The 57671-nt window shown below is 63.9% G+C and carries 39 protein-coding genes and 1 other RNA gene (1 of these 40 running past the window's edge); 19 read left to right on the top strand and 21 right to left on the bottom strand.

Annotated features, from left to right (window positions below):
* Both VC212_RS15465 and VC212_RS15460 read left to right on the top strand, forming a co-directional pair.
* Positions 1 to 252, top strand: the final stretch of a protein-coding gene (locus VC212_RS15465; protein ID WP_323526280.1) for an FAD-binding oxidoreductase. It extends 1065 nt beyond the left edge of the window; only the last 252 of its 1317 coding nucleotides appear in the window; its start codon lies off the left edge, out of view; it ends in the stop codon at positions 250 to 252.
* 100 nt (positions 253 to 352) lie between these two features.
* A complete protein-coding gene (locus VC212_RS15460; RefSeq protein ID WP_311238642.1) occupies positions 353 to 1651 on the top strand; it encodes a diguanylate cyclase in 1299 nt (432 codons plus the stop codon).
* Positions 1652 to 1812: 161 nt separating this feature from the next.
* Here the strand turns inward: VC212_RS15460 and VC212_RS15455 are convergent, their stop codons facing one another.
* On the bottom strand, positions 1813 to 3093 hold the full coding sequence (locus VC212_RS15455) for an MFS transporter (RefSeq protein WP_323526279.1): 1281 nt from the start codon (positions 3091 to 3093) through the stop codon (positions 1813 to 1815).
* Positions 3094 to 3402: 309 nt separating this feature from the next.
* On the opposite strand from VC212_RS15455, the gene VC212_RS15450 reads away from it, so the two are divergent.
* Complete coding sequence (locus VC212_RS15450) at positions 3403 to 3783, top strand: hypothetical protein (RefSeq protein WP_153066045.1); 381 nt, start codon at positions 3403 to 3405, stop codon at positions 3781 to 3783.
* 190 nt (positions 3784 to 3973) lie between these two features.
* Here the strand turns inward: VC212_RS15450 and VC212_RS15445 are convergent, their stop codons facing one another.
* From VC212_RS15445 to VC212_RS15430, 4 genes are read right to left on the bottom strand one after another with little or no spacing between them, the layout of a single operon-like run.
* Positions 3974 to 4246, bottom strand: coding sequence for a hypothetical protein (locus VC212_RS15445; protein WP_323526278.1), 273 nt, complete (start codon positions 4244 to 4246; stop codon positions 3974 to 3976).
* A complete protein-coding gene (locus tag VC212_RS15440) occupies positions 4236 to 6584 on the bottom strand; it encodes an FdhF/YdeP family oxidoreductase (protein WP_323526277.1) in 2349 nt (782 codons plus the stop codon). Before VC212_RS15440 ends, VC212_RS15445 begins: the two co-directional genes overlap by 11 nt.
* Entirely contained in the window at positions 6581 to 7426 is an 846-nt protein-coding gene (gene fdhD / locus VC212_RS15435; RefSeq protein WP_055851798.1) for a formate dehydrogenase accessory sulfurtransferase FdhD, read from the bottom strand. Before fdhD ends, VC212_RS15440 begins: the two co-directional genes overlap by 4 nt.
* A gap of 6 nt (positions 7427 to 7432) precedes the next feature.
* Entirely contained in the window at positions 7433 to 9112 is a 1680-nt protein-coding gene (locus tag VC212_RS15430; protein ID WP_055851795.1) for an OFA family MFS transporter, read from the bottom strand.
* 377 nt (positions 9113 to 9489) lie between these two features.
* On the opposite strand from VC212_RS15430, the gene VC212_RS15425 reads away from it, so the two are divergent.
* The 6 genes from VC212_RS15425 (at position 9490) to VC212_RS15400 (ending at position 21042) form a co-directional block, all read left to right on the top strand.
* Positions 9490 to 10842 (top strand): aspartate aminotransferase family protein, encoded by a 1353-nt coding sequence (locus VC212_RS15425; RefSeq protein ID WP_323526276.1) that lies wholly within the window; start codon positions 9490 to 9492, stop codon positions 10840 to 10842.
* Between the two features lie 241 nt (positions 10843 to 11083).
* Positions 11084 to 11938, top strand: a complete 855-nt coding sequence (locus VC212_RS15420; RefSeq protein ID WP_323526275.1) for a plasmid replication/partition related protein — start codon at positions 11084 to 11086, stop codon at positions 11936 to 11938.
* Between the two features lie 395 nt (positions 11939 to 12333).
* Positions 12334 to 13638, top strand: a complete 1305-nt coding sequence (locus VC212_RS15415) for a DUF445 family protein (protein ID WP_323526274.1) — start codon at positions 12334 to 12336, stop codon at positions 13636 to 13638.
* Positions 13639 to 13789: 151 nt separating this feature from the next.
* Positions 13790 to 17884: a CHASE domain-containing protein gene (locus VC212_RS15410; RefSeq protein WP_323526273.1), complete on the top strand. Its 4095-nt coding sequence runs from the start codon at positions 13790 to 13792 to the stop codon at positions 17882 to 17884.
* A gap of 35 nt (positions 17885 to 17919) precedes the next feature.
* Positions 17920 to 18912 (top strand): HD domain-containing phosphohydrolase, encoded by a 993-nt coding sequence (locus VC212_RS15405; protein ID WP_055851781.1) that lies wholly within the window; start codon positions 17920 to 17922, stop codon positions 18910 to 18912.
* 693 nt (positions 18913 to 19605) lie between these two features.
* A complete protein-coding gene (locus tag VC212_RS15400) occupies positions 19606 to 21042 on the top strand; it encodes a DHA2 family efflux MFS transporter permease subunit (RefSeq protein WP_323520048.1) in 1437 nt (478 codons plus the stop codon).
* 50 nt (positions 21043 to 21092) lie between these two features.
* Here the strand turns inward: VC212_RS15400 and VC212_RS15395 are convergent, their stop codons facing one another.
* Positions 21093 to 21515, bottom strand: coding sequence for a hypothetical protein (locus VC212_RS15395; RefSeq protein ID WP_323526272.1), 423 nt, complete (start codon positions 21513 to 21515; stop codon positions 21093 to 21095).
* Positions 21512 to 22498 carry an MDR family oxidoreductase gene (locus tag VC212_RS15390; protein WP_323526271.1) on the bottom strand — a complete coding sequence of 329 codons (987 nt, stop codon included), beginning with the start codon at positions 22496 to 22498 and terminating at the stop codon, positions 21512 to 21514. Before VC212_RS15390 ends, VC212_RS15395 begins: the two co-directional genes overlap by 4 nt.
* A 446-nt stretch (positions 22499 to 22944) precedes the next feature.
* Between VC212_RS15390 and VC212_RS15385 the strand changes: the two genes are divergently transcribed.
* Positions 22945 to 23021, top strand: a non-coding RNA gene (locus VC212_RS15385) — sX9 sRNA.
* Positions 23022 to 23086: 65 nt separating this feature from the next.
* Here the strand turns inward: VC212_RS15385 and VC212_RS15380 are convergent.
* Entirely contained in the window at positions 23087 to 23662 is a 576-nt protein-coding gene (locus tag VC212_RS15380) for a TetR family transcriptional regulator (protein WP_115513226.1), read from the bottom strand.
* A gap of 293 nt (positions 23663 to 23955) precedes the next feature.
* Between VC212_RS15380 and VC212_RS15375 the strand changes: the two genes are divergently transcribed.
* Entirely contained in the window at positions 23956 to 24744 is a 789-nt protein-coding gene (locus VC212_RS15375) for an SDR family oxidoreductase (protein ID WP_323526270.1), read from the top strand.
* Positions 24745 to 24983: 239 nt separating this feature from the next.
* Here VC212_RS15375 and VC212_RS15370 read toward each other — a convergent pair whose 3' ends face one another.
* Entirely contained in the window at positions 24984 to 29993 is a 5010-nt protein-coding gene (locus VC212_RS15370) for an NAD-glutamate dehydrogenase domain-containing protein (RefSeq protein WP_055851756.1), read from the bottom strand.
* Positions 29994 to 30270: 277 nt separating this feature from the next.
* On the opposite strand from VC212_RS15370, the gene VC212_RS15365 reads away from it, so the two are divergent.
* From VC212_RS15365 to VC212_RS15355, 3 genes are read left to right on the top strand one after another with little or no spacing between them, the layout of a single operon-like run.
* Positions 30271 to 30930 (top strand): TetR/AcrR family transcriptional regulator, encoded by a 660-nt coding sequence (locus VC212_RS15365; RefSeq protein ID WP_323526269.1) that lies wholly within the window; start codon positions 30271 to 30273, stop codon positions 30928 to 30930.
* A 14-nt stretch (positions 30931 to 30944) separates the two neighbouring features.
* Entirely contained in the window at positions 30945 to 32261 is a 1317-nt protein-coding gene (locus tag VC212_RS15360; protein ID WP_055851751.1) for an efflux RND transporter periplasmic adaptor subunit, read from the top strand.
* A 12-nt stretch (positions 32262 to 32273) separates the two neighbouring features.
* Positions 32274 to 35444, top strand: coding sequence for a multidrug efflux RND transporter permease subunit (locus tag VC212_RS15355; RefSeq protein WP_055851747.1), 3171 nt, complete (start codon positions 32274 to 32276; stop codon positions 35442 to 35444).
* A gap of 642 nt (positions 35445 to 36086) precedes the next feature.
* On the opposite strand, the gene VC212_RS15350 is transcribed toward VC212_RS15355, so the two are convergent.
* Entirely contained in the window at positions 36087 to 37085 is a 999-nt protein-coding gene (locus VC212_RS15350) for a LacI family DNA-binding transcriptional regulator (RefSeq protein WP_115553990.1), read from the bottom strand.
* A gap of 161 nt (positions 37086 to 37246) precedes the next feature.
* Here VC212_RS15350 and ptsP point away from each other — a divergent pair, with 161 nt between their 5' ends.
* From ptsP to VC212_RS15330, 4 genes are all read left to right on the top strand, one after another.
* A complete protein-coding gene (gene ptsP / locus VC212_RS15345; RefSeq protein ID WP_323526268.1) occupies positions 37247 to 39763 on the top strand; it encodes a phosphoenolpyruvate--protein phosphotransferase in 2517 nt (838 codons plus the stop codon).
* Positions 39760 to 40716: a 1-phosphofructokinase gene (pfkB, locus tag VC212_RS15340; protein ID WP_323526267.1), complete on the top strand. Its 957-nt coding sequence runs from the start codon at positions 39760 to 39762 to the stop codon at positions 40714 to 40716. The genes ptsP and pfkB overlap by 4 nt, the downstream gene beginning before the upstream one ends.
* A gap of 150 nt (positions 40717 to 40866) precedes the next feature.
* Complete coding sequence (locus tag VC212_RS15335; RefSeq protein WP_323526266.1) at positions 40867 to 42606, top strand: fructose-specific PTS transporter subunit EIIC; 1740 nt, start codon at positions 40867 to 40869, stop codon at positions 42604 to 42606.
* Between the two features lie 169 nt (positions 42607 to 42775).
* The gene (locus tag VC212_RS15330; protein ID WP_323520080.1) at positions 42776 to 44053 is read left to right on the top strand and encodes a carbohydrate porin; all 1278 of its coding nucleotides are present in this window, start codon (positions 42776 to 42778) and stop codon (positions 44051 to 44053) included.
* Between the two features lie 341 nt (positions 44054 to 44394).
* Here VC212_RS15330 and VC212_RS15325 read toward each other — a convergent pair whose 3' ends face one another.
* From VC212_RS15325 to VC212_RS15300, 6 genes are all read right to left on the bottom strand, one after another.
* Positions 44395 to 44775: a hypothetical protein gene (locus VC212_RS15325; RefSeq protein WP_323526265.1), complete on the bottom strand. Its 381-nt coding sequence runs from the start codon at positions 44773 to 44775 to the stop codon at positions 44395 to 44397.
* A gap of 204 nt (positions 44776 to 44979) precedes the next feature.
* Positions 44980 to 45435 (bottom strand): hypothetical protein, encoded by a 456-nt coding sequence (locus tag VC212_RS15320; protein ID WP_323526264.1) that lies wholly within the window; start codon positions 45433 to 45435, stop codon positions 44980 to 44982.
* 309 nt (positions 45436 to 45744) lie between these two features.
* Complete coding sequence (locus VC212_RS15315) at positions 45745 to 45885, bottom strand: hypothetical protein (RefSeq protein WP_323526263.1); 141 nt, start codon at positions 45883 to 45885, stop codon at positions 45745 to 45747.
* Between the two features lie 362 nt (positions 45886 to 46247).
* A complete protein-coding gene (locus tag VC212_RS15310; RefSeq protein WP_323526262.1) occupies positions 46248 to 46700 on the bottom strand; it encodes a hypothetical protein in 453 nt (150 codons plus the stop codon).
* Between the two features lie 1817 nt (positions 46701 to 48517).
* The gene (locus tag VC212_RS15305; RefSeq protein ID WP_323526261.1) at positions 48518 to 49057 is read right to left on the bottom strand and encodes a hypothetical protein; all 540 of its coding nucleotides are present in this window, start codon (positions 49055 to 49057) and stop codon (positions 48518 to 48520) included.
* A gap of 120 nt (positions 49058 to 49177) precedes the next feature.
* Complete coding sequence (locus tag VC212_RS15300) at positions 49178 to 49441, bottom strand: hypothetical protein (RefSeq protein WP_323526260.1); 264 nt, start codon at positions 49439 to 49441, stop codon at positions 49178 to 49180.
* A gap of 1400 nt (positions 49442 to 50841) precedes the next feature.
* Here VC212_RS15300 and VC212_RS15295 point away from each other — a divergent pair.
* Positions 50842 to 51135, top strand: a complete 294-nt coding sequence (locus VC212_RS15295; RefSeq protein WP_323526394.1) for a phage integrase N-terminal SAM-like domain-containing protein — start codon at positions 50842 to 50844, stop codon at positions 51133 to 51135.
* A gap of 94 nt (positions 51136 to 51229) precedes the next feature.
* Here VC212_RS15295 and secF read toward each other — a convergent pair whose 3' ends face one another.
* The 5 genes from secF to queA form a co-directional block, all read right to left on the bottom strand.
* Positions 51230 to 52198 carry a protein translocase subunit SecF gene (secF, locus tag VC212_RS15290; protein WP_055851716.1) on the bottom strand — a complete coding sequence of 323 codons (969 nt, stop codon included), beginning with the start codon at positions 52196 to 52198 and terminating at the stop codon, positions 51230 to 51232.
* 114 nt (positions 52199 to 52312) lie between these two features.
* A complete protein-coding gene (gene secD / locus VC212_RS15285) occupies positions 52313 to 54157 on the bottom strand; it encodes a protein translocase subunit SecD (protein WP_055851713.1) in 1845 nt (614 codons plus the stop codon).
* A gap of 333 nt (positions 54158 to 54490) precedes the next feature.
* Positions 54491 to 54844 (bottom strand): preprotein translocase subunit YajC, encoded by a 354-nt coding sequence (gene yajC, locus VC212_RS15280; protein WP_055851709.1) that lies wholly within the window; start codon positions 54842 to 54844, stop codon positions 54491 to 54493.
* Positions 54845 to 54977: 133 nt separating this feature from the next.
* Complete coding sequence (gene tgt / locus VC212_RS15275) at positions 54978 to 56123, bottom strand: tRNA guanosine(34) transglycosylase Tgt (RefSeq protein ID WP_115513243.1); 1146 nt, start codon at positions 56121 to 56123, stop codon at positions 54978 to 54980.
* Between the two features lie 81 nt (positions 56124 to 56204).
* Positions 56205 to 57275 (bottom strand): tRNA preQ1(34) S-adenosylmethionine ribosyltransferase-isomerase QueA, encoded by a 1071-nt coding sequence (gene queA, locus VC212_RS15270; protein WP_323526259.1) that lies wholly within the window; start codon positions 57273 to 57275, stop codon positions 56205 to 56207.
* Positions 57276 to 57671: the final 396 nt, after the last annotated feature.

Raw genomic sequence — 57671 nt, 5'->3', positions numbered from 1 at the left:
TCCCGCAACCGCGCGCCGCACTGGGGCCGGCTCGCGCCGACTGTGTATTTCGCGCAGGGCTTCTCCGGCCACGGTGTGGCAGCCACCGGTCTGGCCGGCCAGGTGATCGCCGAGGCCATCGCAGGCCAGAGCCAGCGGCTGGACGTGTTTGCGCGTATCCCGCACCGCCCGTTTCCCGGCGGGCAGCGGCTGCGCACCCCGCTGCTGGTGGCGGCCATGAGCTGGTACCGGCTGCGCGACGCGTTGTGGTGACCGCACCCTCAGGTCCATCGCGCAAGCTGCAACGCAGCGCTCAAGTTTTGGCGAGCAGAGCCGTTAGCTGATCTGACGGTTCGATCCACACGGCCAGCCGATGTCCCCAGGTACCCTACATCGCAATAGTGAAAGCGCAGTTCTGCCGCAACGCGTGTTGCTGGTGGAGAACTCGCGCACGTTCACCAGCATGCTGCGCGCAGCCATCGAGCAACGCGTGGAACTGCCGGTCACGGTCGTTTCGACCCTGGCCGAAGCGGCGCGCGTGCTCGACGAAGAAGATGGCTGGTTCCTGGTCCTGACCGGCCTGGTGCTGGTCGACGGCGACCGCGACAAGGTCGTGGAGTTCTTCCTCTCGCGCAACCTGCCGACCGTGGTGGTCAGCGGCGTGTACGACGAGGATCTGCGCCAGCGCGTACTGCAGCAGCAGATCATCGATTACGTACTCAAGAACGCACCGGGCAGCATCGAGTATCTGGCCTGGTTGGTGCAGCGCCTGGAGCGCAATCGTCGCATCGGTGCGTTGGTGGTGGACGATTCGTTGTCTGCTCGTACCTACGCCGCCGCACTGCTGTCGATGTACGGCTACCGCGTGGTGCTGGCCGCTGACGGTGCCGCCGGACTGGAAGCAATCGAACGCGACCCCGACATCCGCCTGACCATCGTCGATCAGGAAATGCCCGGCATGGAAGGCGTGGAATTCACCCGCCGGCTGCGTGCGTTGCGCTCGCGCGACAAGGTCGCGGTGATCGGCATCTCCGGCAACAGCGACTCGTCGCTGATCCCGCGCTTCTTGAAGAACGGCGCCAACGACTTCCTGCGCAAGCCCTTCTCGCGCGAAGAATTCTTCTGCCGCGTCTCGCAGAACGTGGACCAGCTGGAATTGATCGGCACGCTGCAGGATCTAGCCACACGCGATTTCCTCACCGGCCTGCCCAATCGGCGTTACTTCCTGGAACAAAGCCAGCGCGTGATCCCGCAGTTGCTGTCGCAGGACCAGACGGTGACCGCGGCCATGCTGGATATCGATCACTTCAAACACATCAACGACACCTGGGGCCACGAAGCCGGTGACCAGGCGCTCCGCGCGGTGGCCGCATCGGTCTCCGGGCATGCACGTCCGCAGGATCTGGTGGCGCGTTTCGGTGGCGAAGAATTCTGCCTGCTGGTGCCGGGGCTGGATGCAGCCAACGCCACCAGCTACTTCGAAACCCTGCGCGAACGCATCAGCGCACTACGCGTGCGCGTCGGCGACGACACGCTGAGCATGACGGTAAGCATCGGCGTGTGCATCGCGACCGAAAGCGATCAATCGCTGCATCACCTGTTGAACGAAGCCGACAAATATCTGTACCTGGCCAAGGCCGGCGGCCGCAACCAGGTACGCTTGGCGGTCTGAGCGCCGCACGCTTGCACCAACACGACGGCCGGCCAGGACGCACCTCAAAGCGCGTCTTTCTCTAGCTCCCGTAGGAGCGCACCCGGGCGCGAAGGCTCCTTACCGATAGCACCTCTGCGCGCACCAGCCCGCGCCTACGGCAGTCGCGTATCCAACAGCATCTATCGACGCGATCGCCGCACCATCGTCAGCGCGAGCAAACTCAACACCGCGGCGCCGCCCAGGTAGTAACCCACCGCTTGCACCCCGTAGCGCGCCGCCAATTGCGTGGCCACATACGGCGCCGGGGCCGCACCCAGGATGCTGGCCAGATTGAACGACAGCGACGCGCCGGTATAGCGCACCTCGGTGGGATACAACTCCGCCAGCAAGGTGCCGCAAGGGCCGTAGGTCAGCCCCATGAAGAAGAAGCCCAGCCCGAGAAAAGTGAGCACCTGCAACGGGTGATCGGCCTGGAACAACGGCGCAAACGCCAGTCCGAAAGCAACGATGGCGATGCTGGCCAGCATCATCGCCAACGGTGCGCCATGCCGATCGCCAAACTTGGCCGACAACGGGATGCCCAGCGCAAAGAACACGATCCCGGCCATCTGCAATAGCAGGAATTGTTCCTTGTCGTAGCCCAGCGTCTTGGTGCCATAGCCCAATGCGAACACGGTCATCAGATAGAACAACACGAAGGTGGCAAACGCACCCAGCGTGCCGATGATCAACGCCGGCCAATGCTGCGAGATCACGGTGCCCAGCGGCAGCCGTACCCGCGTCTGACGATCCAGGGTTTTCTGAAAGTCCGGTGTTTCGGTAATGCTCAGGCGTACCCACAGCCCGGTCAGCACCAACAAGGCGCTGGCCAGAAACGGCACCCGCCAGCCCCATTGCATGAAAGCCGCATCGTCCAGCAATGCGCCCATGCCAAGGAAGGTGCCGGTGGACAGCAAAAAGCCCAGCGGCGCACCCAGCTGCGGAAACATGCCGTACCACACGCGCTTGCCCGGCGGTGCGTTCTCGGTGGCCAACAGCACGGCGCCGCCCCACTCGCCACCCAGGCCCAGCCCTTGACCGAACCGGCACAGCGCCAGCAGCAATGGGGCCCACACTCCGATCTGCGCATAGCCGGGCAATAGACCAATGGCGACCGTGGATAAGCCCATCGTCAGCAACGCCGCCACCAGCGTGGCCTTGCGGCCGACCCGATCGCCGAAGTGGCCGAAGACCGCCGAGCCCACCGGTCGCGCGATGAAGGCAACCGCAAAGGTCGCCAACGACTGCAGCATCGCCGCACTGCCATCGCCGGCCGGAAAGAACAACATCGGGAACACCAGCACCGCAGCGGTGGCGTAGATATAGAAATCGAAGAACTCGATGGTGGTGCCGATCAGGCTGGCAAACAGCACGCGCGCAGGCGAATTGACGGGCGTGGCGAGTGGCACGGCGGCAGTCATCGTGGGTCGCTGTCCAAAAGGAGATAGCGCATTCTCGCAGACTGCGCCTTTCCTTGCCGCGGGCTTGCTGCAGTTGTGGTGGTGAGAGGCCCACCTTCCCCCACCGCATGCGTTCGATCGTCACGCGGATCAGAAACGCTCTCGAATGGACACAAATGTTCGGAAAGACGCATTCATGGCAGAACCGCATCGAACTAGCATACAAGTCGATTCAATCGATTCAGCCATTTCATATTTCAACGGCGAAAGGCTCAGCTCCATCCAGCCGGCGCCGCCTCACCCAGACTTTTTATTCCGGAAAAACACGCCATGCAAAAATCACTGAAAAAGCGTCCCTCGGCGACCGTACCACTGGCGGCCATCCTCGGTCTTTTCTGCCTTTTTGGCGCATCCGCCGCACAGGCTGAACGCCACTACATTGCGATTGAAGCGGCGAAGGAAAACTGGAAGGTCACTGCGCAGCTGAAAGCACCTAATGGAAAAATACTATACACATGGAACGCAGGCCGTAAAGGAAACCAGGAAGTTCATTGGAATTTCAATTATGGCGGCGATAATGCATCCTTGGATCTGACGATTACCACTCAGGATGGAAGAAATCATACATTCGCACTGCACACTGCGAACCAGAATCTGTGCATCGAATTTGTCGGCCACCCAGCCTTCCCTTTCAGCAAGTCTTGCGATTGATTCCCGCTTCCCGGACGTGGGTAGGCGAATGGATGTGAAGTGGCTGCTAGCGTGCTGAGAAATCTGCCCGCAAGCCGCCCCGCTTGTCCAGTCCGCGCCTCTTCTCCCACTTGATGGAGTAAACGGTGCGAAACGAGTATCTCTGCGCCACTGAAACGATTCCAATCTCAACGCAATCGAACAACGTGCCCTAATCGGAGTCCGCCAACGATTGGCGCTGTCTGCATTCCCTATCACCAGCCGGCGTCAATGCCGCGAACTGTCGATCGCCGCGCTCTTCCACGTGAATCCAACCCGGGCCTGGCTGACCATCCAGGTTGGCACTGCCCAGCCACGCGAGCGTGCGCAACAACACGCTCATACGCACACCCAGCTGCTTGCACAGCCGCGAAAGCGACACGCCATCGGGCGTGTCGGCCAGCGCCTGCAGCAGCTGCGCGGTGAGCTGCGGATCAGCGGACAAGCACCGCTCCGATATCGCGCGGCGCAGCGGCAGCAGTTTCGGCGCGATGCGGCAGCACGATCACCGGAATCGACTTGGAGGTCGGTGTGCGTGCTTCGTCGGCAAAACTCGACAGCGGCACCAGCGCATTGGTTTCCGGGTAATACGCCGCCAAACAACCGCGCGGAATGTTGTAGTCCACCAGCAAGAAGCGCCGCGCCTCGCGATGCACGCCGTCTTCGCACAGACTTTCCAGATCCACCCAATCGCCGGCCTTCATGTTCAACGCGGCGATATCGGCGCCGTTGATGAACAGCACGCGGCGCTCGCCGAACACGCCACGATAGCGATCGTCCAGCCCGTAAATGGTGGTGTTGTACTGATCGTGCGAGCGCGTGGTAGCGAGCGTAAACACCATCTGATCGCCCCGCGAACGCCGCGCGCGATGGATCGGGTTGTCGGTGGGCACCGCGTGCGCTTTGAACACCGCACGTTGCTCGGGCGTGACCCAGTTGCGGTCGCGCGCGGTGTTGGACAGGCGGAAGCCGCCCGGCGTGCGCACGCGCTGATTGAAGTCGGCAAAGTCCGGAAACACCTGCGCAATCAGCTCGCGCACGCGGTCGTAATCGCCCACCAGCCAGCGCCAGCGGATCGCGCTGCGCGCGCCCAACGTGGCTTCGGCCATGCGCGCCACGATCGCCGGCTCGGAAAGCAGATCCGGCGAGGCCGGCGGATTGATGCCGGCCGACAGGTGCACCATGCTCATCGAATCCTCCACCGTCACGCCTTGCGAGCCGGCGTCCTGGATATCGATTTCGGTACGCCCCAGGCATGGCAGGATCAACGCATCGCGCCCATGCACCAGGTGGCTGCGATTGAGCTTGGTGGTGACGTGCACGGTGAGTTCGCAGTTGCGCAGCGCGCGGTGCGTGGCATCGGTATCCGGCGTGGCGGCGGCAAAATTGCCGCCCATCGCGAAGAACACCTTGCCGCGCCCATCCAGCATCGCTTCGATGGCACCGACGGTGTCGAAGCCGTCTTCGCGCGGCGGCGCAAACCCGAACACCGACTGCAGCTTGTCCAGAAACGCGGCCGGCGGTTTTTCGTAGATCATCATCGTGCGGTCGCCCTGCACGTTGCTATGCCCGCGCACCGGGCACACGCCTGCGCCGGGGCGGCCCAGATGGCCGCGCAGCAACAGCAGGTTGGTGATCATGTGGATGGTGGCCACCGAGTGCTTGTGCTGGGTAATGCCCATGCCCCAGCACGCGATCACACGCTCGGCCTTCAGATAGATCTCGCCGGCCCTGCGCAACTGCGCTTCGTCCAGGCCGGATTCTTCGACAATGGTGTCCCAGGCTTCCGCATGCACATCGGCAGCGAATGCGTCGAAATTGGCGGTGTGCTCGGCAATGAACTCCAGATCCAGCAAGCGCGGCGCGCCATCGCGCTGGGCCTGCGCATCGCGCTCCAGCACATGCTTGATGATGCCCTTCAACGCCGCCAGGTCGCCGCCGATCTTGAGCTGGAAATAATCCGAGGCAATCCGGGTTGAGCCGTTGTGCAGCATCTCCAGCTTGTCTTGCGGGTCGGCGAATTTTTCCAGCCCGCGCTCGCGCAGCGGATTGAACGCCGCAATCGCCGCGCCGCGCTTGGAGGCCTGACGCAACTCGCCCAACATGCGCGGGTGATTGGTGCCCGGATTCTGGCCGAAGATGAAGATCGCATCGGCCAGCTCGAAATCGTGCAACGACACCGTGCCCTTGCCCACACCGATCTGCGAACGCAGCGCGGTGCCCGATGGCTCGTGGCACATGTTGGAGCAGTCCGGGAAGTTATTGGTGCCGAACTCGCGCACGAACAACTGATACAAAAACGCCGCTTCGTTGCTGGTGCGCCCTGAGGTATAGAAGATCGCCTCATCCGGGGTTGCCAGGCCATTGAGATGGCCGGCGATCTGCGCAAACGCATCGTCCCAGCTCACCGGCACATAGTGGTCGGTGGCGGCGTCGTAGCGCATCGGGTGGGTCAACCGGCCCTGCCCTTCCAGCCAATAGTCGCTGTACTGCGACAACAGGCTGACGCTGTGCGAGGCGAACAATTCTAGCCCGGCGCGGCGCGCGGTGGATTCGGCGGCCACGGCCTTGGCGCCGTTTTCGCAGAATTCGAAGGTGGAGGTATGGTCGCGATCCGGCCAGGCGCAGCCCGGGCAATCGAAGCCGTCCGGCTGGTTGGCGTGCAGCAGCGTCTTGGCGCCCTGCACTGCGATGTCCTGTTCCATCAGGTGCTTGGCCACCGAGCGCAATGCGCCCCAGCCGCCCGCGGGATTGTCGTACTGCTTGATGGTTTTCTTGCTCATGCGGGCTCTCCCACGGCAACGCCCAGATCCAGGCGTTGTGGATGGCTGTAAACAACACAATCGTGATTGCGGGCAAACCCGATCAGGGTCAGTCCCGCGCTGTCGGCCAGGCTGATCGCCAGCGCGGTAGGTGCCGAAATCGCTGCCAGCAGCGGAATTCGGGCCTGCGCGGCTTTCATGGCCATTTCATAACTGGCGCGGCTGGTGACCACCGCAAACCCTTGCGATGCATCGATGCGCGCGCGCGCCAATGCACCGATCAATTTGTCCAACGCGTTATGGCGCCCGACGTCTTCGCGAACCAACTGCACCACTCCGTTCGCATCGGCCCAACCGGCAGCGTGCACCGCGCCGGTCTGCGCGGCGATCGGCTGCTGCGCGTGCAACGCATCCAGCGCACGCGCCAACGCATCGGCGTCGATCTGCAGCGTCGACTGCACGCGCGGCGGCACACGCAGCACCGCCTCAATCGATTCATTGCCGCACACGCCGCAACCGCTGCGTCCATCCAGATTGCGCCGCCGCTGGTCCAACGCGGCCGCGCGCTCGGGCGGAATCTCGATCTGCAGCGAAGCGCCTTCCAGAAAGGTCTCCACCGCGACCACGCGCAAGTCCTGCGCGTGATCGACGATGCCTTCGCTCAACGAGAACCCGAGCGCGAAATCCTCCAGGTCCTCCGGCGTCGCCATCATCACCGCGAACGGCACCTGGTTGTAGATCAAGGCAACCGGCATTTCGGCCGCCACCATGTCCTGCACCGTGGCACCGCGACCGCCGCGATGGCGGACAACCGTGCGCACCACACTACCGGGGCGCACTGTGCGGGAAGACGGACTGGTCATCTCACCTCAATGGAACAGCACAAAGGCTTTCTGCAGCGTCACCCAGATACCGAACGCCATCGGGATGCCGACCGCCAACCAAGCGAACGCGACCACTGCGGGATTGCCGCCATGCCCGATCCGCGCCATCTGTTCCGGCGGCAGCACCGCATGCCCGCTGCGGTCGACCTTCTCGTGCGCCAGCTGCTTTTCGCGTGCCAGTTCGTCGGGCGTCATGAAGTGACGCGCAGCCACCGGGCGCACCAACAGATTGCAGATCAGGCCGAGCACGAGCATGCCGGCGAGGATGTACATGGTGGTGTTGTAGACCTGTGACGGCGGGCTGCCGTGCGCCAGCTGGTACTCGCGCATGTAACCCACCACCACCGGGCCGAGGATGCCGGCGGTGGCCCAGGCGGTCAGCAGACGGCCGTGGATGGCGCCGACCATCTGGGTACCGAACAGGTCGGCCAGATAGGCCGGAATGGTGGCGAAGCCGCCGCCGTACATCGACAGGATGATGCAGAAGATGCCCACGAACAGCGCGATGCCGCCCACGCCACCGGCCGACGGCGCCGCTGCGTACAGGCAGATGCCCAGCAGGAAGAACAGCGTGTAGGTGTTCTTGCGGCCGAGCTTGTCGGACATGCTGGCCCAGAAGAAGCGGCCACCGATGTTGAACAGGCTGAGCAGACCGGTGAAGCCTGCCGCGATCGCCGCGATGCTGGCCAGCTGAGCCGTATCCAGGCTGCCGAAGCCGATGTCCACGCCGATCAACCGGCCGCCGAACACTTCCTGCAGCATCGGCGAGGACATGCCGATCACGCCGATACCCGCCGAGACGTTCAGGCACAACACGCCCCACAGCAGCCAGAACTGCGGAATGCCCCAGACCTTGCTGACGTGCACGTGGTTGGCGGTGATCATGGCGTTGGTGCTGGCCACCGGCGCGGTCCAGCCAGCCGGGGTCCAACCGCTCGGCGGCACGCGATACCCGAAGGCGCCGGCCATCATGAAGACGAAGTACAGCGCGGCCATGACCAGGAAGGTTTCCATCACGCCCACCGAGGTGGGTGTGGCGAAGTGGCGCATCAGCGCGTCGGCCAGCGGGCTGCCGATCATCGCGCCGCCGCCGAAGCCCATGATCGCCATGCCGGTCGCCATGCCGCGACGGTCCGGGAACCATTTGATCAGGGTCGACACCGGCGAGATGTAGCCCAACCCCAGACCGATACCACCGATCACGCCCGAACCCAGCCACAACATCCAGATCTGATGGAAATGGATACCGGCCGCCGAGATCACCAGGCCGCCACACCAGCACAGCGCCGAGACCACACCGGCCTTGCGCGGGCCGGCACGTTCCAGCCAACCGCCCCAGATCGCCGCCGAGCAGCCCAGCAGCACGAAGAACAGGGTGTACATCCACTGCAGCTCGCTGATCTTCCAGTCGCAGGTGGTCGCCACCATGCGCGCGAACAGGCCCATGTCGGCCGGGCAGGCAATCGCTTCGGTGATCCCCAGCGCCTTGGACAGCGGCAGCCAGAACACGCTGAAGCCGTAGGCCATGCCGATGCACAGATGGATCGCCAGCGCAGCCGGCGGGACCAGCCAACGATTGAACCCCGGACGCGCAATGATGCGCTCCTTGGATAGCAGACCGGCGTCTGCGCCACTGGCTGTCGCCACGGTGGACCCTTGCGTCATTCCCATTCCCCAAAAATAAAGTGCGATGAACTGCGATAAAGACGATTGACGGCTGCGATCGTTTAGCGTGTTGCGATATAAGCAGCGGCGACGACCAGGCCCAACCAGCGGTTGTCTGGCGCATCATCGGCAATCCTTGCAGCTTTGCAATGCTTGGCGACGCCTCTCAGCGTTCCAACGCATTGCCACACACACGCCACGCAAGCGTTCCTAGAGATTAGCGGCCGGCGCTGCGACTAATTGACTAGTTCTTATGCATTAGATCGATGGGCATCCGCCAGGCCTGCGCGGGCATATCGCCCATTCCCGCCCGCGGTGGGGTGACGCCCGAGGCGATGGCTGAGTAAAGTCGGGCGACCCCCGTGACGGAGCCGGCCATGCACGACCCACTTCCGCGCGACGATGCGCCTGCGCTGCAGACACCGGCGCAGCTGGATGCGTTCTGGATGCCGTTCACCGCCAACCGGCAGTTCAAGGCGCGCCCTCGCCTGCTCGCCTCGGCCGCCGGCATGTACTACCGCGATGTCGACGGCCGGCAGATCCTGGATGGCACCGCAGGCTTGTGGTGCTGCAATGCAGGACACGCGCGCGAACGCATCGTGGCGGCGATCCGCGCGCAGGCCGGCACGCTGGATTTCGCCCCGACCTTTCAGATGGGCTCACCGCTGCCGTTCGTGCTGGCGCAGCGCCTGGCCGCCATCGCGCCGCCCGGCCTGGGCCATGTGTTCTTCACCAACTCCGGCTCGGAGGCGGTGGATAGCGCGATGAAGATCGTCCTGGCCTACCACCGCCTGCGCGGCGAGGGCCATCGCACCCGCTTTATCGGCCGCGAGAAGGCGTATCACGGGGTCGGCTTCGGCGGCATGTCGATCGGCGGGCTGCCCAACAACCGCAAGTGGTTCGGCCCGCTGCTGGCCGGCACCGATCATCTGCGCCACACCCTGGATCTGCAGCGCAACGCCTATTCACGCGGGCTGCCGACGCACGGCGCGGAGCTGGCCGACGATCTGGAACGGCTGATCACCCTGCACGACGCCTCCACCATCGCCGCGGTGTTCGTCGAACCGGTGTCCGGCTCGGCCGGAGTGATCCTGCCGCCGGAAGGCTATCTGCAACGGCTGCGGGCCATCTGCGACCGCCACGGCATCCTTCTGGTGTTCGACGAGGTGATCACCGGCTTCGGCCGCGTCGGCGAGGCGTTCGCCGCGCAGCGCTTCGGCGTCACGCCCGACATCATCACCGCCGCCAAGGGGCTGACCAGCGGCACCGTGCCGATGGGCGCGGTGCTGGTGGCCAATGCGATCCATGACGCATTCATGCACGGGCCGCAAAACGCCATCGAACTGTTTCATGGCTATACCTACTCCGGTCACCCGCTGGCCTGTGCGGCCGCGATTGCGACCCTGGACACCTATGCCGAGGACGGGCTGTTTTCGCGTGCGATCACGCTCGGCCCGCAGTGGGAAGACGCGCTGCACAGCCTGCGTGGGCTGCCGCACGTGATCGACATCCGCAATGTCGGCCTGATCGGCGCCATCGAACTGGCGCCGCGCGATGGCGCCCCCGGTGCACGCGGCTATGAGGTGTTCGAGCGCTGCTTCCACGACGGCGGACTGCTGGTGCGCGTCACCGGCGATGTCATCGCGCTGTCGCCACCGTTGATCGTCACCCCCGAGCAGATCGGGCAGATGGTCGAGACGCTGGCCGGCATCCTGCGCCTGGTGGACTGAGCGCGGCCGGCGGCATGGGTGCGTTGCAGGCAGAGGCACGCGGGCCCTGGCTGCGCGCTGCAGGGGCTTCGCCGCGTCGGCTCCCGCCGTACGCACCGTTCGCCTGAAGATAGCCGGTGACGGCGCGCGTGGCCGTTCCACGACGGCGCTCGCGTGTCACGGGCGCGGGTACCACGTCAAGCGCGCAAAGCCGGAGCAGGCTCTCTACAATGCCGGCCCCGCACTCCCCCGCAGTTGCCCCATGAACATCGTTGTCAAAGAAGAACTCAAGGCCTACATCGACCCGCTGACACCCGACGAGCACGAGGCGCTGGAGCGCAGCCTGCTGGCCGAAGGCTGTCGCGATGCCTTGGTGTTGTGGGGCGATGTGCTGGTGGACGGCCACAACCGCTACGGCATCTGCCAGAAGCACGGGCTGCCGTTCCAGACCGTGCAGAACCCACGCTTCCAGTCGATGCAGGACGTGCATCTATGGATGATCGAGCAGCACCTTGGCCGGCGCAGCGTGTCCGACTTCCAGCGTGGCGTGCTGGCGCTGCGCAAGCGCGAGATCCTGGCCGCCCGCCAGCGTAGCCAGCGCGAGGCCGATGCCGCCGCCGAGGCGCCGGTGGTGGATGACGCACAGGCCGATACCGGCCTCGACGACAGCGCGGCCCGCGCGACCGACGACACCGACAGCCCGCCGTGGGAGGAAACCTCCACCCCGGTGAGCCGCGCCGAGCTGGCACGCGAAGCACGCCTGAGCAGCAACCAGGTGGTGATGATCGAGCGCATCCACAAACAGGCCGCGCCGGAAGTGGTGCAGGCAGTGAAGGCCGGCGAGATCTCGATCAGCGCCGCAGCCGCCGTGGCCACGCTGTCGGAAGACGAACAACGCGCCGCCGCGCAGGCCGGCAAGGCCGAACTCAAACAGGCCGCCAAGCGCGTGCGCGACGCCAAGCGCAAGCACAAGCCCGACGAGGCCGAAGGCGGCGAAGCCGAGCGCCGCGACGTCAAGGCCTTGCAGCGCCGCGTCACCGAACTGGAAAACGAAAACGCCGCACTGCAGTCCAAGGTGACCGCCTTGCAAGCGCAGCTGGAGCGCCTGCGCGGCTGAGTCCGCGCATCCACTCGCCAACAGCCATCACGTAGGAGCGCACCTGGGCGCGATGGGCGTTCCCAGGAAAGCCTGTCGCGCCCGGGGTGCGCTCCTACGACGGCAATGGACGCTTGGTCGCACCGTTGCAAGCGCAGCCATAGCATCTGTGCGGCCGAGAGCGCGCACCCGCTAGCTAACAGCCATCCCGTAGGAGCGCACCTGGGCGCGACGGGCAGTCCCGATAAAGTCTGTCGCGCCCGGGTGCGCTCCTACGACGGCAATGGACGCTTGGTCGCACCGTTGCAAGCGCAGCTGCAGCACAGGCACCGAAGGCGCGGCCACCGGCAGCCGCCCGCGACGTCGCCCACCTGCCGTGGACATGCCCTGGTCAAACGACTGGGTACACTTCGCGGATGGAACCCAGTCTCAGCGCTCCCCGCCCCATCGATCCCCGTCGTGCCCAGCTACAGCGCATGAAGCTGTTGGCGGTGGCCTTGCTGCTGGCGATGTTTGCCGGCTTTATCGTCAGTCACCTGATGGGCGAGCAAGGCATCTGGGCGTGGGTGTCGGCCTTCTGCGAGGCGGCGACCGTAGGCGCACTGGCGGACTGGTTTGCGGTGGTGGCGCTGTTTCGCCGTCCGATGGGCTTGCCGATCCCGCACACCGCCATCCTGCCGCGCGGCAAGGAGCGGCTGGCGGATGGGCTGGCGGTATTCGTGCGCGATCAGTTCCTTGCGCCCGCTGCGTTGATGGAAAAGCTGCGCGTGTTCGACCCCGCCAGCCGCCTCGGCGAATGGCTGGCCAAACCCGAGCAGTCGCGCATGCTCGCGCAGATGGCACGCGGCTGGATGTTGCAGGCGCTTGAGCTATTAGACGAAGCTGCCGTGCGCAGCGCCATCCAGCGCTTCGTGGTGGACCGCCTGCGCAAGTGGAATGCCGCCGCGACGGTTGGCGATGTGATGGCGCTGCTCACCACCGACGGGCGCCATCAGAAATTGCTCGACGAAGTGTTGCTGCGGCTGGGCGAATGGCTGGACCAGGAACAGGTCAAGACGCGCGCGTCTGCATTGATCGTGCGGTATGCGCGCCGTGAATGGCCCAAGCTGGTCGGCACAGTGAACTGGATCAAGCCGATCGAAGAGATCGGCGACAGTCTGGCCGACCGCATGGCGCGTGCGGCCATCGAAGAACTCCAGGACATTCTCAAGACGCCCGAGCATCCAATCAGGCTCGACTATGAAGCGTGGCTGCAAGGCTACATCGCGCGCCTGCGTGACGAACCAGAAATGGCCACGCGTGTAGAAGAACTCAAGCAACGTGCCATCCAACATCCTGCGCTGCAGGAATACGTGCAGAGCCTGTGGGGCGAGATCCGCGATGCGCTGCGCAACGATCTGGCGCGTGAAGAGTCGTCGATGGCTGCGCACATGGAGCGCTCCATGCAATCGCTCGGCCAGGCGTTGTCGCAAGATCCGTCACTGCGCGACGCACTCAACCAGCATATGCTGCAGGCAGCCGACAAACTCACCACGCGCCTGCGCGCATCGGTCACCGAGCACATTGCATCGACAGTGAAAAGTTGGGACGAACGTCACCTCGTCGAACAATTGGAATTGGGTGTCGGACGCGATCTGCAATACATTCGCTTCAACGGGACGTTGGTCGGTGGATTGATCGGCCTTGCGCTTCATGCATTATCGATTTGGCTATCGTTCTGATGCACTGAGATGACGTTGATCGCCCAACAGGCTAGCGTGCAGCAACTGGGGAGACTGCACGCAGCCGGATAATCGTCAGGCGGTACCGCGAGGTCGACGTTGCCGTCGGCCAGGACACTGGGCACGCAACAGGCAAGGCGAAGGAACGAAAATGCCGAATGGCCGCTGGGATCTGCGCAGGAAATACGGGCGCCGCGTCTTTATCAGCGCACTGCTGATCCTTACCGCAGGTTTGATTGCCGCCATCGTCACGGGGGTCTGGCTGCAGCGGCATAACGAGCTCGAGCGCGAGCAACGCTTTCAGTATGTCGTGCGCACCCTCGCCCGCAATATCAGCGAACGTATGTACACCTTCGAGCACGGCTTGCGCGGCGCGCGCGGTGCGGTGATCGGTGCCGGCAGCGAGGTCATCAGTCGAGATCGCTTCACCCTGTACAGCCGCTCGCGCGATTACGCGCGCGAGTTTCCCGGCGTGCTGGGCTACGGCTACATCCATCGGGTCGCGCCTGCCGACGAGGACGCGTTCTTGCAGACCGCGCGCGCCGACGGAGCGCCGGATATCCACCGCCGCTTGTTGGCGCCGTGGGATGGCGAACGTTACATCGTGCTGTACTTCGAACCCGAGTCGTCGGGCAATCGCCCCATCGGTCTGGATATCGCATCCGAACCGCGCCGCCGCGCCGCCGCATTGCAGGCCGCACGCAGCGGCGAGCCGATCATGACCTCGCCGGTCTCGCTGTCGGGCTATCGCGTGCCCAACGAGAGCGGCTTTCTGGTCTTGCTGCCGGTGTATCGCGAAGGTATGCCGCTGCAAACGCCACAGCAACGCATGGCTGCCACCAACGGCTGGGTGTATGCGCCTTTCAGCGTCGAGCAGATGGTGAAAAGCGCATTGGGCGAACGCGACGATGTGGCGCTGGATCTGTCCGATCGCAACGAGCCCACCCATAACTTCTATCGCAGCGGCACTCCGGCCGGCGACAGCGCGCGCTGGCGGCCGGTGGTGCAGCTGTTGCCCATCTACGGGCGCACCTGGATCGTCACCGCCCACCCCACGGCCAGCTTTGTGACCTCGCTCAATCAGACCTCGCCGTGGCTGGTGGGCGGCCTGGTCATGGCGGCATCCGTACTGTTTGCGGCGTTGCTGGGGCTGTACTTCAGCAACGGGCTGCGCCGCGAAGAGGTGTTGCGCAAGCAGATGGAACTGGCCGCACTGGTCAGCCATTCCAGCGAGGCCATCGTGGCCGAAACCCCGGATGGCCGCGTCACCCACTGGAACCCAGCCGCAGAAGCGATGTTCGGCTACACCGCAGAGGAGGCGATCGATCAGGACCTGACGCTGCTGCTGTCGCCGCAACCGTATGCGATGCCGCAGATTGAGCACGCCGATGAAGCGTATCCGACCAATGCCTCGGCCGCACAGAGCATGCGCCACCGCGATGGCCATCAGGTGCATGTATTGGCGAGCAAGGCGCCCATCATCGAACCGGATGGCACGCTCAGCGGGCACTCGCATTTTTTCCGCGATATCTCCGAGCGGGTACGGTCGCATCAACGCATCGTCGACCTCAATGCCTCGCTCGAACATCAGGTGGCCGAGCGCACCAGCGAGCTGGTGAAGTTCTCGGTCTTGCAGCGCGCGATTCTGGCGCATGCCGGTTACGCCATCATCGCTACAGATTCCAGCGGTTTTGTCACGCTGTTCAATCGCGCCGCAGAAAAGCTGCTCGGCTATAACGCAGAGGATGTGATCGGCCGGCGCAAGGCCAGCCAGTTCGTCGAACCGGAAGAACTGCAGGACCGTGCGCATCTGCTCTCCGAGCAGACCGGGGTGCCGGTGGCGCACACGCTGGAAGCGGTGGCCGCGCTCACCAGTCTCGGCCGCAGCGATACCAGCGAGTGGACCTATGTCGGTTACGACGGCCGCCGCCTGCCGGTGCTGCTGACCCTGAGCACATTGCGCGACGACAATGACCAGGTGATCGGTTACCTCGGCGTTGCGGTGGATCTCACCGAGCAAAAACTGCACGAAAAACAGCTGCGTCTGGCAATGGATGCCGCCAAGAGCGCCAATCAGTCCAAGTCCGATTTCCTGGCCAACATGAGCCACGAAATCCGCACCCCGATGAACGCCATCCTGGGCATGTTGTATCTGCTTCAGCGCAGCGAGCTCCCTGGCGCGGCGCAGGACATGGTCACCAAGATCGATCGCTCCGCACGCACCTTGCTGGAAATCATCAACGACATCCTGGACTTCTCCAAGATCGAGGCCGGGCGCATCGACTTGGAACGCGCGCCGTTCGATCTCAACCAGTTGTTCGACAATATCGCCGACCTGATGCGCTCCTCGCTCAGCGCCAAACCGGTGGAGATGATTGTCGAGCCGCTGCCGCGCGACAGCCGCTGGCTATTGGGCGATGCGCTGCGCATCAACCAGGTGCTGGTCAATCTGGTCGGCAACGCGATCAAGTTCACCGAGCAGGGCGAAGTGGTTCTGTCGGTGCGGCGCTTTCCCAGCGGCGATCCCAACAAGGTCAAGCTGCTGTTCTCCGTGCGCGACACCGGCATCGGCATTTCCAAGGAAAAGCAGAGCCTGATCTTCTCGCCGTTTCTGCAGGCCGACACCTCGACCAGCCGACGCTATGGCGGCAGCGGGCTGGGCCTGACCATCAGCCGACGGCTGATCGAACTGATGGGCGGCGAGCTGGAAGTGGAAAGCGTGCCCGGCCGCGGCAGCGAGTTCTATTTCGTGGTGACCCTGGAGAAGGCCGCACCACCCAAGGCGCAGCAGGACCTGCCAGCGCTACCGCCGGAAGCGATGCCGCGCGTGCTGATCGCCGACGACCACGATGCCGCGCTCAGCAATCTGGTGCGGATCACCACCGACCTGGGCTGGCGCGTGGATGCGGTGGCCAGCGGCCAGGCCGCGCTGCAGGCGATCGAACAGGCCAGCGAGCCCTACGACATTTTCCTGCTCGACTGGCGCATGCCCGACATCGATGGTGTGGCGATAGCGCGCGAAATCCGCGCACGTGCCGCCCCTGGTCCGCATCCGGTGATCGTCATGGTCACCGCCTACGAGCGACGTCTGCTGGAACAGCATCCCGAGCAACAGGATCTGGACGCGGTGATGACCAAGCCGGTGACCAGCGCGGCATTGCATCGTCTGGTGGAACAGCTGGTCGACGAGCGCCCCGGTGCGCGTCCGGTCACGCCCACCTTCGTGGCACGACGGCTGGAAGGCACGCACCTGTTGCTGGTCGACGACAGCGAGATCAACTGCGAGGTGGCGCAGCGCATTCTTGAGGGCGAAGGCGCCATGGTCACCGTCGCCCACGATGGCGAGCAGGCGGTCAACACCCTCAAGCGCGCGCCGGATCTGTTCCATCTGGTGTTGATGGATGTGCAGATGCCGGTGGTGGACGGCTACGAAGCCACCCGCCGGCTGCGGCAGATCCCTGCCCTGGCCAGCCTGCCGGTGATCGCGCTGACCGCTGGCGCATTCCGCCCGCAACAGGAAAAAGCGCTGGAAGCGGGCATGAACGGTTTTATCGCCAAGCCCTTCAATGTCGAGGAACTGGTCACCGCCATTCGTCACTTCATGCATCCCGGGATGAAGCGCATTCCATCGCTGCCGCACGAAACCGAACTGGCGGCCGGCCCCGAGTGGCAGCACGACGATCCCGAGCTACTGGACGCCGCGCGCGCGCGCAGCCTGTGGCGCGACCGCGAGCCGTACGCGCGTTACCTGAGCAAGCTGCTGCGCGACAATCCGGACCCGGCCGAAGTCGCGGCCGAACACCTGCGCCGCAACGAACTGCCTGCCATCGGCGCAATGGCGCACAAGTTGCGTGGTGCGGCGGGCTCGCTGGCGCTGCCGGCACTGGCCGGTGCTGCAAGCGATCTGGAAACGCGTATCGAAGATGGTCAAGACATCACCGCCTCGTTGATTGCGCTCAAGGATGTGATGCAGCGCACCGCCGAGGCGATTGGCGTCTTTTTGCAAGACGACGAAACCACTGCGGCAGCCAACGACGACGCTGTCGCACTGGACGCCGGCAGCCTGCAGATCCTGGAGGTGGCTCTTTCCACCGACGACGCCGACAAGATCGACCACGCGCTGCTGATCTGCGCACCGCACCTGCCGCCTGCATTGCAGGAAGAACTGCAACGCGCCGTGGAGGACTTCGACTTCCGCCGCGCGCAGGCCACCCTGCACGACTGGCAAGCCACCCACCCACGCTGACGGCGATCTCCCGTGCCGTCGGCAAGGATCCCCCCATGCCGTCCCGTCCCCTGCTGTGTGTCGACGACGAGTCCAGCAACCTGGCGACCCTGCGCCAGCTGTTGCGTGAGGACTTTGCGCTGGTGTTCGCCAAAACCGGGGGCGAGGCGCTGGATGCGGTGGCGCGCCATGCGCCTGCGTTGATCCTGCTGGATGTCGAACTCCCCGACATGGATGGCTATGCGGTGGCGCGCACGCTCAAGCAGCAACCCTCCAGCAATGCCATCCCGATCCTGTTCGTGACCTCGCGCAACAGCGAGCACGACGAGCGCGCCGGGCTGGAAGCGGGCGCGGCCGATTACGTCAGCAAACCGTACTCGCCGGCCTTGCTCAAGGTGCGCATCAACACCCAGCTCAGGCTGGCCGAAAGCGCGCGCCTGGCGCAGCAATACCGCGATGCGATCCATCTGCTGGGCACCGCTGGCCAAGCCCAGGACGCGGACACCGGTGCGCATATCTGGCGCATGGCGGTGTATGCCCGGGTGCTGGCCGAAACCGCCGGCTGGTCGCCGCAGCAGGCGCAGATGCTGCAGGATGCCGCGCCACTGCACGACGCCGGCAAGATCGCCGTGCCCGGCAGCATCCTGCACAAGCCCGACACGCTGGACGAGCACGAGCGCTCGGTGGTGCGGCAGCACCCGCAGGCCGGACACGACCTGCTACGGCACGGCCGCGGACCGGTCTTCCAGATGGCCGCCGAAATCGCACTGCATCACCACGAATGCTGGGACGGCAGCGGCTATCCCACCGGCCTGGCCGGCGAGGCCATTCCGGAATCGGCACGCATCGTCGCAGTAGCCGATGTGTTCGACGCGCTCTGCGGACGGCGCGCCTACAAAGCGCCGTGGACGGTGGAAGACGCGATGCGCAAGTTGGAAAGCATGTCGGGCAAGCAACTGGAACCGCGTCTGGTGCAGCATTTCCGCGAGTCCCTGGCGCGGATCCTGCAGGTCAAGGAAGCCTGGGACAGCCCGACCGCACAGCGCTGATCCCACACTTTAGGAAGCGCTGCGGGCTGCACAGTGCTTGTTACTTGGTGCTTGTTACTTGGTGCTTGGTGCTTGGTGCTTGGTGCTCGCCATAGCAGCACGGTCGGCATGCATATGACCTCCCTTCTCCCACCGGGAGAAGGTGGCGCACAGCGCCGGATGAGGGTACGACGCAGCCATCGCCATCCAATGAACCTGGGCGTTGCTTTATGCGTTATGCCAGTTGCTTTGTCGCTACCTAGCAACCGCCGCGCCCCGCACGGAAACCTGCATTCCCTTCTCCCACCGGGAGAAGGTGGCGCGCAGCGCCGGATGAGGGTACGACGTAGCCATCACCACCACGCCCCCAGCTATCGCCTCCACGCAGTGCCGTTGCTGTCCCGCGCGCCACCACACGACCGGCTCGAACATTGGTACATCCTTTCCGACCGAGAACGCGGCCAATTTGCGAGAGAGGAAGCAGCGCTCCGGAGCGCCGCCTCAATCTACTGAAGACGACCGCACGCACACTGCCCTTCAGCAGCTCGCCCCGCAGCACAGCCACTCCCAACCGCACGCAGCGTTGCCGCCACGCGCTTGAACCCTGCGCCACGCAGGCGGACAATGCCCATGCTGCGCCGCACAACACCGTGCGACGCGGGCCGATCCGGCGCCTCCAGGCGTCGTGGACACGGCCCGGCAACCGAGAGTCCGATGTCTTCCAGCGTGTCCGAGGCCGGCGTCACGCCGCCGCGTTATCCCGACTACCGCATCATTTCGTTGATCCTGGCGTGTGCCATTTTTATGGAGCAGATGGACGCCACGGTGCTGGCGACCGCGCTGCCGACGCTGGCGCGCGACTTCGGCGTTGCCGCGCCCGCCATGAGCATCGCCATGACCAGCTATCTGCTGGCGCTGGCGGTACTGATCCCGGCCAGCGGTGCCATCGCCGACCGCTTCGGCCTGCGCCGCGTGTTCGGCGCTTCGATCTGGGTATTCGTAGGCGGCTCGATCCTGTGCTCGCTGGCCGACAGCCTGCCCACCATGGTGGCCGCACGCGTACTGCAAGGCGCCGGCGGCGCGATGATGGCCCCGCTCGGGCGCCTGATCCTGCTGCGCACCGTGGAGCGCCGCCATCTGGTGTCGGCGATGGCCTGGACGCTCGTGCCCGCCTTCATCGGCCCGATGCTGGGCCCGCCACTGGGCGGCTTTTTCGTGTCGTATCTGGATTGGCGCTGGATCTTCTACATCAACGTACCGATCGGCATTGCCGGCTTTTTGCTGGTGCGCCGTTTCATCCCGGAAATTCCTACCGACACCGCACCGGCACGCTTCGACCTGCGCGGCTTCGTGTTGTGCGGCATGGCACTGGGCTGCTTGTTGTTCGGCCTGGAAATGGTCAGCCAGCAGGACGGCATCGGCATGGCCAGTTGGTTGCTGGCCATCGGCGCGGCCGCGTCGGTGGGATATCTGTGGCATGCGCGCCACCACCCGGCACCGCTACTGGATCTGACCCTGCTGCGCATCGACTCGTTCCGGCTGTCGGTGATCGGCGGTGCGCTGATGCGCATCACCCAGGGCGCGCAGCCGTTCCTGTTGCCGTTGCTGTTTCAAATCAGCTTCGGTTTCAGCGCCGCGCACAGCGGGCGGCTGATTCTGGCCACCGCACTCGGTGCGTTGCTGATGCGCACCATCACCCCGCAATTGCTGCGCCGCTTCGGCTACCGCAACAGCCTGATCGGCAACGGCGTACTGGCCAGCCTGGGCTACATGGTGTGCGCGCTGTTCCGGCCCGACTGGCCGCCGGCGCTGATATTCGGCCTGCTGTTGTGCTGCGGCGCCTTCATGTCGTTCCAGTTCGCCGCCTACAACACCATCGCCTACGAAAACGTGCCCAGCGCGCGCATGAGCCGCGCCAGCAGCCTGTACACCACCTTGCAGCAGCTGATGCTGTCGGTGGGTGTCTGCGCCGGCGCGATGATTCTCAAACTGGCGATGCTGGCCGGCGATCACACCCAACCGGCGCAACGCGATTTTTCGCTGGCGTTCTGTGTGGTCAGCCTGATTTCGCTCAGCGCCACCTGGTGGCATGTGCGCTTCGACAAGAACGCCGGGCAGGAAATGAGCGGACATCGCGCTTCGCGTGGCTGACGCTGACACAGCCGTGGCGCAGCCGATGAAAGCTGCCGTCATGCCTTCGATCAAGGCGTGGTGTTGGCGCGCCGTGACACGGCCTCCGCACGCGTGACCAACAGAAACGCCAGCGGAAGCCCGATTTCGATGGCGACCGCCGGGAAAATACCGGCGTTGACATGCCCGGCAGCCCATTCCGACACGCCCAACACCGCCAGCGATAGGCACGCGGTGGCAAAGCCGGCAATCACCGCACGGCGCCCCGGCGATGGTGGTGCAGCGCGTACCAGCAACAGCATCACGCCGATGGCCGCATACATCGGCGCGGCGCGGCGACCGACCACGCCTAAAGCGTTGCTGTCGAAGGCGACGCCCCAGTTGGCCAGCACGGTCGCAGGCGCCAGCAACCAGACAGCGCCCAGCGCGAAAAACAAGAGGGCCGACAGCGTGGCCAGGTAGCGGAATGCCTGCGATGCAGTGGGCGCGCTCATGCGTTTACATCCACGACAGTACGCCCCTGCACCTTGCCATCCAGCAACTGGGCGGCAATCTGCGGCACCTCCGCCAGCCCAACTGTCGTCGTGGTCAATGCCAGCTTGCCCAACTCCAGATCGCGCGCCAGACGCGACCACGCCTGCAGGCGTACCGCCTGCGGCGCGTTGACCGAATCGATACCAGCCAACGTAACGTTGCGCAAAATGAAGGGCAGCACCGAGGCCGGCAATTGAACGCCCTGCGCCATGCCGAACGAGGTCACCACGCCGCGATACTGGGTCTGCGCAAGCGCGTTTGCCAGCGTGTGGCTGCCCACCCCATCCACCACGCCTGCCCAGCGCTCCTTGCTGATCGGCGCGCCGGGTTCGGACAGAGTGCTGCGGTCGATGACCTCGGCAGCGCCCAGGCTGTGCAGATACGCGGCCTGCTCCAGCCGGCCGGTAGAGGCGACCACGCGATACCCCAAACCTGCCAGCAAGGCGATGGCGACCGAACCGGCGCCGCCATTTGCGCCGGTGACCAGGATGTCGCCGCGTTCGGGGATCAGCCCGCCGTGCTCCAGTGCCAGCACGGTCAGCATGGCGGTGTAGCCGGCCGTACCGATCGCCATCGCATCGTGGGTGGAAAATGCCGCCGGAAGCTTGATCAACCAGTCGCCAGGCACCCGCGCCTTCTGCGCATAGCCGCCATGATGGGTCTGGCTCAGGCCCCAGCCATTGGCCAGAACGCGGTCTCCCACCGCAATGCCGGGATCGCTGGACGCTTCGACCACACCGGCTAGATCGATGCCGGGAATCAGCGGAAAACGGCGAATGATCGGGCCGCGTCCGGTGACCGCCAACGCATCCTTGTAGTTGACGGTCGAGTAGTCGACGGCAATCGTCACCTCGCCCGGCATGAGGTCGTCTTCGTTGAACTGCACGAGTTCGGTGGTCACCGTCTCGCTGGTTTGCGTGGCGAGCAATGCATTGAAGGTCATTGTCTTCTCCTGATGGGATGGATTGAGGCCGCGGGTGAGCGCGTCCCTGATTGCAGTCAATGACGCAGTCAATGACAGCGCAGCGGCCAGTTGACGATCACGCCGCTACGGAACTGCGATGGCGGTGCGGTACGGGATCTCCGGTGATGCGGTGCCACCGTGCGGCACAAGACGCTTTCCGCTGAGGCAACGAAGTCGCTTGAGTCGGGCTCACGTGGACGGCGTTGATCGCCTGCAACGCTTGCTCGGTGGGCGTGTCGCTTCAGCGGCTCGTCGTGCAGCGGGGTGAGCGGCGTCGCGCCAAGCACATGTCACTCCTGCAAGGAGTGGCAACGCGTGAGTTGGCGTCTCAGTAAAAGCGCATTTCGCTAAAACATTTCGCTAAAAGCAGCTAACAAAACGACTTTACTCACCGCCAGGCGGGCGCGGCCGGTGCTCGGTACGGCATGCACCACGCGTACATTCCGGTTCTGAGCGCGCCATCCACACCCACCTGACAATTGCTCGCTATGGTTTGTTAGCCGTTCTTGGCACGCGGCGCTACCGCCAATCCCTCGGCCACGCAGGACGCAGCTGCACTTCTCTCAGTCAGTTGGAGGGTTGCAACGACGACAGAATCTGGTCACGACATACCGCAATGACTTCGTCGGCCAGTGGCGAATCGTTGGGACACGACCGCGACAGCACGATGGCACCGATGGCGTGCGCCAGCATGTTCAGCGTGTTGACGCGCTCATCTGCTGCCTCGGCAGTACCGGGCGCGGCCCCGCTGCGGTCGAGCGCGGCCAACAGGTTTTCGACCCCGGCCGCAAACGCTTCGCGCACTTGCTCCGGCTGACGCGCGGCTTCGGCGCCCAGCGCAGCCATCGTGCAACCGGTGGCCGGGCTGTCGCGATGTCCGCGCGACAGATAGAAGTTCACGAAATCCGTCTTGTCCACGCGCTCGGACTGTGACGCGATGTTGGCCAAGCCGCAGGCTGCCGATTCGGCCATCAAATCTGCTTTGGAGCCGAACTGCTTGTAGAAACCACCGTGGGTGAACCCTGCAGCGGCCATCAGATCGGCAATACCGATCCCTGCATAACCATGCTCGCGAAACAGCACCGAGGCGGTTTCAACGACATGCGCCCGGTTCGCCTGTGCCTGTGCTTTGGTCACTTTCATGGTTGCGACGCTCCGTGGGGGGAATGGGGACAGCGACAGCATACTTTGATGTTGCGCGTCATCAAAGTATTGACACCTTAGATTTTATTCGTAATCTTTGCATCCGCCGTCTTTCTGAGCACCCTCAATGCCCACGCGTCGCTGCCCGCTCCCTCTGCCCTAGGCAACCTGACGCCAACCAATCGCGTCGCGATGGTCACGGTGACACGTCACCGTGCAGGCGTCGGACCGGCGCCCGGGGCGCTTGCGGCCACGTCGTGCGCCTTTCCACCTCTCTCACTCAAGGAATTTCTATGACCGCACTTCCCGCTGTCCTCATCACTGGCGCCTCTACCGGTATCGGTGCTGTCTACGCCGAGCGCTTCGCCCAACGCGGCCACAACCTGGTGCTGGTCGCACGCGACAAGGAACGCCTGGACGCCCTGGCCGCGCACCTGTGCGACACCCATCGCGTCAGCGTCGATGTGCTGCAGGCCGACCTGACCCAGCCAACCGACCTAAGCACCGTGGAAACCCGCCTACGCGACGACGCGCAGATCGGCATCCTGGTCAACAACGCCGGCATGGCGCAATCGGGCGGCATCGTGCAGCAAAACGCCGAGGCGATCGACCGCCTGATTGCGCTCAATGTCACCGCGTTGACGCGCCTGTCCGCCGCCGTTGCGCCGCGCTTTGCGCAGTCCGGCAGCGGTGCGATCGTCAACATTGGATCGGTCGTGGGGTTTGCGCCCGAATTCGGCATGAGCGTCTATGGCGCCACCAAGGCCTTCGTGCTGTTCCTGTCGCAGGGCCTGCACGTGGAGCTTGGCGCCAAGGGCGTGTATGTGCAGGCCGTCTTGCCGGCCGGCACGCGCACCGAGATCTGGGAACGCGCCGGTATCGACATCAACACGCTGAGCGACTTGATGGATGTTAACGAACTGGTCGACGCCGCGCTGGTCGGCTTCGATCGCCGCGAACTGGTCACCATTCCGCCGCTGCACGTGGCCGAACGCTGGGACGCACTGGATGGCGCGCGCCAGGGTTTGCTGTCGGACATCCGGCAGGCAAACGCCGCAGAGCGCTATCAGCCGACGACCTGACGAGCTGAGCTGCACTGCTGCCCGCACGACTCGCATGGCGATCGGTGCGGGCCTGCGGTGTTGTGCCGCGCCTGCACACGCGCGCACAGCTTCACTACGTCATCAGCACGCATCCAATAACGCAGAAGGCCGCCCTGGGGCGGCCTTCTGCGTTATTCATTGGCAACACAAGCTCATTCACTGATGACAGGCAGCGTGACGGCGGAGCAATCGCTCTGCCGTCATGCCGCGCACGCTAGTTACAGCCCGTGCGCCGCCAACTGCCCCAACCGCTGCACCGCCACCGACACGGTCGGGTAGTCCAGCGTCTTCTGCTCGGCCACATCACTCAACATCGCCAGGGTGAAGCGCAGGCTGGAATCATCGCGTGCCATCCAGTTGGCCACCTTGTCCTCGGCACTGCTGCCGGGCATGGTCAGCACCTGACCCACCAGCGCACGCTGATGCGCGGCCAGTTCGTCGCGCAGCACGCCACGTGCCACCGCATGCCAGCGGCCGTTGACCTCCAGCGCGTCGATCTGCTCGAACAACCACGGCAGCCGCAACGCATCGCCCAGACGGAAATGCACCTTGGACACTTCCACCGGCTTGAGCTTGCGGGTGCGCGCGGTTTCGATGATGTCGAACGCCGGTTCCAGATAGCGCAACTCGGACAGCTGCTGTGCCAGTGCCGGCGGCAGGCCCTTGTCCTGCCATTCCTGCACGCTGGCTTCGTACAACGGTCGCTGGGTGTCGGACAACACGCCCGAGGCCACACGGATATCGTTGAACGGGCCGTGGTAACGCTCCACCGCTGCGGTGATGCCCGGCATCTGGCCCGGACGCAGCAACAGCCAACGCACGAACGAGCGTTGCAGGCGCCAGATCACTTCCAGCGCATCGATCTGCACCGACTCGGGCACCTTGCCGTCCAGCGCATCGATCTGCGTCCACAGCGCGCGCGCATCCAGCGTTTCGCGGCTGATGGTATAGGCCTTGGCGACCTCGCCGATGCTGCGGCCGGTGTCTTCCTGCATGCGCATCAGGAAGGTGGCGCCCATGCGGTTGATGGTGGTGTTGGTGACCGCGGTGGCGATGATTTCGCGCTTGAGGCGATGGCGCTCCATCGCATCGGCGTACTTCTTCTGCAGCGGCTGCGGGAAGTAGCGCTGCAATTCCTTCGACAGATACGGGTCTTCCGGAATATCCGATTCCAGCAGCTGCTGGAACGCCACCAGCTTGGAGTACGACAGCAGCACCGACAGTTCCGGACGCGACAAGCCTTGACCGCGCGCCTTACGTGCCGACAGTTCGGCATCGGACGGCAGGAATTCGATCTGGCGATCGAGCAGGCCCTGCAATTCCAGCGTGCGAATGAAGTGCTGCTTGGAGCCCAGGCGCTTGACGCTCATGCGCTCCATCAAGCTGATCGCCTGGTTCTGGCGATAGTTGTCCCACAGCACCAGGTCGGCCACTTCGTCGGTCATCGACGCCAACAGCTTGTTGCGTGCGTCGTAGGTGAGCTTCTTGGCCTGCACCATGTCGTTGAGCAGGATCTTGATGTTCACCTCGTGATCGGAGGTGTCCACGCCGGCCGAGTTGTCGATGAAGTCGGTGTTGAGCAACACGCCGGTCTGCGCCGCTTCGATGCGGCCCAGCTGGGTCAGGCCCAGATTGCCGCCCTCGCCCACCACCTTGCAGCGCAGCTCGCCGCCATTGACGCGCAGACCGTTGTTGGCGCGATCGCCCACATCGGCATGCGATTCGCTGGAGGCCTTGACGTAGGTGCCGATACCGCCGTTCCAGAACAGGTCCACCGGCGCCTTGAGGATGGCGTTCATTAGCGCGTTGGGCGAGAGCTGCTTGACGTTGGCCTCAAGCCCCAGCGCCTCGCGCACCGGCGCGCTGATGTCGATCGACTTCAACGTGCGCGGATAAATACCGCCGCCGGCACTGATCAGCTTGGCGTCGTAATCGGCCCAGCTGGAACGCGGCAGCTTGAACAGGCGCTCGCGTTCGGCGAACGAGGCAGCCGCATCCGGCGACGGGTCGAGGAAGATGTGCCGGTGATCGAACGCGGCCAGCAGGCGGATATGCGTTGAAAGCAGCATGCCGTTGCCGAATACGTCGCCGGACATGTCGCCGATGCCGGCCACGCTGAAATCCTGGCTCTGGCAATCGCGGCCCATCGCACGGAAGTGGCGCTTGACCGACTCCCACGCGCCGCGCGCGGTGATGCCCATGCCCTTGTGGTCGTAGCCGACCGAACCACCAGAGGCGAACGCATCGCCCAGCCAGAAGCCGTGATCCAACGCCAGGCCATTGGCGATATCGGAGAAGGTGGCCGTGCCCTTGTCGGCGGCGACCACCAGATACGGGTCGTCCTGATCGTGGCGCACCACCTGCGGCGGCGGCACGATCTTGCCGCCGACGATGTTGTCGGTGATGTCGAGCAGGCCCTGGATGAACAGCTTGTAGCAGGCGATGCCTTCGGCCTGGATCGCATCACGATCGCCGCCCACCGGCGAGCGCTTGACGTAGAAACCGCCCTTGGCGCCGACCGGCACGATGACGGTGTTCTTGACCATCTGCGCCTTGACCAGACCCAGCACTTCGGTGCGGAAGTCCTCGCGACGGTCCGACCAGCGCAGGCCGCCACGCGCCACCGCGCCAAAGCGCAGATGCACGCCTTCCACGCGCGGGCCGTAGACGAAAATTTCGCGATACGGACGCGGCTTGGGCAGATCCGGCACGATCGCCGAATCCAGCTTGAAGCTGATGCAATGGCCGTACTTGCCGTGCTTGTCGGTCTGGTAGTAGTTGGTGCGCAGCGTGGCATCGATCACGTCGATGAAGCTGCGCAGGATGCGGTCTTCGTCCAGGCTGGACACGCGGTCCATCAGCTTGAGCAAGGTGGCGCGGGTAGCTTCCTGCTGCGCAGCGCGGTCGCCGCCGCGTGCGGCGAGCACCGGTTCCAGCGCCTTGAGCGTGGCCTCATCGCCACCTGCCAGCGCGGAGAGTTCTTCGCGCAGACGTTCCTGGCCGGCAAAGATCTGCGCCTTGGTTTCGCTACCGGTGGACGGATCGAAGCGCGCTTCGAACAGTTCCACCAACAGCCGTGCCAGCAACGGATAGCGGGTGAACGTGGCTTCGACATAGGTCTGCGAGAACGGCACCGCAGTCTGCAGCAGATACTTGCAGTAACCACGCAGCAACGCGACCTGACGCCAGTGCAGACCGGCGGCCAGGATCAGACGGTTGAAGCCGTCGTTTTCGGCATCGCCATTCCAGATACGCTCGAAGGCTTCGCCGAAGCCGGCATCGGCATGGGCGGCGTCGATCTTGCCCGCGGTCGATTCGACTTCGAAATCCTGGATATAGACCGGCGTCTCGCCCACCTGCAGCCGATACGGCCGCTCGGAGATCACGCGCAGACCCATGTTTTCCATCATCGGCATCGCATCCGACAGCGGGATGTCGTCGAGCTGACGGTACAACTTCAAACGCAGGCCTTCGCCGGCATCCAGCCGCACGCCGTCGTCGCGACGGATTTCCTGCAGACTCAGATGCAGATCGTCCGGGCCATCCAGGGTTGCCAGATGTTCGACATCGGAGACCGCCGATTCGATCGACGACTCTTCGATGTAGCCGGCCGGCAGCGCGCGGCCGAAGTTGGCGGCCATGCGCAGGCCATTGGCCTCGCCGTGACGTGCCACCAGCGCTTCGCGCAGGGCATCGCGCCAGTTGCGCAGCAGATGCGCCAGGCGCGATTCGAGTTCGGTGGTGTTGAACTCCAGCGCTTCGCCGCTCTTGGGCCGCACGATCAGATGCAGCTGCGCCAGCGGCGACTCGCCCAGCACCACCGACGAATCGATGTATTCGCCGTGCAACGCGTCTTTCAACAGCCCTTCGATGCGCAACCGCACATCGGTGTTGAAGCGCTCGCGCGGGATGTACACCAGTGCAGAAATGAAGCGGCTGTACTTGTCGCGGCGCAGGAACATGCGGCTACGCACGCGCTCCTGCAAGCCCAGGATGCCGATCGCGGTGCGGTACAGCTCTTCTTCGTTGGACTGGAACAACTCTTCGCGCGGCAGCGTCTCAAGAATATGCCGCAACGCCTTGCCGCTATGGCTGCTCGGGGTCAGCCCCGACTTGCTCATCACGTATTCGTGGCGCTGACGCACCAGCGGAATTTCCCACGGGCGTCTGTTGTAGGCGCTGGAGGTAAACAGGCCCAGGAAGCGCTGCTCGCCGACGATACGGCCCTTGCCATCGAATTCCAGGATGCCGATGTAATCCATGTAGCCAACGCGATGCACGCGCGAACGTGCATTGGTCTTGGTCAGGATCAACGCGTCCTTGCGCTTGGACGACGCATTCAAGCCATGCGCCGCCAGCGTGGTCACCGGGCGCGCCGGCGAGGTGTCGTGGCCGCGCATCAGGCCCAGGCCGGTTTCTTCAACCGGTGCCAACACCTCCTGGCCGTCCTGCTTCTCCACGCGGTACTCGCGGTAGCCGAAGAAGGTGAAATGGTCGGCAGCAGCCCAGCGCAAGAACTCCTGCGCTTCGTGGCGGCTGATGTCGTCGATCGGCAGGCGGCGGGTGGCCAGATCGTCGGCCAGCATCACCATCTTTTCGCGCATCGAGGCCCAGTCGTGCACGATGGCGCGCACTTCGCCCAGCACCTTGCGCACCGCCGCTTCCACCTTGGCCATCTCATCGGCCGGCTGGCGGTCGATCTCCAGCACCATCAACGATTCGCTCTTGCCCTCGCCCACCGCGGTCAGCTTGCCGGCCTTGTCGCGCGCGATGCGCAGCACCGGGTGGCCAAGCACATGCACGCCGATGCCCAGGTCCGACAAGGTCATGCTGACCGAGTCCACCAGGAACGGCATGTCATCGTTGACGATCTGCAGCAGCGTATGCGGCGACTCGTAGCCGTGGCTCTTCAGGGCCGGGTTGAACACCCGCACATTGACCGTGCCGGCTTTGCGCACGCGCGCAAATTCCAGCATGTCGGCCGCCAGCGCCGCCCACTGCTCGGGCGGATGGTTCGGGAACTCGTCTTCTTCCATGCGCCGATAGAAATCGGCCGCGAACAACTGGACCTCGGACTGTCGGGCCGCCGGGTAGCGCTTGCGCAACGCGGCAAACACCGGCTCGAGGGTGACCGCCTGCGGTTCGGTGGCAAGCACGGGGACGGCACGTTCGGCGACCGGTTTGACCGACGTCGTGGACGATTTCGAAGCGGCTTTCTTGGCTGTCATGAGAGAGCTGGGATGCTCGGTGGAAAACCTGAATTGTACCGATGCGCCGTGACAACGCCTTGCTGCATAGCGCAAATGCGCGGCACGTAGCAGGCGCGGCAGTGGCGCAAAAGCCGTATGGCTCTGTAGTTTCCCCGCCCCTGGCCGGCCGCAGGGTCGCCGGATCGCCAGATCCGGCAAAGTCCGGTCGAATGCTTGGCACACAAGGCGTTGCGCAGACCAAACTGCGATCGTCAAGGCTGTTTAAAAACTAAACTGGACGGTATAGTCTACCGCCATGACTCCTCGTTCCCCCCGTGCTGCCCGGCGTTCGGACTGCGATCGCCGCATCCATGCTGCCGTGCATACGTTGCTTGCCGAGCGCGGCATGCGACTGAGCATGGACGCGGTGGCCGAGCGCGCCGGCTGTTCCAAGCAGACGCTCTACAGCTATTACGGTTGTAAAGAGAATCTGTTGCGCGATGTCCTGCAGGACCACGTGCACCTGGCCACGGTGCCGCTGGACGCGGTGTCCGGCGATCTGCGCGAAGATCTGCTGGCCTTCGCGCTGGCCCATCTTGACCGTCTGAACAGCCCGGATGTGTTACAGACCTGTCGTTTGGTGGAAGCCGAGTCGCACCGGTTCCCCGATCAATCCCAGCAGATCTTCCAGGAGGGCGTCGTCGGTATGCAGCAACGCCTGGCGCATCGCTTCGAGCAAGCGATGGCCACCGGCCAGCTGCGCCATGACGATCCGCACTTCATGGCCGAGCTGCTGCTCAGCATGATCGTCGGGCTGGATTTCGATCGCCAACGGTTTCAGGTTCCCCATCGCGCCGGCCTTGCCGCCAGGCAGCAGTGGGCGCAGTTCGCCGTCGATACCTTTTTGCGGGCGTTTGCCGCGGCCAACGCCGCGCCTGCGCTGGCCCCGCTTGCTCTTCTCACTTCAAGACCCTAACGGAGTTCCTCCTGATGATTGCCCCGCTCCGCACCTTCGGCCTGGCCTTGGCCATCACCGTGGCGCTCGCTGCCTGCAGCAAGCCCGAACAACAGCAGGCGCCGCCGCCGCCGGAAGTGTCGGTGCTGGAAATGAAGCCGCAGACGCTGCCGCTGGAACGCGACCTGGTGGGTCGCCTGTCGGCGTTCCGCTCGGCCGACGTGCGCGCCCGCGTAGACGGCGTGCTGCTCAAGCGCTTGTACACCGAAGGCACCGACGTCAAGGAAGGCCAGCCGCTGTTCGAGATCGATCCGATGCCGCTGCGTGCCACGCTGTTGCAGGCACAGGGCCAGCTGGCCGCCGCGCAGGCGACCTACGCCAACGCCCAGGTCGCCGCCAAGCGCGCGCGCAGCCTGGCGCCGCAGCAATACGTCTCGCGCGCCGACATCGACAACGCCGAAGCCACCGAGCGCTCCTCCGGCGCCAACGTGCAGCAGGCGCGTGGCCTGGTCGAGTCCGCTCGCATCCAGCTCAGCTTCGCCAGCGTCACCTCGCCGATCACCGGCCGTGCCGGCATTCAGCGGGTCACCGAAGGCGCGCTGGTCGGCTCGGGTGAAGCCACCCTGCTGACCACGGTCGACCAGATCGACCCGCTGTACGTGAACTTTGCGATGAGCAGCGAAGAACTCGCCGCGCTACGCCAGGCGCAGAGCAGCGGCAACGTGCAGCTCAGCGGCGACGGCAAGTCCACCATCAACGTGGAGCTGGGCAACGGCACCCTGTACCCGCACCCCGGCACGCTGGACGTGTCTGCGGTGACGGTGGACCCGAGCACCGGTGCGGTGTCGCTGCGCGCGACCCTGCCCAACCCGGAACTGGCGCTGCTGCCGGGCGCATTCGTCACCTTCAAGGCCAGCCTGGGGCAGCGCAACAATGCCTACCTGCTGCCGCAGCAGGCGCTGCAGCGCGACGCGATGGGCGCCTATGCATTGGTGCTGGGCAAGGACGGCAAGGTGGTGCGCAAGAACCTCACCGTCGACGGCCAGCAAAAGGGCCAGTGGATCGTGACCGGCGGCGTGACCCCGGGCGACCAGATCATTGTCGATGGCGTGCAGAAGGCCAAGGAAGGTCAGCCGGCCAAGGGCGTGCCGTGGGATCCGAACAAGCCGGCCGCCGGTGGCCAGCCGGGGCAGCCCGGTGCACCTGGCGCGGCTCCGGCCGCAGGCCAGGCTGACGATGCGAAGGCCGCACCGGCTGCAAACGCAGCCGATGCCGCGGCGCCGGCAGCGCAGGAACAGCCCAAGCAGGATGCGGCCGCGCAACCGGCCGACTCCCAGTCCAAGCAGCAGTGACGGAACCCGGACATGCCTAAGTTTTTTATCGAACACCCGATCTTTGCCTGGGTGGTGGCGATCCTGATCTCGCTTGCGGGCGTGATCTCGATCCTGAATCTGGGTATCGAGTCGTACCCCACGATCGCCCCGCCGCAGGTCACCGTCACCGCCAACTTCCCCGGTGCCAGCGCCGATACCGCCGAAAAAGCGGTGACGCAGGTCATCGAGCAGCAGCTCACCGGTATCGACCACCTGCTGTACTTCAACTCCTCATCGGCCTCCAACGGCCGCGTGACCATCACCCTGACCTTCGAAACCGGCACCGACGCGGATATCGCGCAGGTGCAGGTGCAGAACAAGGTGTCGTTGGCCACGCCGCGCCTGCCGTCCGAAGTCACCCAGCAGGGTGTGGTGGTGGCCAAGGCCAACGCCGGCTTCCTGATGGTGGCGGCACTGCGGTCGGACAATCCGTCGATCAACCGCGATGCGCTCAACGACATCGTCGGCTCGCGCGTGCTCGAGCAGATTTCGCGCGTTCCCGGCGTCGGCAGCACCAACCAGTTCGGCGCCGAGTACGCGATGAACATCTGGTTGAACCCGGAGAAGCTGCAGGGCTACAACCTGTCGGCCACCCAGGTGCTGACCGCAGTACGTAACCAGAACGTGCAGTTCGCGGCCGGTTCGGTCGGTGCCGACCCCACGCCGCAAGGCATCAGCTTTACTGCCACGGTGTCGGCGGAAGGGCGCTTCAGCTCGCCGGAAGAGTTCGAGAACATCATCCTGCGCACCGACAACAACGGTGCAACGGTGCGCCTGAAGGATGTCGCGCGGGTCACCGTGGGGCCAAGCAACTACGGCTTCGATACCCAGTACAACGGCAAGCCCACCGGTGCCTTCGGTATCCAGTTGCTGCCGGGCGCCAACGCACTGAACGTGTCCGAGGCGGTCGGTGCCAAGCTCGACGAACTGCAGCCCACCTTCCCGCAGGGCGTGACCTGGTTTGCGCCGTACGAATCGACCACCTTCGTGCGCATCTCCATCGAGGAAGTGGTGCACACGCTGGTAGAAGCCATCGTGCTGGTGTTCCTGGTGATGCTGCTGTTCCTGCAGAACTTCCGCGCTACGGTCATCCCGACCCTGGTGATTCCGGTGGCGCTGCTGGGCACCTTCTTCGGCATGTACGCCATCGGCTTCACCATCAACCAGCTCACCCTGTTTGCGATGGTGCTGGCGATCGGCATCGTGGTGGACGATGCGATTGTGGTGATCGAGAACGTCGAACGCATCATGAGCGAGGAGCATCTGGAGCCGAAGGCGGCCACGCAGAAGGCGATGACCCAGATCACCGGCGCGGTGGTGGCCATCACCGTGGTGCTGGCGGCGGTGTTCATCCCCTCCTCGCTGCAGCCCGGCGCCTCCGGTGCGATCTACAAGCAGTTCGCGCTGACCATCGCCATGTCGATGGGTTTCTCCGCGTTCCTGGCGCTGACCTTTACGCCGGCGTTGTGCGCCAGCTTCCTCAAGCCCACCCATTCGGACAAGAAGAACTGGGTCTACCGCACCTTCGACAAGTACTACGACAAGCTGGCGCATCGCTATGTCGGCGTGGTGGGTCACACGCTGAAGCGCTCGCCGCCGTGGATGATCGTGTTCGTGGTGTTGGTGGTGCTGTGCGGTTTCCTGTTCACCCGCATGCCGGGCAGCTTCCTGCCGGAAGAAGATCAGGGTTTTGCGGTGGCCATTGTGCAGTTGCCGCCGGGCGCCACCAAGATCCGCACCAACGAAGCGTTTGCGCAGATGCGTGCGGTGCTGGAAAAGCAGCCGGCCGTGGAAGGCATGCTGCAGATTGCCGGCTTCAGCTTCCTGGGCTCGGGCGAAAACGTCGGCATGGGCTTCATCCGGCTCAAGCCGTGGGACGAGCGTGACGTCACAGCCGAGCAGTTGATCCAGCAACTCAACGGTGCCTTCTACGGCATCAAGGGCGCGCAGATCTTCGTGGTCAACCTGCCGACCGTGCAGGGCCTTGGCCAGTTCGGCGGCTTCGACATGTGGCTGCAGGATCGCTCCGGCGCAGGCCAGGAAGCCTTGACCCAGGCGCGCAATATCGTGCTGGGCAAGGCAGCGCAAAAGGCCGACACCATGGTGGGCGTGCGCCCGAACGGCCTGGAAAACTCGCCGCAGTTGCAGCTACATGTGGACCGCGTGCAGGCGCAGTCGATGGGTCTGGAAGTCAGCGACATCTACAGCTCGATCCAGCTGATGCTGGCACCGGTGTACGTCAACGACTATTTCTCCGAAGGCCGCATCAAGCGCGTCAACATCCGTGCCGACGATCAGTTCCGTACCGGCCCCGAGTCGCTGCGCAACTTCTTCAGCCCGAGTACGACGGCGGTGGGTGCCGATGGCCAGCCCGGCATGATTCCGCTGAGCAACGTGGTCAAGGCCGAATGGACGTACGCCTCGCCGGCGCTGAATCGCTACAACGGCTATTCGGCGGTGAACATCGTCGGTAACCCTGCCCCGGGCGGTAGCTCCGGTCAGGCGATGACGGCGATGGAAGAGATCGTCAACAACGATCTGCCGCCGGGCTTCGGTTTCGACTGGAGCGGCATGTCGTATCAGGAAATCATTGCCGGTAACGCGGCGACGCTGCTGCTGGCATTGTCGGTGGTGGTGGTGTTCCTGTGCCTGGCCGCACTCTACGAGAGCTGGTCGATTCCGGTGGCGGTGCTGATGGTGGTGCCGATCGGCGTGCTGGGTGCGATCGTGTTCTCGATGCTGCGCGGCCTGCCGAACGATCTGTACTTCAAGATCGGCATGATCACGGTGATTGGTCTGGCGGCAAAGAACGCGATCCTGATCGTGGAATTTGCGGTGGAGCAGCGCGCGGCAGGCAAGACCCTGCGCGAGGCGACCCTGGAAGCGGCGCACCTGCGTTTCCGCCCGATCCTGATGACCTCGTTCGCCTTCATCCTGGGTGTGTTGCCGCTGGCGATCTCCACCGGTGCCGGCGCCAACTCGCGTCATTCCATCGGCACCGGCGTGATCGGCGGCATGGTATTCGCCACCGTGCTCGGCGTGATCTTCATCCCGCTGTTCTTTGTGGTGGTGCGCCGCATGCTGGGCGACAAGCTGGACGAGCAGTCCAAGGAGTATCTGGTCGCACAGAACGACTCCGGCACGCACCGTCCGGATCGTTGATCGATCGGTTGATTGCAAGACGAAAAGCCCCGGCACTGCCGGGGCTTTTTTGTTGTGCTGTCCTTGGCATGGGGAAGCACACCGCAGGCACCCGCACTAGCAACCTGCCGCGCAGGTCGCTACCCCCCACATGCAGTGCGACCGGCGCTGGCATTGTTGCGATCTGCCCTGGCATTGTTACGACCCGCACTGGCATTGCACTGTAGGAGCGCACCCGGGCGCGAACGCTTAACCGGTAACGCCCGTCGCGCCCAGGTGCGCTCCTACGAGGTGGCATGATCGGAAACGCCAGCGCTCGTCACGTGCAGGTCGTTACTCGCACATGCGTTGCGATCCGCATTGGCATTGCACTGCAGGAGCGCGCCCGGGCGCGAACGCTCTACCGGTAACGTCCGTCGCGCCCAGGTGCGCTCCTACGAGATGACGATGATCGGAAACGCCAGCGCACGTCATGCGCAGGTCGTCACTCGCACATGCATTGCGATCCGCACTGGCATTGTTACGATCCGCACTGGCACTGCACTGTAGGAGCGCACCTGGGCGCGATGGGGCTTTATCGACCGCGATCAGGGCTGTCGGTAAGGCTCGGTCGCGCCCGGGTGCGCTCCTACGGTGCTGTATCGCTCGGTGCTGTATCGCTCGCTAGGTCTGATCGGGTGCACGGGCAGCGGTCGAACCGCGCACCACGCAACGCCCGGTCATGACCATGCGGCGGATCGGTAGCTGCGGGTTGCTCAGGCGTTCCAGCAGCAACGACATCGCGGCGCGACCCATGTCTTCGACCGGCTGTTCGACCACGGTGATGCCCGGTTCGACCAGGTCGGTCCAGCGCTCGTTGTCGAAGCCGGCCAGGGCCAGGTCCTGCGGCAGCCGCAGGCCGGCAGTACGCGCAGCTTTCAATGCGCCCATCAGCAGCAGGCTATTACTGGTGACGATGGCTTCGGGCCGACTGTCGCTTGCCAGCCACTGTTCCAATTCGACAATCGCCGCTTCGGCGGTCGGCGCCACTTCGCGGTAGTCCGGGGTCAGTCCTTGCATCCGCATCGCCGCCAGATAGCCGTCGCGACGCTCGGCCGCGGTGGTGCTGGTGCTGCCGAACAACCCGCCGATACGTCGGTACCCCTGTGCCTGCAGGTGCGTGACCAACTCGCCCATCGCCGCGGCGTTATCCAGTACCACGCTGTCGTAACGGCTGCCGGGGCCGGCACGGTCCACCAGCACCGTGGGGTAATCCAGGGCCAGTTCGTGCATGCGCCCCACCGTCACCCGGGTCGGGGCGAAGATCAGCCCGGTGATGCGCTCTTCCTGCATCAGCTCCAGATACAGCGCCTCGCGCTCGGGATCTTCATCGGTATTGCACAGGGTGACGCGCATACCGGCACGGTAAGCAACCTCTTCCACCGCACGGATGAGGGACGTGAAGTACGGGTTGCGGATATCGGCCACGATCACACCGAGGATGCCGGACTGCTGGGATCGCAATCGCCGCGCCATCAAATTGGGGCGGTAACCGGTCTGACGGACGGCCGCCTCGACCTTGGCACGCACCTCCTCGCTCACCGGGCCGGTGCCCAGCGCGCGCGAGACCGTGGACTTGGACACACCGGCCACCCGGGCCACGTCATTGATGCTGATACTCACTGGGACCGTTCCCGCTCCATTTGCGCACCTGAACCAGGCGCGGTGTCAGTTCCGATGCTAACCCGAAAGCACTACAAGGATTTTGTGCACTGCACATTGACCTGGATCGTGGGAACGTTCCCACTATACTTCCCAGCCTGATCCCCCTATCGGAGCCCGCCTTGTCTTCTCCGTCGCCAGCCCCCGTCACTCCCGAGCTCATCCGCCTGCGTGCTCACGCCCGCGACAAGGACGATGCCATCGCCCAGGCTGCGCAATTGCTGGTCGCCGCCGGCTGCGTGGCACCCGGTTACGACGCCAGCATGCGACGCCGCGAAGGCCTGGCGAATACCTTCCTGGGCCATGGCCTGGCCATCCCGCACGGGGTGGGCGAAGACCGTCACCTGGTGCACCGCGACGGGATTGCGGTGCTGCAGCTGCCCGAGGGCGTGGAATGGAACCCCGGCCAGATCACCCGGTTGGTGGTGGGCATCGCCGCCCAATCCGACACCCATATCACCCTGCTGCGCCGGCTGACCCGGTTGATCCAGGACCCGGCGCAGCTGGAAGCGCTGTTCACCACCGACGACCCCGGCGTGATCGTGGCCGCACTCACCGGCGACCGCGCCCCCGACACCAGCGCCGCGCCAGCCACCGATCTGGCCGAACGCTTCGAGTGGACCATCGCCTACCCCAGCGGCCTGCACGCGCGCCCGGCCACGCGCTGGGCCGAAACCGCGCGCGGTTTCTCTGCGCGTGCGCAGGTGCGTGCCGGCGACCAGGCCGCCGATGCCAAGAGTCTGGTCGGCCTGCTGCAGCTGGGCCTGCGTGCCGGCGACAGCATCACCGTCTCGGCCGAAGGCAACGATGCGGCGGCGCTGCTCAAGCGCCTGCGCGCGGTGATGGACAGCCTGACCGCACAAGAGAAGGCCGATGCCGAACGTGCCGCGCAACGCCGCGCTGCACCGGTGGTCGGCTGGACCCCGCCGCAGGCGCAGCCGGCCATCGTCGGCATCGGCGCCAGCCCGGGCGTGGCGATCGGCATCGTGCACCGCCTGCGTGCGGCGCAGACCGAGGTGGCCGATCAGCCGGTCGGCCTGGGCGATGGCGGCGCACAGCTGCACGATGCGCTGACCCGCACCCGCCAGCAGCTGGCGGCGATCCAGGACGACACCCAGCGCCGCCTTGGCGCCTCGGACGCGGCCATCTTCAAGGCCCAGGCCGAGTTGCTCAACGACACCGACCTGATCACCCGCACCTGCCAGCTGATGGTTGAAGGCCATGGCGTGGCGTGGTCCTGGCACCAGGCAGTGGAACAGATCGCCTCCGGCCTGGCCGCGCTGGGCAACCCGGTGCTGGCCGGCCGCGCGGCCGACCTGCGCGATGTCGGCCGCCGCGTGCTGGCCCAGCTCGACCCATCTGCAGCGGGCGCCGGTCTGACTGATTTGCCCGACCAGCCCTGCATCCTGCTGGCCAGCGACCTGTCGCCGTCGGACACCGCCAACCTGGACACCGCACGTGTGTTCGGCCTGGCCACCGCACAGGGCGGCCCGACCTCGCACACCGCGATCCTGTCGCGCACCCTGGGCCTGCCGGCGCTGGTCGCAGCCGGCGGCCAGTTGCTGGAGATCGAAGACGGCGCCACCGCCATCATCGACGGCAGCAGCGGGCGCCTGTACATCAACCCGTCCGCGCAGGATCTGGACGCGGCACGCACCCACATCGCCGAACAACAGGCCATCCGCGAGCGCGAAGCCGCGCAGCGCGCCTTGCCGGCCGAAACCACCGACGGCCACCACATCGACATCGGCGCCAACGTCAACCTGCCCGACCAGGTGGCGATGGCACTCACCCAAGGTGCCGAAGGCGTCGGCCTGATGCGCACCGAGTTCCTGTTCCTGGAAAGCGGCAGCACGCCCACCGAAGACGAGCAGTACGCGACTTATCGCGCCATGGCGCAGGCCTTGGACGGCCGCCCGCTGATCGTGCGTGCGCTGGACATCGGCGGCGACAAGCAGGTGGCGCATCTGGAATTGCCGCACGAAGAAAACCCGTTCCTGGGCGTGCGTGGCGCGCGCCTGCTGCTGCGTCGCCCCGACCTGCTGGAGCCGCAGCTGCGAGCGCTATACCGCGCGGCCAAGGACGGGGCGCGGCTGTCGATCATGTTCCCGATGATCACCTCGGTGCCGGAGCTGATCGCCTTGCGCGAAATCTGCGCACGCATCCGCGCCGAGCTGGATGCACCGGAGGTTCCGATCGGCATCATGATCGAAGTGCCGGCCGCCGCCGCGCAGGCCGACGTGCTGGCGCGGCATGCGGACTTCTTCTCGATCGGCACCAACGACCTCACCCAGTACGTGCTGGCGATCGACCGCCAGAACCCGGAGCTGGCCGCCGAAGCCGACAGCCTGCATCCGGCGGTGCTGCGCATGATCCGCAGCACCATCGACGGCGCGCGCAAGCACGAGCGCTGGGTTGGCGTGTGCGGCGGCCTGGCCGGCGATGCGTTCGGCGCCAGCCTGCTGGCCGGCCTGGGCGTGCAGGAACTGTCGATGACGCCCAACGACATCCCCGCGGTGAAGGCGCGCCTGCGGGCATCTTCGCTCGGCCAATTGCAGCAGTTGGCCGAGCAGGCGCTCAATTGCGAAACCGCCGAGCAAGTGCGCGCTTTGGAAGCCAAGCGCGAGGGCATGGCATGAGCTTGCAGGCCCTCACCGTCACACTGAACCCGGCGATCGACCAGACCATCCGGCTCGACAGCCTGCAGCCCGGTGCAGTGCATCGCGCCAGCAGCGTGCGTAACGATGCCGGCGGCAAGGGCATCAACGTGGCTGCGTGCCTGGCCGATTGGGGCACCGATGTGGCCGCACTTGGCGTGCTCGGCGGCGGCAATGCCGGCGTGTTCGAAGCGCTGTTCCGCGAGCGCGGCATCGTCGACCACTGCCAGCGCGTGGCCGGCGAAACCCGCACCAATCTCAAACTGGTGGAAGCGCGCAGCAACGACACCACCGACATCAATCTGCCCGGCCTGCAACTGACCAGCGCGCATCTGCAAAGCGTGGCCGATCAACTCGCGCCGCTGCTACGCCCCGGCCTGCCGGTGGTGTTGTCCGGCAGCCTGCCGGCCGGCCTGCCCGACGACAGCTGGGCGCAGCTGCAGGCGCAGGCCGGCGCCGCCGGTGCCCGCGTGCTGCTCGATACCAGTGGCGCACCGCTGGTGGCCGCACTGAGCGCAGCACGCGATGCGCTGCCTTACGCGGTCAAACCGAATCGCCACGAACTGGAAGCCTGGGCCGGCCGCCCGCTCGCCGATCGCGCCGCACTCAGCGCCGCTGCGCACGAACTGCTGGCACGCGGCATCCAGCTGGTGGTGATTTCGATGGGCACCGACGGTGCGTTGTTCGTGCAGCGCGACCAGCGACTGATCGCGCGTCCGCCACGCCTGGCGCACGGCAGCAGCGTTGGCGCAGGCGATGCGATGGTGGCCGGCCTGGCCGCTGCGCTGCTGGATGCGAGCACCGATCTGGAGCAGTGCGCGCGGCTGGCCACGGCGTTTTCGATGTGTCGGCTGGAAAGCGGCGACGCGCGCAGGCTCAGCGCCGACGGCGTGCGCCGTGCTGCGGCCGACGTCGTGATCGAGACGCTGTCGTGAACGCTGCCTTCCACAAGACGGCGACCGGCACGCAGGTGTCCGCGGCTTATTCCGACCGCAGTCGTCCCGGCACGCGCCACCCGCACGCGTAACGCCCCCAATTCCCCCCGCCGGCCACACCGGCGACCGCAATACAGCAGGAGTTTTGCCATGTCCTCTTCCATCGTGGTCATCGCCGCCGGCGAACGCAGCACCGAAGCCGTTCTGGCGGCCGAGGCGCTGCGCCGCGCGGCCACCGCCGCAGGGCGCAGCGTGACGATCGAAATCCGCAGCGACCAGGGCGTGCTCGGTGCGCTACCGACTGAACTGACCAGCGGTGCCGCGCAGGTCCTGATCGTCGGCGACGCCGATGCCGACACCGCACGCTTCGGCGACGCACAACTGCTGCAGCTGAGCCTGGGCGCGGTACTGGACGACCCGGCCGCCGCCGTCAGCCAGCTCGCCGTGCCCACCGCGACCACTGCATCGGCAGCGACCGACGCATCCGGCGCAGGCGCCAAGCGCATCGTTGCGATCACCTCCTGCCCCACCGGCATCGCGCACACCTTCATGGCCGCCGAAGGCCTGCAGCAGGCCGCAAAGAAGCTCGGCTACCAGATGCGCGTGGAAACGCAGGGCTCGGTCGGCGCACAGGATGCATTGACCGACGAGGAAATCCGCGCGGCCGACGTTGTCATCATCGCTGCCGACCGCGAAGTGGACCTGGCCCGTTTCGGTGGCAAGCGGCTGTTCAAGAGCGGCACCAAGCCGGCGATCAACGATGGCCCCGCACTCATCCAGAAGGCGCTGGCCGAGGCCGGCGTGCAGGGCGGCGCAGCACCGGTCGCAGGCTCCAGCGCCACATCGGATAGCAAAAGCAACGGTCGCACTGGCGCCTACAAACACCTGATGACCGGCGTGTCGTTCATGCTGCCGTTCGTCACCGCCGGCGGCCTGTTGATCGCGCTGGCATTCGCGCTGGGCGGCATCTATGCCGGCGACGACGCGCACCAGGGCACGTTGGCCTGGTCGCTGTTCCAGATCGGCGCCAAAGCCGGCTTCACCTTGATGGTGCCCGCGCTGGCCGGTTACATCGCCTACTCCATCGCCGACCGCCCCGGCATCGCGCCCGGCATGATCGGCGGGCTGGTCGCGGCCAATCTCAATGCCGGTTTTCTCGGCGGCATCATCGCCGGCTTCATCGCCGGCTACGGCGTGGCCGCGCTCAATCGCTACATCAAGCTGCCGCGCAACCTGGAAGGACTCAAGCCGGTATTGATCCTGCCGGTGCTCGGCACCCTGTTGGTCGGTCTGGCGATGATGTACGTGTTCGGCCAACCGGTCGCCGACCTGCTGGCCTGGCTCACCGCCTGGTTGCGCGGCATGCAAGGTAGCAGCGCGCTGCTGCTGGGCCTGTTGCTGGGCGGCATGATGGCCTTCGACATGGGAGGGCCGGTCAACAAGGCCGCCTACGCGTTTTCCACCGGCCTGATCGCCAGCCAGGTCTACACCCCGATGGCCGCGGCCATGGTGGCCGGCATGACCCCGCCGCTGGGCATCGCGCTGGCCACCTGGCTGTTCCGCAACCGCTTTACCGTCGAAGAACGCGGCTCGGCCACCGCCGCCGGCGTGCTCGGGCTGGCCTTCGTCACCGAAGGCGCCATCCCGTATGCCGCGCGCGACCCGTTGCGCACCATCCCGGCGCTGATGATCGGCTCGGCCGTGGCCGGCGCGATTTCGATGTCGGTCGGCGCCGAGCTCAAGGCTCCGCATGGCGGCATCTTCGTGCTGCTGATTCCCAATGCCGTCACCCACCTGGCGATGTATGTGCTGGCACTGCTGGCCGGCGTGGCAGTCACCGCGATTGCGCTGCGCGTGCTCAAGAAGCCGGTCGCCGACGTCATCGCCTGACGTCAGCTCCCTGCGGCGGCCGATGGCCGCCGCATCCGACGCGCCGGATGCGCGTCACCCCTGATCGATCACCGCTGCGCCGCGTACCGATGTGCGCCGCCAGCGGCTTGCCCACCCACGTGCTGTCGCGTTCGCCACCTTGGCCACGCCCTTTGTTCGGAGTCCCGCCATGACTGCCCTGCCCTCCCGCCGCGCCCATCCCCGCCTGCTGTGCCTGTCGCTCGCGCTGGCGATCGCCCCACTCGCCCAGGCGCAGGACGCCGCCGATGCCTTCAAGCTCAAGCTGGGCTACACCGGCGAAGCCGCCTCGATGATCGACGGCGGCCGCAAGAGCGGCGATGCCTACGCCGGCCAGCTGATGGTCGGCACCGATGTCGACATGGACCGCCTGTTCGGCTGGAACGGCGCCACCATCAAGCTCTACGTCTCCAATCGTCACGGCACCAATCTGTCCAACAGCAGCATCGGCAACAGCACCTCGGTGCAGGAAATCTACGGCGGCCAGGGCACGCGTCTGGCCAACTTCACCCTGCTGCAAAAACTCTTCAACGACCGCCTGGAACTGGAAGCCGGCCGCAGCGTCGCCAACATCCATTTCCTCGGCTCGGACCTGTGCCAGTACTTCCAGGGCAACTCGGCCTGCGGCAACCCCACCTTCGTATTCCGCACCAGCAACTTCACCTATTGGCCGGTCTCCAGCTGGGCCGCGCACGCCACTGCCTGGGTCACGCCCAAGGTCTATGTGCATGTCGGCGCGTATGAAGTGAACCCGGTGCAGGCGCAGGACGGCCAGCACGGCCTGAAGTGGAGCACCGACGACACCACCGGCGTGGTGGTGCCCTATGCGGTGGGCTACAAGAACAAGGGCGGCGACGGCAGCATGGCCGCGATGTACGAACTCGGCGGCTGGCAGGACAACTCCGACTACACCGACCCGCTGCGCGACCGCAACGGCAACCCCGCCGTGCTCAGTGGGCTGGGCTATGAAAACAAGCAGGGCCGCTCGGGCCTGTTCGGTCGCTTCGAGCAGCAGGTTACCAACCCCGACCCGTCCGGCACCCGCGGCCTCACCGTCTTCGGCGCGATCCTGCAAAGCACCGGCGGCCAGGCCATCGAAGATCATTTCGTGCAACTGGGCCTGGTGCAGAAAGGCACCTTCGCCAGCCGCCCGCAGGACAACATCGCCTTCGTGATCACCCAACAGAAATACAGCGACGAAGCGCTGGAAAACCTGCGTTTGGCCCGCGCCTCGGCCGGCGGCACCGGCACCCCGGCCGACAACCAGATCATGATGGAGCTCAGCTACGGCATCCAGGTCACCAAGCGCCTACGCATCGCGCCGAACCTGCATTACGTGATCAACCCCGACCAGTTCAACGAGCCGACACGCACCAACGATCTGAAGAACGCGCTGATCGCGGGCATGCGGATCGATTGGAATTTGTGACCAGTGGAGAAGCTGCGCGCGTTGCGCGCATGCTTGGCCGCCACCATTGCCTGAAGTGAGTGGCGGATGCGTTGCATCTGACTGCAGTGCAACGCATTGCGTCGACTCGGTTGGCTTGGGCATTTGCCGGATATGGCCGACGAGTTTGATGAGCCGCGTCGGTACGCAATCGCACGTAATGAGGCCTTATCGGCCCACCTGGTCGCGCGCAAGCCAGTCGCTGGACACGTAAGATCACGCGACGGCGGATGCCGAAGCTATAACGACCCACCACTGCCTAACACCCTAGTTAAGCTGTGCCGCTAAGCGGCATCGGCTTGAATAAATTGTTAGCACCCAACTTAGTGTGTCTCAAAAGAGTTCCACTGATGCGTGTCGAGTTCAAGAGCGCAATAAGGCTCAAAGACGTAGAGCTCGAGTGGATTTTCGATGGTTATGAAAGCAACTTGTAGAGTGCGCAGATAGGCTTGGGCCTCAGCAAACGAGGTGCCAAACAGTGGGTCTTGCATTGCTTCTGATCTGGTCAATTTCGCAATCGTTGTCCCTGCATGTCTAGAAATGGCTACGCGGAACGCCAAACTTGCATCAAAGTGCGTTTTGCCGAAGACGTGCTGTCGAAGCCGGCCGATCACACTCCGCGAAATACCTACGTAGATTGGCGTGCCGGCCTCAAGAAGCACATAGCAACCAGAGAAATCTTGAGGAATATTGAGCTCTTTCACCAGTGTGCCGGGGCCGATTCCGGATCTCGCGAAGAGAGCCATGTTGAGGGGACAAGCCAACGCGGCACGCATAGCACTCATGTGTGCTGGGAGCACATTGGAGGCTAGCTCTTGAAATGTGTGAGGGCATTCGTGTAGTGGCATTGGGTGCTAACTGTCTGAAATTAAGCCGATCCGCGAAGCTGGTTCGGCTTGAACGAATTGTTAGGCATTGGCCGCAGCTTTGAAGATGCTAGGGCCAACCTCTACAGCGATTGGCTCAAACAAGGTGATGGAGTTGGACTCGGTGAAGAGACCACGCCGCTTAATGGAATACGGAATGTATACGAATCTAGAGAAGCCCTCGCTCTCAAGTAGAACGCGTATGCCGTCAGGAGCAGGCGGCTCGTACTCAAGCGGGATATCTACATTTGCTGCTAGTGCGGCTACGGCAATCGAGCCCTCGGTGGCGCTGGAAGTGAAAGCCTCTCCGAGAAGACGATAGATGTCTTGTGCGGCTGGATTCTCCTCGCCGTTGTAACCGCCGGCAGCCGTCACATTACCGTCAAGGCCGAGCATCGCGCCGAATGGATGAAACTCGCCATCGCTGCTGAGCATGGTCTCGCCGAAGTCGATGCAGTAGGTCAGAAGCTCATAGAGCTTCTCTGGGGATGCGGTCATGTTTGTTCCAATGCCTAACGCCTGAGTTAAGCCGAGCCGCGAAGCGGCATCGGCTTGAATGAAATGTCAGGCCGCGTACCGACTGCCCCTGAGCACTTTTACCGCACCAATTCCTTACCCGAAACAGTCGTGTTATCGATTAGCTGAGTCCCGTCCCAGGAGATCGTGAAATGTGCGGTGGAAAGCCAAATCTCGCCCTCGCCGGACAGCTCACAGATCACCGTAATCTCGGTGTCTCCGCGAACCATAACGGCTTTTATCGGACCATCACTTTCCCAGTACGTATGTGGTGAGGAGCAATGCGAAGAGTCAAATCATCTGCGTCCGATCCGCAAGAATAAGGGGCCCAGCCCACCGCCCCACAAAGCTATCCGGCACGGCAGCGATGTCGCTATCCGCGAACGCCGAGAGCGGAATCAGCAACGTGGCGATGAAAAATGCAGTATTCATTGCTCTCCCTGGCGGCCTAACGGGTGAGTTAAGCCGAGTTGCGAAGCGGCTTCGGCTTGAATGAGTTGTTAGGTCTCAGCGCCATCGACAGTAATGGCCTTGAGACCTGCTTTGTGCAGGGCGGCATTTGCCCGAAACCGTATGCGGCTGCAGCGTTCACGAATTTCATCTGGTACTGAGTCTGTGCAGGAGCAATTCGAGGCTAACCAGCGCAAGTCATCCAAGTCCAGCCAGAGGGCTAAGCGGCCTTGCTCCAACTCGCGAGACTGATCAGTTGGTTCTACGGACTTGGAGTTACCTGCCATGAGACCTAACACCTGAGTTAAGCCGCGCCGTGAAGCGGCGTCGGCTTGGACGAATTTTTAGGCCGCACCTAGGTTGGCTGCGGCCTGCATGACCAACTCTACTGCCTCAACAGAAGTCCAGGCCACGTCAGGTGGTTCCAAAGAAAGGATATCGACGATGTCGCTTCCTGAGACTATGGAGTAGTGGCAAGGCGTCCGTCCGAAGGTAACCGCCTGCACAGAGTCCGCCGCCCACTCCGAGTTCTCGACTTGCAAGAAAGGGAACGTCCAGTTGCCGCCGGGTGACTTTGGTAGCTTCGAAACTCCCGATTCGCCAGGCCACTGATGGGCGAACTCCTCGTGCGTTGCCACGGCCTCGAAACCCTCGAAGCGCAAGACAAGCAACTGACCATTGCCAAAGTCTCCACCACACACAACAGTCATGGAGCCGGCGAAGTGCTGGAGGATAAACACACCCGAAAGATATTCAGGGACGTGTTCGATCGGACGCCAAGACTTGAACGTTTGCATAGATGTGCCTGAGCGGCCTAACGCCTGAATTAAGCCGCGCCGCGAAGCGGCGTCGGCTTGAATGAATTGTTAGGCTGCTCCTGGAACGGCTGCGCCTAAGTGCTTCTCTAATCTGGCGTACCGAACCGAAGGCCGTTCAGTGTGTGCGTGCAACACACGCAGAATGGTGTCATGTCTTTGGATCTCAGGTTTGAGTTTACCAGTTGTAGAACGCCGTCTTCATCAATGTATAGTCCGCTGAAATAGCTACTTTCGTCGACGCGCACGAACTCCTCCCGCTGTTCTTCACATCGTGCGACAAGCCAAAATATCGGATCAGTTGTGTCTAGCCGTGACTTGGCCTCTGCGTATATTTGATCCCAAGGCTCACCAACCTTTGACAGTAGAAAGCGAAAGAGTGGCGTGTAGTCACGGCCGTGCTTTAGCCGACCGTTCATCGATTCGCGCGCCACTTCGCTGCTAGTCGACTTCTGCGAGTTCCGACTGTGCCGAAACTCTCCACCTATGCCGTGTTTCACGCCATGAGTCCGAGTGTTGACGGAACGGTAAAGAGGAGATGTGCGCATGTGTTGTGCAGCCTAACGCTTGAATTAAGCCGAGTTGTGAAGCAACTTCGGCTTGAATGAGTTGTTAGGCAGTGAGTGGCCGCAAAGGTTGGATGGTGCAACCATGCTCCCCAGCACTGCCGCCTGGACCGAGTGTGCCACAGCTTGCGGGAGGGAGCTTGCCCAGCGATGCAGTGGCGCGTGATGCCACCGAAGCCAACTGCACCGAGCGCAGCGCGGGAGCGACGTGCCAAGGCGAGCACCGAACTTGCCGCAACCAGCAACGGTGATGACTGCTGTCCGGAGCCTACCGCATGCACGCCTGCGAACTCACCGAAGCGGCAACCAACAACGCATTTGCTCCGCAACGGCCTAACGCCTGAGTTAAGCCGCGCCGCGAAGCGGCTTCGGCTTGAATGAATTGTTAGACCCCGTCCGAGTTGCTAATGAACACGGACCAGGGGCTTGGGTGCTGGGAAACGTAGGACTCTAAGGCTTGGATCCCATCCCCCTCGAGTATCACTCCGGCGTGGTGGCCATTAGGCACGCAATGCCAAGGCTTTCGCCAAAACTCTACCGAAATGATCCTGAGATCCACCGCGACTGTAGGGCCAGATTCCTCCAACACGAAATCGCCGTTGGAATAGCTCTTGAGTTCTGAAAACAGCACGGTAAAGCCGGTTCCTATGGGCACGTCATATCGGCAGTTGCTTGTGACAACAAACCTACCGTCACCTAAGGATTGCAGAACGATAAGAGATGCGTCGCTCATGGTGATCTTGTTGAGGGGCTAATGTTTGAATTCAGCCGCCGCCGAAGGCGGTCGGCTGGAATGATAGGTTAGGTGGAATTGACACCGCTCACCTGAATTGACGGTCGTAGGCGGCCACATGCTCGGGGAACAACTGACCGTACAGAGGGGTACGGAATGCCAAACACATTGACCTCAGCATACGGCTCCTCAAGTTGGCCAGAGTAGTCGAGGATGCCCACACCCTGGCAAGGTATTGAAACCCCAGTCTCAGTTCGGACTGAGAGGTGCGAGTTGGACTGATCGGCATGATTGGATGCGCAATCCGATTGAATGGAGGCGTAGGCCTCCAACGGCTCGAAGACTCCGAATGCGACACCCATTGGCGCGTCGCCCAACTCCAGTGCCGAATAGACAACCAGAACGGATCTTGCGAAAACAGCGAATCTTGCCATGTGCCACCTAACACCTGAGTTAAGCCGAACCGCGAAGCGGTTTCGGCTTGAATGCATTGTTAGGCCTCATGCTTGTGCCCAACGGCTGCGGACATGCTGACAAAGCTCAAGTAACTCAGTGCAACGTGGCCGCGATGCGGTATTTGGGATGTCGGCGCCATCGATATGCTCGACGTTACCAACAATGCGAGATGGCACGTCATAACCCTCCTTGAAGTGCTCCTTGGTCCACTTCGGGGTCGGATACCTTCCGGCCCAAATGACGTAGCGCTCCGCATGACGCATTAGCTGTGCCTGGTCTTCCGAGAAGAAATCATAGCCAACGAGGTCAACCACATTGTGGCTGTAGATGTCCTCCGGCCGCCCGATCTTAGCCTTGAGATAGTACGCCTTGCACAGTAATTCTAAGGCGAGCGACAGCAGAAACTCAGCTGTAGGCAACAACATGATCGTTTCAAACGTTGGGTCAGCAATCTTCGCGTCGAACGAGCGTAAACAATGCCCCGCGCTCGACTCAAACTGTCGAGATCTAAACTCCCACGCCGCATCGTCAAAAGCTTGTTCATCGCCTTCTTGTCGCCAAGTTATGGAAGAACCGCTCTTCATGAAGCCTAACGTTTGACATGGGCTGCATCCAGCGAGCGTAGCCCGTTGAAGGTCAGCTCGATGGAAGGCTTAGGTGTCGTGCGCGCCACGTGCCAAGCGATTTCTTGGCTGCTCTCTGGGCTATGCATCAATATCGATTTCCAACTCTTCGCGTTCGATTGTTCCGAGATCGGGCCGCTCATAGATTTCCTGCGGGTTGAAGACAAGCGAACTTGGATCGCCCTGGTGCTGCCTGAAGACTGGATCCTGCATTGCTACTCGAATGACTTGGTGATGCACATCGTTTAGGTCAGAGGCCATAACAAAGCCGAACATCGAGAACGAATTTGGTACCCCGTTCAAGATTAGCCCAAAGCCTTCGTACAACACTTGCCAAGCAAGCATGTGGGTTCCCTTCAATTGTTTCTAACGAGAGCGCTTGGACTCTTTGGTTCGACGCCTAACGTTTGAATTAAGCCGAGTTGCGAAGCAACTTCGGCTTGAATGAGTTGTTAGGCAGTGAGTGGCCGCAAAGGTTGGATGGTGCAACCATGCTCCCCAGCACTGCCGCCTGGACCGAGTGTGCCACAGCTTGCGGGAGGGAGCTTGTCCAGCGATGCAGCGGCGCGCGAAGCCACCGAAGCCAAGTGCAACGAGCGCAGCGCGGGAACGACGTGCCAAGGCGAAGCGCCGAACTTGCCGCGGCCCACAAAGGTGATGACTGCCGCCCGGAGCCGACTGCATGCACGCATGCAAACTCACCGAAGCGGTAACCACCAACGCATTTGCTCCACTGCTGCCTAACGCCTGAATTAAGCCGACCCGCGAAGCGGTGTCGGCTTGAATGAATTTTTAGGCCTCACGCGGGATCCTTACCTTCCCACACAGCCTTGTGTTGTTTGCCAATGGCGTCTTGCACGTAAACGTCAAGCTTTCTTAGCTCCCTGATACTCGACCAACTTATGGGCAATCCTGTCGGACTGATCTGACAGCTGCGACTTTCGCCTATGTCGATTCGATTCTGACCGGGCGGAGCGAAGTTCACGAACAGCCCCGGCTCGCCAGATGGGCGGATCAATACATGATTGATTGAAATGGGGCGCTTGCCGCTGTTGGAAACGCTGATATTAAGGTTGTAGATGCCTATAGGATCCTCGACAGGAACTGCCCGAACTGATACTACGTGACGATCTCGGTACAGCGTAAGGAAGGAGACAATCAAAGAGATCACAGAGGCTAAAAGCGCGAGGTAGGCAATCTGGTCGGATGTCATATGAGGCCAAACGCCTGAGTTAAGCCGCGCCGAAGGCGTCGGCTTGAATGATTGGTTAGGCCGATGGCCCGTGAGAAACGAACTGCAGCGACTCCATTTGCAAGCCCCCCCACCCCCTGATAGTTAGGCGCGACCGAATAAAGGAGACAAGAGCATAACGCCATGCTCCTCGACGCCAGTTTCTGCCTTTTGAGCCGCGGTGAGAACCACGAGCTCAACTACGCCCTGCGTCCGTCCATCCTCCAGGGTCACCGCATCTCCCACTTGAACTAGCGATCCATCTGCGTAAGAGAGCATTGAACGTTCCACCACGGCCTAACTTCCATTGGACCGCCTAAACGCGGTGTTGCACCTAGTATCCGTAATCCGCGGACGCGAGGGAATAGGCTCTTTCCAATGAATATCAATCACTTACCTGATAGCCGGGACTACGCCCAATTTCTATGCTGGTGCTGTTACCCAACTGTTGAGCAGTCGTATGAATTACACCCAGGGAGATGGAGGCGTAACAGCGCGGTCGGGGCCGAAGCTGTTGGATCAGGTGCGCGACCGCCCGCGGGTACGGCACTGCAGCCTGCACACCGAGCAGGCCTATCTGGGCTGGATACGGCGCTTCATCCTGGCCAGCGGCAAGCGTTATTTGGTGCAGATGGGCCAAGTGGAGGTCGAGGCGTTCCTCACCCGCCTGGCGACCAATGCACAGGTGTCTGCGGGCACACAGGACCAGGCGTTGGCGACGCTGTTGTTTCTCTCCTGCACCGTATTGCGTATCGATCGGCATCACGTGTCCGACGAAATCCCTAGGTTTCACAATCTTGAGTCGTGACATCACAGTGCATAACCGTGAACTAGGCGTCCACCGCCAGAAACGAAAAAACCGCGCAATGCGCGGTTTTTTCGTCACACCTTTTGCCAACCGATCAAGGACGACGCGCCAGCGCCTCCACATCCTTGGCCTTGGGCAGCAGATCCTGCTTGGTCACCGCAAACGGCCCGATGCTCAGCATCGGCACCGCCACGATCACCGAGGAGATCACCACGATCACCGCACCGATCATGTGCGTCTCGGCCAGACCTTCCATCGATTCGCCGCCGTAGATGTACAGCGCCAAGGCCGACAGGAAGAACATCACCGCGGTGATGATCGTGCGCGACAGCGTCTGGTTGATCGAACGGTTCAATACTTCCAGCGGTTCCACACGCAATCCGCGGAAGTTTTCGCGCACACGGTCGAACACCACGATGATGTCGTTGATCGCAAAGCCCATCACCGACAACAGACCGGCCAGCACGGTCAGATCGAACTCGCGACCGGTCAGCGACACGAAGGCCACCGTGACCAGCAAGTCGAACAACGCCGTCACGCTGGCCACCACCGCGAACTTCCACTCGAAGCGGAAGGCGATATAGATCAAAAAGCCCACCAGCATGAACACCGTGGCGTACACGCCGTTCAAGGCCAGGTCCTTGCCGACCTGCGGGCCGACGAACTCGCCGGGCTGCACGGTGGCCGGATTCTGCTCGGTGCTGACCGCTTTGCGCACTTCTTCGGCAACGGTGCGCGCAGCATCGTCACGGTTGTTGTGCTGCTCGCGCGCCTGCAGACGGATCATCACCTCGTTGCCGCCGCGGGCGTTTTGCACTTGTGCGTTTTCGAAGCCGGCCTTGGACAGCTGCTCGCGCACCTGGTCCACATCCACCGTTTTCTGGAAGCTGGTTTGCACCAGCGTGCCGCCGGTGAATTCCAGCGCGTAATTGAAGCCCTTGCCGACGATGATGCCGACCGAAGCGACTGCCAGGATCAGCATCAGGATCAGCACCGGCTTGCGCGGGCGCATGAAATCGATCTTGGTGTCGTTGGGAATGAGATGGAGCGGGAACAATTTCATGGAAAAGATCTTCCGTTTAGACGTTGCGCACCCTCGGGATGCACAACGCTTGCGAAGGGATTCATCCCTCGACCGCTACAGCTCTGCTGCAGGGGTCGAGGCCGGACTCGCATCTCAAATAGCGACGGTCTTCAGCTTCTTGCGGCTGCCGTAGATCAGCACCGCCAGCGCACGCGACACGGTGATCGCGGTGAACATCGAGGCGAAAATACCGATCATCATGGTCAGCGCGAAGCCCTTCAACGGGCCGGTGCCGAACGCATACAAGGCCACCGCTACGATCAAACCGGTGAGGTTGGCGTCCAGGATGGTGCCGCCGGCCTTTTCATAACCCGCGGCAATCGCCGACTTGGCCGGCACGCCCAGCCGCAATTCTTCGCGGATACGCTCGTTGATCAGCACGTTGGCGTCCACCGACAGACCGACCGACAGGGCAAGGCCAGCAAAACCCGGCAGCGTCATGGTGGCGCCGAACAGCGACATCACCGCCACCACGATCAGCAGATTGAACAGCAGCGCCACCGAGGTGATCGCGCCGAACACGCGGTAGTAGATGGTGAAGAACACCAGCGTGAACAGGAACGAGTACACCACCGCAGTGACGCCACGCTCCACGTTTTCCGCACCCAGACTCGGGCCGATCACGTATTCCTCGACAAAATCCATCGGCGCAGCCAGCGAGCCGGACTTCAGCAACTTGGCCAGGTTCTCCGCTTCCACCTTTTCCAGACCGGTGGTCTGGAAGTTCTTGCCGAACACGCCGGCAATGCGGGTCGGCGACAAGGCTTCTTCCTTGACCCGAACGCTGCGCACTTCCTTGCCGTCGACCATGGTCACGGTGGGGATGCGCTCGATGTACACCACCGACATCAGCTTGCCGACGTTGGCGCTGGTGTAGTCGAGCATGCGCTGGCCGGCGACGTTGTTGAGCGTCACCGACACTGCGGGCATGCCGTTCTGGTCATTGCTGACGCTGGCACTGACCATCTGGTCGCCGGTCACCAGCGCGCGCTTGTTGAGCAACACCGGCGCACCGGTATCGCGCACGCGGTAGACCTTGGCTTCGGGCGGGATGCTGCCGCTGCGCACTGCGTCTTCGGCATTGCCGTCGACCACCGCACGGAATTCCAGCGAGGCGGTCGCGCCGATCAGGCGCTTGGCTTCGGCGGTGTCCTGCAAACCGGGCAATTCGACCACGATGCGGTCTTCGCCCTGACGCTGGATGGTCGGCTCGGACACGCCCAGCGCATTGACGCGATTGCGCAAGGTGGTGAGGTTCTGCTCGATCGCGCCGCTGGCGATCTGCTTGAGCTCGGCCTCCGGCACCTTCACTGCGATGTTCTGGCCGCTGACGTCGTAGGTCAGCAACGGCTGCGCCTTGGCCAGCGCGGTGCGCGCCGCATCGGCGCTGGCGCCCTCGCCCAGGCTGATCTGGATGCTGTTATCGCCGCGACGCTCGACCGCCCGATAGGCGATGCGGCCGTCACGCAAGGTGGTGCGGATGTCTTCGGCAAAGCCTTCGATCCGCTTTTCCACTGCGGCCTTCTGATCGACCTGCATGGCGAAGTGCACGCCGCCGACCAGGTCCAGGCCCAGCACCATCGGCTTGCCGCCCAGCTTGGCCAGCCACTCCGGCACGGTGGAGGCCAGATTCAGCGCCACGGTGTAGTTCTCGCCCAGCTGCTGACGCAGCACATCGTTGGCGCGGGTCTGCGCCTGCAACGAGGACAGGCGCACCATCAGGCTGTCGCCTTCCTTGGTGACGGCTTTGGGCGTAATGCCAGCGCCCTTGAGCTCGCCGTCGATGCGGCTGCGCAATGCGTCGTCGAGCTGTGCACCGCGGCTGGCGGTGATCTGCACGGACGGGTCTTTCTGATAGATGTTGGGCAGCGCATACAACGCGCTGACCGCCAGCACCAGCAGGATCAGGAAATACTTCCAGCGAGGAAATTCGAGCATTGCGACAGTCCCGCACAGCACCATCCCGGCGCCGCGCCTAGCAGTGAGAACGACTTCAAGCGGCCAATACAGCGTCGCGAGCGGTCATCCGGTGGATACGGGCAGTGCGCGAAGCGAAAACGCCAAGTGGCGCATTCCGACTCCGTGCACCGACTGCGCCCGCCTGACGGTGCGCGCAGCGGTGGTATTGCAGGCCTTCAATTGCAGCGACGTCTTGAGCAGCCCAACGCAGGCATCGGCAGCGCGCGACGACAGCGGAGTGTACGAGCGGCCCCTGGCGTTTTCGAGCACCGGCCGGCAGCGCCAGACGGTGCTCGATGCCGATAGCCCGACTCAGCTGGCGGACTTCAGCGTGCCCTTCGGCAGCACATGGCCCACCGCGCTCTTCTGCACGCGGATGCGGACGTTGTCGGCCACTTCCACGGTGATGAAGTTGTCACCGATGTCGGCAATCACGCCAGCGACGCCGCCGGAGGTGATGACTTCATCGCCGCGCGCCAGCTTGTCCAGCAGCGACTTGTGCTCCTTCTGACGCTTCATCTGCGGACGAATCATCAAAAAATACATGACCGCAATCAGGATGATCGGCAGCGCGAAGGTGGACAGGCTCCCCATCGGGCCGGCGGCCGGCGCGCCACCGGTGGCTTGCGCCTGGGCGACCGGGATCAGGAAATCGAGCAAATTCATTCAGTGCATCCTAGTTTGGTGCCAGCGCGCCCCACGGGCCCACTCGCTATTCAGGTACCGCCAGAGCGGAACAGCCGGGAATTATGCCATGCGGGTCCCACCCCGTCCGCGCCAAGGGCACGGACGGCAGGGCTCAGCTGGTTTCCCCCGGCAACGGCGGCGTGGTGGCGCCGCGTGCCGCATAGAAGGACCGCCGGAACTGCACAAAGGTTCCCGCCGCGATCGCCGCACGCATGTCTGCCATCAGTTTTTCGTAGTACCAGAGGTTGTGCATGGTGCCCAGCATCGGGGCCAGCATCTCGTTGCAGCGGTCCAGGTGACGCAGGTAGGAGCGCGTGTAGCCGCTGCTGCAGGCATGGCAACCGCAGCCCGGCTCGATGGTGTCCAGGTCGCGTTCGTATTTGGCATTGCGGATGCGCACCGTGCCGAACGAGGTGAAATAGTGGCCGTTGCGCGCGTTGCGGGTGGGCATGACGCAGTCGAACATGTCCACGCCGCGCGCCACGCCTTCCACCAGGTCTTCTGGCCGGCCCACGCCCATCAGGTAACGCGGGCGGTCGGCCGGCAGCTGCGGATGCAGGTGCTCGAGCATGGCGTTGCGCTCGTGCTCGGGCTCGCCCACCGCCAAACCGCCGATGGCGTAGCCATCGAAGCCGATGGCGTGCAGGCCCTCCAGCGAGCGGCTGCGCAGGTCCGGGTGTACCCCGCCCTGCACGATGCCGAACAGCGCCGCGTCGTTGCCCAACCCGTCATGCGCATCGCGCGAGCGCTGCGCCCAGCGCAGGCTCAGCTCCATCGAACGCCGCGCGACCTCTTCGGTGGCCGGGTACGGCGTGCACTCGTCGAAGATCATCACGATGTCCGAATCGAGCACCTTCTGGATCTGCATGCTCTCTTCGGGCCCCAGGAACACCCGCGCGCCATCGGTGGGCGAGGAAAAGGTCACGCCCTGCTCGGTGATCTTGCGGCGATGGGCCAGCGAGAACACCTGAAACCCGCCGGAATCGGTGAGGATCGGCCCATCCCAGCGCGCAAATCCGTGCAAGCCGCCGTGGTCGCCGATCACATCCAGACCCGGGCGCAGATACAGATGGAAGGTGTTGCCCAGGATGATCTCCGCCCCCAGCGCGCGGATCTGCTCGGGCAGGATGCCCTTGACCGAGCCATAGGTGCCCACCGGCATGAACGCCGGGGTTTCCACCGTGCCGCGCGGAAAAGTCAGGCGGCCACGGCGCGCGTGGCCGTCGGTGGTCTGAAGCTGGAACTGAAGTCGGGACATTGAAAGGCCGGGAATGGGGAGTCGGGAATCGGGAATGGGAAGAGCGGTTGGCAGGTGGCTGATCGTTCGGCGGATACCGCCTTACGATTCCCCAATCCCGATTCCCCATTCCCTGCCCCACAACAACATCGCATCGCCGTACGAGAAAAAGCGATAGCGCTCTGCGATGGCGTGCGCGTAGGCGGCGAAGATGCGCTCGCGGCCGGCGAAGGCGGAGACCATCATCAGCAGCGTGCTTTCGGGCAGATGGAAGTTGGTGACCATCGCATCGACGCTGCGAATGCGGTAGCCGGGCAGGATGAAGATCTGGGTTTCGCCGGCGAAGGGCAGCAATTCGCCATCGGGTGCGGCATCGGTGGTGCGCCAAGCGCTTTCCAGCGAGCGCACCACCGTGGTGCCCACGGCGATGACGCGGCCGCCACGGGCATGCGTGCGACGCACCTGCTCCACCAGCGCGGCACCGACGTTGAGCCACTCTTTATGCATCACGTGCTGGTCGAGCGCATCCACCCGCACCGGCTGAAACGTGCCGGCGCCGACATGCAGCGTGACGTGGCCGAACTCGACCCCGCGCTCGCGCAAGCGCGCCAGCAGTTGCTCGTCGAAATGCAGGCCGGCGGTCGGCGCGGCCACCGCACCGACCTCGCGCGCAAACACGGTCTGGTAGCGCTCGCGATCTTCCAGCCCCGGCTCACGGCGGATGTAGGGCGGCAGCGGCAGGCGGCCGGCCTCGGGCAGCCACTGCTCCAGCGGCAACGGGATGTCGAAGCGCAGCAGATAGAACTCGCCATCGCGCCCCAGCACCTCGGCCTGGCCACCCGCGTCGAGCGCGATCAGGCTGCCGGCCTTGGGCGACTTGCTCGCGCCGATCTGCACCCGCGCCTCGCGTTCGCCCAGCAGGCGCTCGATCAGGATTTCCACCCGCCCACCGCTGGCCTTCTGCCCGAACAGCCGTGCCGGAATGACGCGGGTGTCGTTGAAGATCAGCAGATCGCCCGGCTGCAACAGCTCGGGCAGATCGCGTACCTGGCGGTCGCTGAACTCTGCAGGCGCTTTGGGCACCACCAGCAGACGGCTGGCCGCACGCTCGGCAAGCGGCGCCTGGGCGATCAGCTCGTCGGGAAGCGAATAGTTGAAATCGGACTTCTTCAAGGCGTGGCGGTGCAGCGGTTTGGGGGCGCTAGTTTAGCGGGACATGCTGAGGCAGGTTTGGCAGCCTTTTCCTCCAAGCAAACAAGACCCGCGGAGGTCGCGGAGGTAGCAGATCCTTCTCCCGTCGGGAGAAGGTGGCGCGCAGCGTCGGATGAGGTGCAAGCGAAGCCTCATGGAGTTGAAATGCCACATGGGCTTCGCCCCGTACCCTCACCCCAACCCCTCTCCCGAGGGGAGAGGGGCTTGAGCGGCAGCTCGACTGCTTGTCCTTCTCCCGCCGGGCGGGAGAAGGTGGCGCGCAGCGCCGGATGAGGGTACTAGCGAAGCCTCATGGAGTTGAAATGCCACATGGGCTTCGCCCCGTACCCTCACCCCAACCCCTCTCCCGAGGGGAGA

This window comes from Xanthomonas sp. WHRI 8932A, from assembly GCF_035012785.1.
GTDB lineage: Bacteria > Pseudomonadota > Gammaproteobacteria > Xanthomonadales > Xanthomonadaceae > Xanthomonas.
This window is presented reverse-complemented; position numbering and strand designations above follow the sequence as displayed.

Coding starts and splice junctions, on each gene's coding strand:
- VC212_RS15460 (WP_311238642.1), top strand. CDS start 353: ATGTCCCCAGGTACCCTACATCGCAATAGTGAAAGCGCAGTTCTGCCG.
- VC212_RS15455 (WP_323526279.1), bottom strand. CDS start 3,093: ATGACTGCCGCCGTGCCACTCGCCACGCCCGTCAATTCGCCTGCGCGC.
- VC212_RS15450 (WP_153066045.1), top strand. CDS start 3,403: ATGCAAAAATCACTGAAAAAGCGTCCCTCGGCGACCGTACCACTGGCG.
- VC212_RS15440 (WP_323526277.1), bottom strand. CDS start 6,584: ATGAGCAAGAAAACCATCAAGCAGTACGACAATCCCGCGGGCGGCTGG.
- fdhD (WP_055851798.1), bottom strand. CDS start 7,426: ATGACCAGTCCGTCTTCCCGCACAGTGCGCCCCGGTAGTGTGGTGCGC.
- VC212_RS15430 (WP_055851795.1), bottom strand. CDS start 9,112: ATGACGCAAGGGTCCACCGTGGCGACAGCCAGTGGCGCAGACGCCGGT.
- VC212_RS15425 (WP_323526276.1), top strand. CDS start 9,490: ATGCACGACCCACTTCCGCGCGACGATGCGCCTGCGCTGCAGACACCG.
- VC212_RS15420 (WP_323526275.1), top strand. CDS start 11,084: ATGAACATCGTTGTCAAAGAAGAACTCAAGGCCTACATCGACCCGCTG.
- VC212_RS15415 (WP_323526274.1), top strand. CDS start 12,334: ATGGAACCCAGTCTCAGCGCTCCCCGCCCCATCGATCCCCGTCGTGCC.
- VC212_RS15410 (WP_323526273.1), top strand. CDS start 13,790: ATGCCGAATGGCCGCTGGGATCTGCGCAGGAAATACGGGCGCCGCGTC.
- VC212_RS15405 (WP_055851781.1), top strand. CDS start 17,920: ATGCCGTCCCGTCCCCTGCTGTGTGTCGACGACGAGTCCAGCAACCTG.
- VC212_RS15400 (WP_323520048.1), top strand. CDS start 19,606: ATGTCTTCCAGCGTGTCCGAGGCCGGCGTCACGCCGCCGCGTTATCCC.
- VC212_RS15395 (WP_323526272.1), bottom strand. CDS start 21,515: ATGAGCGCGCCCACTGCATCGCAGGCATTCCGCTACCTGGCCACGCTG.
- VC212_RS15390 (WP_323526271.1), bottom strand. CDS start 22,498: ATGACCTTCAATGCATTGCTCGCCACGCAAACCAGCGAGACGGTGACC.
- VC212_RS15380 (WP_115513226.1), bottom strand. CDS start 23,662: ATGAAAGTGACCAAAGCACAGGCACAGGCGAACCGGGCGCATGTCGTT.
- VC212_RS15375 (WP_323526270.1), top strand. CDS start 23,956: ATGACCGCACTTCCCGCTGTCCTCATCACTGGCGCCTCTACCGGTATC.
- VC212_RS15370 (WP_055851756.1), bottom strand. CDS start 29,993: ATGACAGCCAAGAAAGCCGCTTCGAAATCGTCCACGACGTCGGTCAAA.
- VC212_RS15365 (WP_323526269.1), top strand. CDS start 30,271: ATGACTCCTCGTTCCCCCCGTGCTGCCCGGCGTTCGGACTGCGATCGC.
- VC212_RS15360 (WP_055851751.1), top strand. CDS start 30,945: ATGATTGCCCCGCTCCGCACCTTCGGCCTGGCCTTGGCCATCACCGTG.
- VC212_RS15355 (WP_055851747.1), top strand. CDS start 32,274: ATGCCTAAGTTTTTTATCGAACACCCGATCTTTGCCTGGGTGGTGGCG.
- pfkB (WP_323526267.1), top strand. CDS start 39,760: ATGAGCTTGCAGGCCCTCACCGTCACACTGAACCCGGCGATCGACCAG.
- VC212_RS15335 (WP_323526266.1), top strand. CDS start 40,867: ATGTCCTCTTCCATCGTGGTCATCGCCGCCGGCGAACGCAGCACCGAA.
- VC212_RS15330 (WP_323520080.1), top strand. CDS start 42,776: ATGACTGCCCTGCCCTCCCGCCGCGCCCATCCCCGCCTGCTGTGCCTG.
- VC212_RS15320 (WP_323526264.1), bottom strand. CDS start 45,435: ATGACCGCATCCCCAGAGAAGCTCTATGAGCTTCTGACCTACTGCATC.
- VC212_RS15315 (WP_323526263.1), bottom strand. CDS start 45,885: ATGAATACTGCATTTTTCATCGCCACGTTGCTGATTCCGCTCTCGGCG.
- VC212_RS15310 (WP_323526262.1), bottom strand. CDS start 46,700: ATGCAAACGTTCAAGTCTTGGCGTCCGATCGAACACGTCCCTGAATAT.
- VC212_RS15305 (WP_323526261.1), bottom strand. CDS start 49,057: ATGAAGAGCGGTTCTTCCATAACTTGGCGACAAGAAGGCGATGAACAA.
- VC212_RS15300 (WP_323526260.1), bottom strand. CDS start 49,441: ATGCTTGCTTGGCAAGTGTTGTACGAAGGCTTTGGGCTAATCTTGAAC.
- secF (WP_055851716.1), bottom strand. CDS start 52,198: ATGAAATTGTTCCCGCTCCATCTCATTCCCAACGACACCAAGATCGAT.
- secD (WP_055851713.1), bottom strand. CDS start 54,157: ATGCTCGAATTTCCTCGCTGGAAGTATTTCCTGATCCTGCTGGTGCTG.
- yajC (WP_055851709.1), bottom strand. CDS start 54,844: ATGAATTTGCTCGATTTCCTGATCCCGGTCGCCCAGGCGCAAGCCACC.
- tgt (WP_115513243.1), bottom strand. CDS start 56,123: ATGTCCCGACTTCAGTTCCAGCTTCAGACCACCGACGGCCACGCGCGC.